General features: G+C 56.1%; 51 protein-coding genes, 5 tRNA genes and 1 riboswitch (2 of these 57 cut by a window edge). Of the genes, 21 read left to right on the top strand and 35 right to left on the bottom strand.

Features of this window, described 5'->3' with window-relative positions; all coding sequences use genetic code 11:
* Positions 1-598 carry the 5' portion of a hypothetical protein gene (locus BKD70_RS11420; RefSeq protein WP_047276917.1) on the bottom strand. 8 nt of this gene lie to the left of the window's left edge, so 598 of the gene's 606 nt are visible here — the first part of the coding sequence; it begins with the start codon at positions 596-598; the stop codon falls past the left edge of the window.
* A gap of 185 nt (positions 599-783) precedes the next feature.
* Between BKD70_RS11420 and BKD70_RS25335 the strand changes: the two genes are divergently transcribed.
* The gene (locus BKD70_RS25335) at positions 784-1071 is read left to right on the top strand and encodes a hypothetical protein (protein WP_047276919.1); all 288 of its coding nucleotides are present in this window, start codon (positions 784-786) and stop codon (positions 1069-1071) included.
* A 283-nt stretch (positions 1072-1354) separates the two neighbouring features.
* Here BKD70_RS25335 and BKD70_RS25635 read toward each other — a convergent pair whose 3' ends face one another.
* From BKD70_RS25635 to BKD70_RS11405, 3 genes are read right to left on the bottom strand one after another with little or no spacing between them, the layout of a single operon-like run.
* The gene (locus tag BKD70_RS25635; protein ID WP_371913990.1) at positions 1355-1552 is read right to left on the bottom strand and encodes an HNH endonuclease; all 198 of its coding nucleotides are present in this window, start codon (positions 1550-1552) and stop codon (positions 1355-1357) included.
* A 56-nt stretch (positions 1553-1608) separates the two neighbouring features.
* A complete protein-coding gene (locus tag BKD70_RS11410) occupies positions 1609-1827 on the bottom strand; it encodes a hypothetical protein (protein ID WP_047276923.1) in 219 nt (72 codons plus the stop codon).
* Positions 1827-2201 carry a hypothetical protein gene (locus BKD70_RS11405; protein ID WP_047276926.1) on the bottom strand — a complete coding sequence of 125 codons (375 nt, stop codon included), beginning with the start codon at positions 2199-2201 and terminating at the stop codon, positions 1827-1829. Before BKD70_RS11405 ends, BKD70_RS11410 begins: the two co-directional genes overlap by 1 nt.
* A gap of 226 nt (positions 2202-2427) precedes the next feature.
* Between BKD70_RS11405 and BKD70_RS11400 the strand changes: the two genes are divergently transcribed.
* Entirely contained in the window at positions 2428-2889 is a 462-nt protein-coding gene (locus tag BKD70_RS11400) for a helix-turn-helix domain-containing protein (RefSeq protein WP_052892197.1), read from the top strand.
* Positions 2890-3459: 570 nt separating this feature from the next.
* Positions 3460-4296 carry a restriction endonuclease gene (locus tag BKD70_RS11395; protein WP_047276927.1) on the top strand — a complete coding sequence of 279 codons (837 nt, stop codon included), beginning with the start codon at positions 3460-3462 and terminating at the stop codon, positions 4294-4296.
* A gap of 434 nt (positions 4297-4730) precedes the next feature.
* Here the strand turns inward: BKD70_RS11395 and BKD70_RS11390 are convergent, their stop codons facing one another.
* The 3 genes from BKD70_RS11390 to BKD70_RS11380 form a co-directional block, all read right to left on the bottom strand.
* A complete protein-coding gene (locus BKD70_RS11390) occupies positions 4731-5453 on the bottom strand; it encodes a Shedu immune nuclease family protein (RefSeq protein WP_240478028.1) in 723 nt (240 codons plus the stop codon).
* Between the two features lie 615 nt (positions 5454-6068).
* On the bottom strand, positions 6069-9554 hold the full coding sequence (locus BKD70_RS11385; protein WP_047276932.1) for a DEAD/DEAH box helicase: 3486 nt from the start codon (positions 9552-9554) through the stop codon (positions 6069-6071).
* Positions 9554-10315 carry a Hachiman antiphage defense system protein HamA gene (locus BKD70_RS11380; protein ID WP_047276934.1) on the bottom strand — a complete coding sequence of 254 codons (762 nt, stop codon included), beginning with the start codon at positions 10313-10315 and terminating at the stop codon, positions 9554-9556. The genes BKD70_RS11385 and BKD70_RS11380 overlap by 1 nt, the downstream gene beginning before the upstream one ends.
* Positions 10316-10859: 544 nt before the next feature.
* Here BKD70_RS11380 and BKD70_RS11375 point away from each other — a divergent pair.
* A complete protein-coding gene (locus tag BKD70_RS11375; protein WP_047276936.1) occupies positions 10860-11075 on the top strand; it encodes a hypothetical protein in 216 nt (71 codons plus the stop codon).
* Positions 11076-11779: 704 nt separating this feature from the next.
* On the opposite strand, the gene BKD70_RS11370 is transcribed toward BKD70_RS11375, so the two are convergent.
* Both BKD70_RS11370 and BKD70_RS11365 read right to left on the bottom strand, forming a co-directional pair.
* Positions 11780-12670, bottom strand: a complete 891-nt coding sequence (locus tag BKD70_RS11370; protein WP_047276938.1) for an AbiJ-NTD4 domain-containing protein — start codon at positions 12668-12670, stop codon at positions 11780-11782.
* Between the two features lie 428 nt (positions 12671-13098).
* Positions 13099-13170: transfer RNA gene (locus BKD70_RS11365), tRNA-Arg, on the bottom strand.
* A gap of 595 nt (positions 13171-13765) precedes the next feature.
* Between BKD70_RS11365 and BKD70_RS11360 the strand changes: the two genes are divergently transcribed.
* Both BKD70_RS11360 and BKD70_RS11355 read left to right on the top strand, forming a co-directional pair.
* Entirely contained in the window at positions 13766-14002 is a 237-nt protein-coding gene (locus tag BKD70_RS11360) for a hypothetical protein (protein ID WP_047277320.1), read from the top strand.
* An 18-nt stretch (positions 14003-14020) separates the two neighbouring features.
* Positions 14021-14200, top strand: coding sequence for a PA3371 family protein (locus BKD70_RS11355; protein ID WP_047276940.1), 180 nt, complete (start codon positions 14021-14023; stop codon positions 14198-14200).
* On the opposite strand, the gene phnN is transcribed toward BKD70_RS11355, so the two are convergent.
* Positions 14192-14770: a phosphonate metabolism protein/1,5-bisphosphokinase (PRPP-forming) PhnN gene (gene phnN / locus BKD70_RS11350; protein WP_047276942.1), complete on the bottom strand. Its 579-nt coding sequence runs from the start codon at positions 14768-14770 to the stop codon at positions 14192-14194. The two genes, BKD70_RS11355 and phnN, sit on opposite strands and share 9 nt — an antisense overlap.
* Before the next feature lie 364 nt (positions 14771-15134).
* On the opposite strand from phnN, the gene BKD70_RS11345 reads away from it, so the two are divergent.
* A complete protein-coding gene (locus tag BKD70_RS11345) occupies positions 15135-15461 on the top strand; it encodes an Arc family DNA-binding protein (protein WP_047276944.1) in 327 nt (108 codons plus the stop codon).
* Positions 15462-15579: 118 nt separating this feature from the next.
* On the opposite strand, the gene mgtE is transcribed toward BKD70_RS11345, so the two are convergent.
* The 9 genes from mgtE to ltaE form a co-directional block, all read right to left on the bottom strand.
* A complete protein-coding gene (gene mgtE, locus BKD70_RS11340; RefSeq protein ID WP_047276945.1) occupies positions 15580-17022 on the bottom strand; it encodes a magnesium transporter in 1443 nt (480 codons plus the stop codon).
* Between the two features lie 443 nt (positions 17023-17465).
* Positions 17466-17542: transfer RNA gene (locus BKD70_RS11335), tRNA-Arg, on the bottom strand.
* A 70-nt stretch (positions 17543-17612) separates the two neighbouring features.
* Positions 17613-17689: transfer RNA gene (locus BKD70_RS11330), tRNA-Arg, on the bottom strand.
* A 69-nt stretch (positions 17690-17758) separates the two neighbouring features.
* Positions 17759-17835: transfer RNA gene (locus tag BKD70_RS11325), tRNA-Arg, on the bottom strand.
* A 106-nt stretch (positions 17836-17941) separates the two neighbouring features.
* Positions 17942-18032, bottom strand: a tRNA-Ser gene (locus tag BKD70_RS11320).
* Positions 18033-18093: 61 nt separating this feature from the next.
* Complete coding sequence (gene csrA, locus BKD70_RS11315; protein WP_003175645.1) at positions 18094-18282, bottom strand: carbon storage regulator CsrA; 189 nt, start codon at positions 18280-18282, stop codon at positions 18094-18096.
* Positions 18283-18469: 187 nt separating this feature from the next.
* On the bottom strand, positions 18470-19705 hold the full coding sequence (locus BKD70_RS11310; RefSeq protein ID WP_047276948.1) for an aspartate kinase: 1236 nt from the start codon (positions 19703-19705) through the stop codon (positions 18470-18472).
* A gap of 83 nt (positions 19706-19788) precedes the next feature.
* Complete coding sequence (gene alaS, locus BKD70_RS11305) at positions 19789-22407, bottom strand: alanine--tRNA ligase (RefSeq protein ID WP_047276950.1); 2619 nt, start codon at positions 22405-22407, stop codon at positions 19789-19791.
* 146 nt (positions 22408-22553) lie between these two features.
* Positions 22554-23558: a low-specificity L-threonine aldolase gene (gene ltaE / locus BKD70_RS11300; protein ID WP_047276952.1), complete on the bottom strand. Its 1005-nt coding sequence runs from the start codon at positions 23556-23558 to the stop codon at positions 22554-22556.
* A gap of 214 nt (positions 23559-23772) precedes the next feature.
* Positions 23773-23943, top strand: a riboswitch (FMN riboswitch).
* Between the two features lie 129 nt (positions 23944-24072).
* Between ltaE and BKD70_RS11295 the strand changes: the two genes are divergently transcribed.
* Positions 24073-24585, top strand: a complete 513-nt coding sequence (locus tag BKD70_RS11295; protein WP_047276954.1) for a 6,7-dimethyl-8-ribityllumazine synthase — start codon at positions 24073-24075, stop codon at positions 24583-24585.
* A 143-nt stretch (positions 24586-24728) separates the two neighbouring features.
* Positions 24729-26210: a M91 family zinc metallopeptidase gene (locus BKD70_RS11290; RefSeq protein WP_052892199.1), complete on the top strand. Its 1482-nt coding sequence runs from the start codon at positions 24729-24731 to the stop codon at positions 26208-26210.
* Here the strand turns inward: BKD70_RS11290 and astE are convergent.
* From astE to BKD70_RS11255, 7 genes are all read right to left on the bottom strand, one after another.
* Positions 26195-27217 carry a succinylglutamate desuccinylase gene (astE, locus tag BKD70_RS11285; RefSeq protein ID WP_047276956.1) on the bottom strand — a complete coding sequence of 341 codons (1023 nt, stop codon included), beginning with the start codon at positions 27215-27217 and terminating at the stop codon, positions 26195-26197. The two genes, BKD70_RS11290 and astE, sit on opposite strands and share 16 nt — an antisense overlap.
* A 13-nt stretch (positions 27218-27230) precedes the next feature.
* A complete protein-coding gene (locus BKD70_RS11280; protein WP_047276959.1) occupies positions 27231-27518 on the bottom strand; it encodes a hypothetical protein in 288 nt (95 codons plus the stop codon).
* Between the two features lie 64 nt (positions 27519-27582).
* On the bottom strand, positions 27583-28929 hold the full coding sequence (gene astB / locus BKD70_RS11275; protein WP_047276960.1) for an N-succinylarginine dihydrolase: 1347 nt from the start codon (positions 28927-28929) through the stop codon (positions 27583-27585).
* 35 nt (positions 28930-28964) lie between these two features.
* Positions 28965-30437, bottom strand: a complete 1473-nt coding sequence (gene astD / locus BKD70_RS11270) for a succinylglutamate-semialdehyde dehydrogenase (RefSeq protein ID WP_169835828.1) — start codon at positions 30435-30437, stop codon at positions 28965-28967.
* Positions 30434-31471: an arginine N-succinyltransferase gene (gene astA, locus BKD70_RS11265; protein ID WP_047276965.1), complete on the bottom strand. Its 1038-nt coding sequence runs from the start codon at positions 31469-31471 to the stop codon at positions 30434-30436. Before astA ends, astD begins: the two co-directional genes overlap by 4 nt.
* Positions 31472-31526: 55 nt before the next feature.
* The gene (gene aruF / locus BKD70_RS11260) at positions 31527-32546 is read right to left on the bottom strand and encodes an arginine/ornithine succinyltransferase subunit alpha (protein WP_047276967.1); all 1020 of its coding nucleotides are present in this window, start codon (positions 32544-32546) and stop codon (positions 31527-31529) included.
* A 90-nt stretch (positions 32547-32636) separates the two neighbouring features.
* On the bottom strand, positions 32637-33857 hold the full coding sequence (locus BKD70_RS11255) for an aspartate aminotransferase family protein (RefSeq protein ID WP_047276969.1): 1221 nt from the start codon (positions 33855-33857) through the stop codon (positions 32637-32639).
* Positions 33858-34253: 396 nt separating this feature from the next.
* On the opposite strand from BKD70_RS11255, the gene BKD70_RS11250 reads away from it, so the two are divergent.
* Positions 34254-38384, top strand: coding sequence for a leucine-rich repeat domain-containing protein (locus tag BKD70_RS11250; RefSeq protein WP_047276971.1), 4131 nt, complete (start codon positions 34254-34256; stop codon positions 38382-38384).
* Positions 38385-38387: 3 nt separating this feature from the next.
* On the opposite strand, the gene argR is transcribed toward BKD70_RS11250, so the two are convergent.
* From argR to acs, 7 genes are all read right to left on the bottom strand, one after another.
* Positions 38388-39368 carry a transcriptional regulator ArgR gene (gene argR / locus BKD70_RS11245; RefSeq protein ID WP_047276973.1) on the bottom strand — a complete coding sequence of 327 codons (981 nt, stop codon included), beginning with the start codon at positions 39366-39368 and terminating at the stop codon, positions 38388-38390.
* Between the two features lie 125 nt (positions 39369-39493).
* A complete protein-coding gene (locus BKD70_RS11240; RefSeq protein WP_047276975.1) occupies positions 39494-40258 on the bottom strand; it encodes an ABC transporter ATP-binding protein in 765 nt (254 codons plus the stop codon).
* A 23-nt stretch (positions 40259-40281) separates the two neighbouring features.
* A complete protein-coding gene (locus BKD70_RS11235; protein WP_047276977.1) occupies positions 40282-41394 on the bottom strand; it encodes a succinylglutamate desuccinylase/aspartoacylase family protein in 1113 nt (370 codons plus the stop codon).
* A 3-nt stretch (positions 41395-41397) separates the two neighbouring features.
* Positions 41398-42096: an ABC transporter permease gene (locus BKD70_RS11230; RefSeq protein WP_047276978.1), complete on the bottom strand. Its 699-nt coding sequence runs from the start codon at positions 42094-42096 to the stop codon at positions 41398-41400.
* Entirely contained in the window at positions 42093-42782 is a 690-nt protein-coding gene (locus tag BKD70_RS11225) for an ABC transporter permease (protein ID WP_047276980.1), read from the bottom strand. Before BKD70_RS11225 ends, BKD70_RS11230 begins: the two co-directional genes overlap by 4 nt.
* Positions 42783-42872: 90 nt before the next feature.
* Positions 42873-43655: an ABC transporter substrate-binding protein gene (locus BKD70_RS11220; protein WP_047276982.1), complete on the bottom strand. Its 783-nt coding sequence runs from the start codon at positions 43653-43655 to the stop codon at positions 42873-42875.
* A 553-nt stretch (positions 43656-44208) separates the two neighbouring features.
* The gene (acs, locus tag BKD70_RS11215) at positions 44209-46164 is read right to left on the bottom strand and encodes an acetate--CoA ligase (RefSeq protein ID WP_047276985.1); all 1956 of its coding nucleotides are present in this window, start codon (positions 46162-46164) and stop codon (positions 44209-44211) included.
* A gap of 418 nt (positions 46165-46582) precedes the next feature.
* Between acs and BKD70_RS11210 the strand changes: the two genes are divergently transcribed.
* The 5 genes from BKD70_RS11210 (at position 46583) to BKD70_RS11190 (ending at position 51024) form a co-directional block, all read left to right on the top strand.
* Positions 46583-46846: a DUF2790 domain-containing protein gene (locus BKD70_RS11210; protein ID WP_047276988.1), complete on the top strand. Its 264-nt coding sequence runs from the start codon at positions 46583-46585 to the stop codon at positions 46844-46846.
* A gap of 115 nt (positions 46847-46961) precedes the next feature.
* Entirely contained in the window at positions 46962-47219 is a 258-nt protein-coding gene (locus BKD70_RS11205) for a hypothetical protein (RefSeq protein WP_047276990.1), read from the top strand.
* A 503-nt stretch (positions 47220-47722) separates the two neighbouring features.
* Positions 47723-48973, top strand: coding sequence for a ribonucleotide-diphosphate reductase subunit beta (locus tag BKD70_RS11200; RefSeq protein ID WP_047276991.1), 1251 nt, complete (start codon positions 47723-47725; stop codon positions 48971-48973).
* A gap of 253 nt (positions 48974-49226) precedes the next feature.
* Positions 49227-49544: a helix-turn-helix transcriptional regulator gene (locus tag BKD70_RS11195; RefSeq protein WP_047276994.1), complete on the top strand. Its 318-nt coding sequence runs from the start codon at positions 49227-49229 to the stop codon at positions 49542-49544.
* 418 nt (positions 49545-49962) lie between these two features.
* A complete protein-coding gene (locus BKD70_RS11190) occupies positions 49963-51024 on the top strand; it encodes a diguanylate cyclase (RefSeq protein ID WP_047276995.1) in 1062 nt (353 codons plus the stop codon).
* Here BKD70_RS11190 and BKD70_RS11185 read toward each other — a convergent pair.
* Positions 51021-51347: a DUF2025 family protein gene (locus BKD70_RS11185; RefSeq protein ID WP_047276997.1), complete on the bottom strand. Its 327-nt coding sequence runs from the start codon at positions 51345-51347 to the stop codon at positions 51021-51023. The two genes, BKD70_RS11190 and BKD70_RS11185, sit on opposite strands and share 4 nt — an antisense overlap.
* Positions 51348-51580: 233 nt before the next feature.
* Here BKD70_RS11185 and BKD70_RS11180 point away from each other — a divergent pair, with 233 nt between their 5' ends.
* From BKD70_RS11180 to alaC, 6 genes are all read left to right on the top strand, one after another.
* Positions 51581-52708 carry a glycerophosphodiester phosphodiesterase gene (locus tag BKD70_RS11180; protein ID WP_047276999.1) on the top strand — a complete coding sequence of 376 codons (1128 nt, stop codon included), beginning with the start codon at positions 51581-51583 and terminating at the stop codon, positions 52706-52708.
* Positions 52709-52812: 104 nt separating this feature from the next.
* Positions 52813-53118 (top strand): PepSY domain-containing protein, encoded by a 306-nt coding sequence (locus tag BKD70_RS11175; protein WP_047277001.1) that lies wholly within the window; start codon positions 52813-52815, stop codon positions 53116-53118.
* 154 nt (positions 53119-53272) lie between these two features.
* Positions 53273-54460: a GAF domain-containing sensor histidine kinase gene (locus BKD70_RS11170; protein ID WP_047277002.1), complete on the top strand. Its 1188-nt coding sequence runs from the start codon at positions 53273-53275 to the stop codon at positions 54458-54460.
* 127 nt (positions 54461-54587) lie between these two features.
* Positions 54588-55415, top strand: coding sequence for a methanethiol S-methyltransferase (mddA, locus tag BKD70_RS11165; RefSeq protein WP_047277005.1), 828 nt, complete (start codon positions 54588-54590; stop codon positions 55413-55415).
* Between the two features lie 64 nt (positions 55416-55479).
* Positions 55480-55983, top strand: coding sequence for an N-acetyltransferase (locus BKD70_RS11160; RefSeq protein WP_047277006.1), 504 nt, complete (start codon positions 55480-55482; stop codon positions 55981-55983).
* Between the two features lie 165 nt (positions 55984-56148).
* Positions 56149-57357, top strand: a complete 1209-nt coding sequence (gene alaC, locus BKD70_RS11155; protein ID WP_047277007.1) for an alanine transaminase — start codon at positions 56149-56151, stop codon at positions 57355-57357.
* 46 nt (positions 57358-57403) lie between these two features.
* Here the strand turns inward: alaC and BKD70_RS11150 are convergent, their stop codons facing one another.
* Positions 57404-57671, bottom strand: partial view of a GntP family permease gene (locus tag BKD70_RS11150; RefSeq protein ID WP_047277009.1) — the 3' end only. Its footprint extends 1085 nt past the window's final position; only the last 268 of its 1353 coding nucleotides appear in the window; its start codon lies off the right edge, out of view; it ends in the stop codon at positions 57404-57406.

Here is a 57671-nt window from a genome sequence, read left to right as displayed (position 1 = left end):
TAAAATCACAATACTGTGACGCATCATAATCATTCATATCAAATGGAATTAGAGCCATCGTATTGTAAGGCCTCAATCCCAGCCCCCAGAAATCATCGATATTTTTTATATATTTCTCAGTAACTTTCGGCATATCTTCCGCCACAAAGTCACCGCTACCCAAGCTCTTTATACTCACACTCCACCAGTATGGGTCATCAGCATCACTAACAATGGCATTCCATCCCCATTCAAATTCTTCTGACCTCGTAAAATCGCTATCGTCGACCACTATTGTCACATTCCCGTATCGTGCACAGATGAATAACACGGGTGACAACAACCCTTTCGCTAATGCATCATCTAAGAAAAAAAATAAGCGAGTCTCACTGAACACACCCCAAGCAATTCCGATCCTCTGAATCGTTGCACCTAACAATAGTCTGGCGTTATTGTCTCGCCATTGTATGGACTGAAAAATGGAGTACCTAACACTTTGTCCGTCATCAATGTACGGACCGCGCTCCTCATATTCGGTGAAGAAAAATCTTGAATAACGTGGATAATAGTTTCTAACAAGCATTTTCTTCACCCAGTCATTGTCGGCTATATCAATCAAAGATCACAAATCAAAAAAAGTCAAACAACAGACACTATAAAATTTAAACTTAACCAAAAATTGAGATTTTACATTTATTATGTAAAACCACATATCGCCGACACAATTTGATCAAATAATAAACCTTAAATATTCCATCAACTTACCCGTACACCAAGCGAGGTAAAGATCTGGCAGAAAATTTCATGTTCAACATCCTCGAAATCGCGGACATGCACACAGGGAAGGAAGAAATGATGCAGAAGGGAAATCCTTTGGAAACACCGCCTTCTGACCCGCGACAGCGGCTTGAACGGAAACTGAAGAGGTCGGAGCTTTCCATCGATAGCTGCCGGCTCTGGAAGGCAGCTTACGGTCCAGGCTGTGTGAAAACGTTCTGGAGCAGATTTTACAGTCAGGAATGGAACGAAAATGGCGCTCCTACACGAATTTCCGGTCTGCTGATTAACCAAACGCTGGCAGATTTTACTTAGCAACGCAGACTTCAAAATGGCGCATGCGTTTTCACACAGCCTGGACCAAGAGCAGACATCCACCAATAGCCGAGCACAATCGATAATTGGAAAATAGCTAAATCTTATAAAATTTAAAAAAATGCTATCAACGCGTCTATCCAAGCATTCCCACCGGAAAATTTAGAAAAAGTTAGCCCCACCCAAAAAATTCAAATTCGAAAGTGTACGAAATTCGACGACCTACTCTTGCACTGTCCAACACATGCAACCCAATTCGTTCATATGCCAAGAATTGAGGGGGCTACCGGCCGCCGCGACCAAATGTCGTAATTCGATTTTCTTTTTTTACTATCCGAATACGATTGTCCTTATGTATCATGCGCTGATGGCAGTCTAAACACAGCGTGATCATGCCCTCTACCGTAGACGGCCCTCCTTTTGCGTACTCAAAAATGTGATGAGCTTGAACTCTGACAGTTGAGGCGCACAACTGGCACATATTTAAATCTTGAATCCGACGTTCTCTTTGAGCATTGCGATGATCGCTTGGTCTGCTCATTTTTTCTCCTCAGTGTCAGCCTGGGACTCTAGCAAAAGGTTATCAACTCGCCTTTTTAACAGGTCTTGCAGTGAATCATATGGACCGTCGATTCCCGTACAATCTTGAAGCTCTCCACTTTCTTCAAGTCCATTAATGATATCAAGAATCTTCTTTACGGTATCTTTGTTCCCCACAAATGCCACATTAGCTGCCCATTTCTCAATGTCCGCCATTATATAGACTCCAAGGCTGGCAGCGTGATTGTAATTTGCGTCTCCGTGTCAAAAACCTGGAGCTTTCCGATGCCACTAGTTATCACAAGGCAAAAATCTTCATCAAAGTTAGGAATTCCACGCTCGAAACTAGTAACCTTGTAGATCCTATACTCATCGCCAACCTTAATGACTGCGATATCTGCCTGAATGTCACCATCATTATTTATCGTCAGTTCTTCATAATCTTTAAAGAAATTGGGCTGACCTATATCAAACCCAGTAACCTTATAGATTCGGTAACCTCCGGCTGACGAGCAAACAATGATCTCGGACCCGGAAAATTTGAGGAGAAAGTCACCTCTTTTGAGGATTTTGAATCGATATTCTTTCAAAAAACTTTCCTCCTTTACATGATTCTGGGCGGCCGCCACGCCGTCAAAAAGTCGCCTCGGAACAAGTTGACCCTCTCTGCACAACGGCGTTTTCAGGTGTCCACTAAGGGTTACGCAATCAGAATATCGTCAATTTGCATGTGATGCAAATTTACTCCTGATAGTATTTTCCCTCTGCAACGTGTTGGAGCGTAAAATGGGTCAGCACACATAGGAGGAAAGTAGGATGACCGAGGTCAAGCCACGGTTGGGTACAACCTTTCAGGGTATTTTTGGCTCAGTGGTTGCCGAGCTGAGGGCAGCTAGAGTACCGACCGTTACGCAAACTGAGGTAGCTGACCACATGGGGCTGGCGGTATCTACTTGGTCAAGGATTGAGCGCGGGGAATCTGCTCTTACCCTTGAGCAGATGGTCAGAATTGCTACCTTTTTTGGCGTACCGTTAAGCAAGCTGCTTCAGGAGTGCGAAACTCGACTAAAAGGACTGCAAGATCAAGGTGTTACTGTGGCTTTGAGCAGAGATACGCTGAATGAGACGATTGGACTCGTAAGCTTAAGTAGCGCTCAGATAAAGCTGATAGTCGGGGCATCCGCCCTCATTCCAGGACTCGGTCCGATTCTTGGTACAGCGGCAGCCGCAGCGTTTTTGGCTTATAGGAGCCTGAAAGATGTCGACAAAGGCAAGTAGCGTTGTGCGCCTTAACCAGAATGCTCGGCTAGGCCAGCAATCTTAGGATTGGTATTGAGGTCTTGCCATGCAGCTTTCCGCGAGGTAGGCAACGGTAGCTATTTAATGTGACCGACACGGGTGTTAACGCCTTTCTGAGTGCACACTTTTTGGCATATCTGTGCATCGACAGTACTTGTCTGTCGCCACGCGCTTTGCGAGTTACAACTTTTAGCTGTGGATTGCTGCCCGTCATGACTGGCAGCAATCGGCCAGAAACGGGCGCCAATGGCAGATCGCGCCCGCAAGCTGCGTGTCTGTGACTTAACCAAGCTCCGTGGCTTGCACGGATTAATCATTGTTGATGTCATCAAACTCAATGCTGATGATGATCCAGTAACCCAATCAAAGCATGTGATCCCCGCGTTGATCCAAGGGCTGGCTGGGAGCAGGTCGTCGTCCAATAGGTTAAATAGAGGCGCCTGACGAACTATCGACTGTCCAACGCTAGTGATTAGAACAGTCGGTGGACGTCGTTCGTGTGACCCAGTAGCCTTCCCTGTTTGCGAACTGCTCACAGGAGACGCAGGTGTGATCGACGATCCGCTACCAGAAGACTGGCGAGACCTTCAAAGTGGTGTGAAGCGAATTTTCCGAAATATCGGCCTGTCTGCTGACGTAGAGATTGATCTCGAAACGCCGCGTGGCTCGGTGAATGTGGATGTCATGGCGGTAGACGTCCGGAGCGTGGACAAGGTCAGATACATCGTGGAATGCAAGAATTGGGGCAGCGCCATACCCCAGTCCGTGGTGCATTCGTTCACAACGGTTATGCACGAAACCGGTGCCAACATCGGATTTATCATTTCGAAGCATGGGCTTCAGCAGGGTGCCAAGCGGTACACGCAAAACACAAACATCGTTGGGATGACGTACCTGGAGTTCCAGCAGCGATATTTTGAAGCCTGGTGGAAGAGGTATTTTTGCCCACTTGTCGGTGATGCGGCGGACAACCCGCTTCAGTACATCGAGCCGTGCAACAGTTTGCGGGACCGTGCTTACGAAAAGCTTAATCCTCAAGATCAAGAAAAGTTTGATCGTCTGAGAAATGAGAGTAGTACGTCGCTAATGGCCTTATCCATGTTCAATTACATGGCCATGTCGCCGGTGTTGAGCACAGGCACGCTGCTGGACGTCCCGACGGATTTGGATGAGTTTAAAGCCAGGGTTCTCGCAGTAATAACTCCACACATCGAATGGCACTGCCACACGTTCCGAGGGCTATTGGAGATCATCTTGGACTTCCTACGGGATGTGGAAGCTGATTTTGACGTGATATTTGGAGGATCCATCTTTGAACCAAGGGATTCTATCAGCGGCGTCACTGCTGATGGGCCGCCCTTGGAGGATAGCATTTATCATCGCTGACTCACCGGTCAGCGATATATCATGGATACGTCCACTGGAAACGCCCCTCCAGCAGCGAGCCGTTGCATAACTCCTAGTCCATCAACCCGCGGAACGATTTAGCCAATCTGTAGCATTGACCGGTTGAATCCACAGCCAAAAGTGGCCATACGCATCGATAGACTTTCCAAATCTGCCTGTTTTACTGAGTAATGACATTTCACTCCACTTTACTATCCGAGGAAAATGCGAGCATTAACTATATAAGATAGGGCTGATAAGCTACAGCAACGAGAATTATGTTCTAGAGAATATTTAATATGGCCGTATTGCCTCCATGACCTGCCCTAATTTGGCTAAGGGACGGGCATTAACCCGTCCCGGTGAGCGCAGCGAGCGGCTTGAATCTGTTGTTAGGTTTGTGCTCGCGTGAAAGCATTACTAAAACCACCACTCTACTCAAAAGTACTTTCTGCACACTTAAAATTACGGGTCAACATTTCACCACTGCACCACTTGTCTATTTCATAACCATCATTGCGCAGGACCTCCTTCTGTGCATTCGTTAGCTCCAGATCTCCTGGCCCGATGTGCGAAAATACATGTTCAGGCTTTGTAACCAGATTTTTGTAGTGGTATTTGCCTTGCTTAAAACACATGATATCTTTTTTGAACACCAAATCATTTTCATAATAAGATATAAGAGTGTCATATGTCATGATTTTTATATTGCTTTGATCGGACAATAGCTTTATGTGCCGATGCTTTTCTTCAGTATTTTTATCACTTGACCGCCCATAAACTAATTCGTAAAAAAATTCGACGGGCTTCCGGCGCATGTTTGGCGGGACCATTAGAGGCTCAAGCTGACTTATTACTTCCTGGCGGTGCTCGACTAGGTATGCTTGCCAGCTGCGTATCTGATTCAGCGCCTCGTTAAACTTTGATGTGGCATTTACCTGATTACTAGATTTTGTAAAAATAGCTTTGTCAGGTATTTCAAGCTCCACAAACACTATACGCCAGCAATCGGAGCTTTTTGTTATATAAACGTAGTCTGTGATGAACCGATTTCCTAACGGGAACTTAGAGATTATCGCCTTTAGATGAAGTTGGTGATTAAGTCTATGCGGAGTAGGAATTAGCTCTGATCTATTTTCGAGAAAACTCTGGATCACCTGCTCCTTTTTTGTGCCAGGCTCCTGGGGCGATTCAAGTATTGATATAAACTCTTCAACAAGCTGCCGATCTCTCAAATCATTCTCCAACTATATTTGCGTCTAAATATGAAGAGATACCAAGCGGTACATAAATATCCGAACGACTCTGGCGGATAACATTCCTTGTTCTACTTGATATATCTGCATAGCTGAGGCTTTTAGCGCCCCGATTTCCTTTTAAGAAAGATACACCATGGATGGACTGAATCTCCTGAATTTGTAGACATTTGATGACCGCTTCTGGTCGGCCGATAGCTGTCCTTCATGGGGACTGTTATCGGCCCAATACACATTCGTTTGCATGCGGAAGTAGGGACGGGTCATCAGTCTCTACAGGAGGCGTCACCTTTACACCCCAGCAACTGCTTAGCGACCATCCGCAGGAAGGTGCCTCTCGGCCCCAATAATGGTTAAAGACTTTGTTCCGCGAGTCATTGCAACCTAAAGCTCCTTGGCGCCAAGCGCGTCAGCATTGAGGATCACTGCATGATCATATTCCAACCCTTTCACAAATTCCTGACTCGCTGACTGCTAGGTTTGCTTCTCCCTCGCCGGATGCGCAGACATGTAACCTTAAATGATTAGGTCATCTGGTCCGATATATTCGAAACTAAGCTTATCCACAGTACCATTGGAAGTGGCAACAACAATCCCTGTCGCGTTGGGGTTCGGAGTCCATCCAATCAGACCTACTTCCTGGTACTCAGCAGTAAACACACCTCGGGCGCTGCCAGATGCACCGCCGAGTCGTAACGGTACCCCTGCCGGAAGCGGAGCGCCAATCCATGTGACAGGGCTTTGGTATGTTTTCGAGGTCCATGGAGTAACAGACTCGGTCGTCGCTGGCCTTAGAAAGGCTAACCACAAGTCGTGTGATTCTGGTGTAGGCCAATCCGGCTTTTCTGATAGAGCTAGGATCTCTGGCGATCCTAACCACGCTTTCAATCCATCCATTGAATCGAAATCCGCTTCAGTAAGTTCAACTGCGCGAATTGCAGCAACTCTTGACGCGAATCCCGCCTGTATGAGAATGGCTGCCGAAAAGGACAATGTGCCCGTCTCTAACGCCGTCACGGGGTAGGCACGGGGATAATTCGACAAGGCAAGGTCTTCGGCGAGTGGATCTCGATGTACGTCAGCGCGGACTCGCACCGCCTCCATCGCCCATGGAAGGTTGTACACAAAAGCTTGTTCGATAAACTGAATGGTGTCATCGCTCGCGCTCTCCAGCGGCTGGCCACTTAGCCACAATCGAAGAATAGACTTCCAATCATCGACCAGCTTTCTAGGGGTGAAAGATGAAATCTGGAACGCGATCTCAGCGAACGAGCTTATAGCGTCGATTGCCATCTCTGTTTCACCAGCCTGAATAGCTATGTTCGCGAACAGAAGGTGGTTCTCTAATTGCTCGGCCCGATCATCAAGCTCTTGCCCAGTAGCGAGACCTACTCCTGCGAGAAAGTACCCTCGCCGTTGTAGCGCGGTAGTTTCCGACCAGATATGCATCGCGCGGGCAGCCAACGTTGATCTTAACGCTAGCCGATTTGGTTCTGACTGTCGCGCAAGTCGCCGCTGGAACAGCGAAGAGGCGAGGATTTCTTCGAGTTTCATTTCGACGTCTTCGTCAGCAATGGCTGTTTCACCCAAAAGGCTCAACAGAGCTGTATCGAGGCTCATGAGATAGCTGTTCCAGCTACCCCGCTCCTCGTCAGAAACTTTCTCAGATTCATGAGCGATCACTGGGAAATCCCAGGCGCCTTGGCCGGTTACGTACGTAAGAAGCGTATTTAAGTCTGCGCTGCCCAGTTTACGACTCATACGAACGAGGAGAGTGAAGACCAATCGAAGTATGCCGCTCTCCATTTCTCGTCCCTTCGAGCTAGAGCTGAGTTCCCTCCATGCAGCGCGGCGTTTCTTATGCTCGTCAAACATAGGATATAAAACCAGTCCTTCGATATCGATATAAGCCCGCCCAGCCCTCCCCACGACATTGCGAAATTCAGCAACATCTATATTTGCTCTGTTACGCTTTAAACCATGGAAAACAAGACTTGTTGCAGCCAAATTCAAACCTTGGGCAAGCGTTGGCGACGAGACGGTAATCTTCAATACCCCCTCTCTTAGTAGCCGTTCGATCTCCTTACGGTATGGGGTAGGAAGCGCCCCATGGTGAACTGCCACACCAAGTTTTAAGCACGCTAATATCTCGTGATTTGGCCCAAACCATTCTGCGCCGACTAACAAAGCGGTCGCTAGTTCGACTTCTGGCGTTTCCAGCACAGAGCCAATGTGACCCCGCTTGTGCATTTCAATTATGCTCTTAGCGATGGAAAGTACCGATTTACGTAAAGGACAAAAAATCAGTACCGTCTGGCCGTCAGACACCAATCTCCAGGCAGTCGCCAAACATAGCTCTGTTTGATTGGAAGGAAAAATTTTTGTACCTCTGCCTTTGGTAGGGCTTTTACCTACAACAAATCGAGGGATGTAGGGTTTTTCATCTCCAACAGTAAAATTCAATTGTGCGTGCTGCCCCCGCCAATCAACTTCGCCAAATCTCAATCGAGTGGGACGCCAGGAATCCTTGATCAGTCCATCGAGTTTATCGTTGGTCAACCAAGCGGCAAAATCCTCCAATTGGTCACCGTCCGGAAGGATTGCAGAGAGGCAAACGACCCTTCTTGAACTCGCATCCTGACGCCGAAGTAGTCGTTGTATCTGCGCCTCATAACGAACTTCTCTCTCACCAAGCCCGATCATATGGCCTTCGTCTAAAACGACTAGCCCCACGTCATTCAGCAGCGTCGGATCACTTCTCAAAGCGAAGTCCAGCTTTTCTGGAGTGGCGACCACGATATGCCTGGTCCGCAGCGCGTCGATATCCGCCCCGCTTGCTCCGATACTGCCGTACAGACTTGAAACCGTTTTCCCCAACGGAGTAAAGGTCCGGCGTAAACCTATTTCAGTCTGGGCAGACAATGCGCGTAGGGGTGTAACAAAAACGATCCGTTTGTTCTGCGCTAAACAAGCGAGGATGCACAATTCGGCGATCCGTGTCTTTCCTGCGCTCGTTGGAAGAGATAGTACCAAGTTGTCGCTCAAATCGAGGACACGCTGTGCCGCTTGAAGTTGAGATGGCCAAAGTTCAACTTCTGCCTTGCCTCGGCAATAGAGCGATGCTAAAAAAAGCTTCCTGAGACGCGTCCAGTCACCAATATCTGTTTGGGGAGGACCTCCAAGTGGCAAAACGTTATGGAAGCTCGTGTCCCAGAGGCCTTGCACCAGCTGTATTGAAATCCGGTGAACCCACCACTGCGTTACTAAGTTAAGTTCTCCTGTCACATCAAGACCTTGACGCAGGCGCTGGCAAGCTTGAGTCGTCAGGTTTTCATCACCTCGCTCTAACGAAAGCATAACCAATGACATGGCAGCCATGAAATTGCCTTCCAAGGCGACATTTAAGGCCTTTTGCAAACGATCATCAGCATCCTCCTCACCGCCGGCTCCGGCTACATCATCTTCATTTGGCTTAAGGGCTTCAATCAATGCCGACTCAGAACCGATACCAGAACCAAACCAGCCTGAAACGTCGTTGGCGAGACCATCTATATCTCGGAGCATCAGTTTTGCGAGAGCCATTTCAATAACGGATAGGTTTGATTTCGCAAGTCCCTGATGCAGCAAGGAGTAAGCTCTCGCCGAATACCTTCCGAGGTGATATGCCGCGGCAGCGACTAGTAAATGAAAATCTCCAGAGACTTGAGCCTCTCCCTTAGCGGCTACAGCTTCAATTGCCTCAGCAGCAATCTCAAAAGCGCCTCTGACAATGCTTGGTTCTCCACCGATATCCGAATAGCGAAGAGCATGTGTTAAGAGTGAATAGCCATATGAGAGCAAGTCCTCAGAAAGCTCCGGGCTGAAGTTAGGAGCATCAGGAGGAAGGATACCTTCACGCCAGATCATTGCCCTCGACTGTCCGCGCGCAAGAAGCTGGTGCCTAAAACCTGGCTGAGTTGCTAATTCAATGTGGGTCTGTAACTCTTCCAGTGTCGACGCCATTACTTGAGCACCATTTCAAAAACAGATTTAATAAATGCTTGATGCGCCTCAACTCTCAGCGCCACGTAATATTGGTTCGCGCCACCGGCATATGCTGTGAGATTTTTGGTAAGCAAGTTCGTAGGGTTGCTTCCAGAAAAGGTGAAAAGCATATGCGAAACCTGAGATACCTTGAGATAACCGTTCAATTGCGCTTTGTCTAAGGCATCACGAAGGTTAGCTTCACCAGCTTCATTCAGTCGATCTGCCACAAAGGAAATAGCGTGGGGCGAAGGAAGCTCCTTGTGGCTGGACAGCCCAATTCTCGCCTCCTCGATTACCGCAGTCGTCATGGAGGCCCTGCTTTTGACCTCGGCCTTGAGGATCGACAACGCGCCACTTTTAGGATCAAGACTGAACCCGAGGACATCTTCCCCACGCATCGACATGTTGCGATGGTCCTTCCAACGAAGGCGACGAATTCCCAAGTTGAAGCTTGTGGCCTCCAAGATATATGCGTTACAGAGAATCTCTCCCAAATCGCCTGATTTTATCGAGGGCAACGTAGGCAGCTTTTCCTCCACATACTTTGCAACTGCTGGCTTTCCAAGTTTGGTCAATAAATCTGAGATACGGGACGGAGCTGCGTAGTAGCTAGGTACGCTATCCGCTACGACCTTCACCGCATGGGGGATCTTAGTTTTCTGAGCCGAAAGCAAATGGAGCTTATACGTTGAAATTGCGGTTTCGGTTTCGTCACACCATTCAGTGAATTTTGTCATTCCCTTCTCTCTTACGCTTTCCGCCTGTTTAGAAGTGAAAGCGCTTATCCTTGATATGCCAATGGAGGTCTATAACGGTGCGGGCGGCGATTTGAAGTCGCGTAGGCATCCTAGACTGACCCGAGCAAAATGCCACTATTATCTTATTAGCTCGAATGCTAAGCATGACACGTGGAAGCGCCCCTTCAAGCTACCGGCCAATACCGACAACTTACTGAGATTCGAGTGCAGCGTTGGCAGGTTCTGACGCAAGGTACTACGGGAAGAAAACCTCCCGAAATCGACATTCTCGATATCAAGTAAGGGCCGTAGAGTCAGTTCAATGCTGGTTCTGGAAGTACCATTTTTGCCCCGGTTTGTTTCGTATCACGCACAAATATATCCAAAATCCCCGCACAGCTAGCGCCAAGCTTACGTTTCAGCACTTATCCTCCCCCATAAAGTTTCGTGGGAGATTCACCCTTTGGATATTGCTTGTGGTAGGTACCATTAGGCAGCGTCCTCACAAGGACAACCTAACCAAACCCCAAAGAAAATGAACGGAATGAAAAACTATCCTGACGAGAAAAAACTCCTCCTTCGTCAGGGACAACAGCTGTGGCACCTCCACTACGCCCTTCAAGAAAATCCGGAGGAAGAAATGATCTGCGAGTTGGTACGCACCTACAAAGAGGTGGGGCGAGTGAAAACGGTCGCCGAGGGCGTGGTCCTGGCCGGTGCTAACATCACCGCCTATCCGAACCATGCAGGGCAGAAGTAATCTGCACAGCCATTCAGTGAAGGAAACACATGACTGTAATCAATGGAATCACCCTCGCACTGGCCTTGCTCGGTGCCGTCCTAGGCATCATCAATACATGGCACTCCTTGGATAAGTCCCGCGTAAAGCTCCGTGTACGGCCGAAGCACGCTATACCATTCGGCGCCATGGATGAACGCTTGACGTTTTGCATTGAAATTACGAATTTGAGTGCCTTCGCGATCACAGTTGAAGAAGCTGGCGTTTCTCTTCGAGCGTCAGATCAGCGACTGGCTTATACAAATCCAGTGCTGATTGACAATGGAGACTGGCCCCGCCGTCTCGAACCCAGGACCTCGGTGACCATCTATGGCCGAGCGCCATCTACAGATGGCCCTCGATTGAAGTGCGCATATGCCACAACCGCCTGTGGCGTGACTAGGGAAGGAACGAGCCCAGCGTTTAAGCAGCTGACAAGCCGATCAGCTTGAAGATTCGTTGACTATCGAACGGGTGGAGGCTCTCTATGACAGAGCGGGCTCAGTAAAGATCGCACGCCTCACATCATTGACCGGATTTATCTAGGTAATGCGCCTTACACGGAATCAGGAGGTTTCGCGTCTTGACTCGACTCATTTGCCGAATGAGTGATACCAGCCGTTCCTGATGTTCGGGCGAGGCAGGCATTCCATGCACTGCCGTCAACACACTCCACGTCCGCACCCTCATTCGGATTTTGAGTTCTTCATTTCAATCACATAACGAATGAAGGCCGCACTTAAGTGCATTCCTAACTCCGCATCCATTTGAGCTGACATGGGCATTTGCGTTCCCCCATGCCGTACGCCCGGCGCCGCGTTGGCGTAGGCATAGAACTTTTCCATCACTGTGACCAGCATTGGAGGAACGCTCCCGTCCTTTTTCATCTTGCTAAGTACATCCCCCAAGGTCGCTGACTTCTCGTACAACACTCTCCCCACGCTTTCGAACGCGCTTACGGACTCCTTGATCGAGTTCTCTGGATCTTTGTGAGTGCTTAGCGCATATCGCTTTGCCTTTCGGAAATGCTCCCGAGCAGCCTCATACTGATCGAGCTGTTTTTCTACGCTGTCGATACGATCAGCGAGGTCTTTCGGCAAAGCTGACTCAAGCTGACTTTTGACGTTCAAGCGCCATCCGATTTGGTGCTTGGTAAACAGCTCGTTGACTCGAATACAATAGGTAGCGAAGGTATACCTCGGACCATCTATCTCGCCGGAGGCGCCCTCATAAAAAGGCTCAATATTTTGCAGCTCTTCGCCGATGACCTCCACACAGTCATAGAACTGATACCACTCGCATTTCTTGATGGTGAACGCTAAGCCGTCTTCGCATGACCAAGAGTCCCAATCGCTGTCATCCATCTCCCGACGGACTTCAACGCACAGTCGCTCGTTAAGCGACTTGATACCGAGAGGTCGCCGCTCACTGTTCTTAACTCGTGAATCCAAATCGACGTATGTCAGCTTGGAGAGCACATTGATCAAGAAGTCGTCGCGCAACCATCCAGGAGCATCCTCAACGATTGGGCCGGCTGGACGATTAGGGTCAAAACCATGGCGGTGCGAAAATTTCAAAGTTCAGCTCCGTGAAAACCGGGCTGGTCAGAGTCATGTCTTCTCTTAACCGTGCCCACAATTCTGTTTGACTGTAGAGGGACTGATGCGCGATCCGTGGTGCGATTACGGCACGATCGGACTTCAGGAGATGGCCCACTCGAAGCCTTGCGAGGCAATGTTATTCCCTGACTATGCTTTCTGGACGAGAACCTGCTCAGCCGGGGAATGACATTCGTGAGACCGATCAGTGCTCGTCATGGACAAAAAATAGTCTAACAATTTTAGCTGTGACTTATCGTTTCGGACATTGCCTTGCGCCGTACTGATTGGCAGCACCTATGGCATACCGAAACAGATATCTGGTCTTGAATTAGTGCTGACGGCATAAGGAAAAAAGGCGGGTAAGGGATGAGTCTATTAAAGAATCCCTTAAAATCAGATGGTATTGCTCCCTGCTGGAGTCGAACCAGCATCTAGCCCTTAGGAGGGGCTTATTCTATCCATTGAACTAAGAGAGCACTGCTTATAACTGTTTTAGTTTCTCAACCTTCCCTTTCCTTGGCAAGGGTTTCCATCCATTCCCCATCACTTTTAACATGATGGTTTCTCTCCTCACCTCTGAGCGGATGAAGAGCGTCTGATCTCCGACTGCTAGGGGGTACTCTCCTTCATGCCATGCATCTACGAACGGCTCCAGATAAGAACCTGCAACCTTCCCCTTAGGAGGGGGATGCTCTATCCAATTGAGCTACTGAGACTGATCACGCGTACCACGCACAGGACGTGGTGTGCAGGTCGGCGTGCATGGTAACGGCGATGTCGGGATTTGTCATGTCGTCCGTTGGCTTTTTAGTTGTAAGGGCTTCAATGCTTGCCAGACAGGTCATCAGCCTACACAGCCCATATACGCCAATGGATCGGCGTGTTGGACAGCGTCACTTGGCCATCGTGCAATTTGCATTGCAGCAAAATGGTGTCATTGCAATTTGCAACTCACACCCCTTATAAATCGACAGTAAATGACTGTTTTACAAGGCTTTTATAGGTATCCTGCGTTGGCACGAAGACTGCAACTACAACAGTATTAAGTCCATGCCCTCAGAGATGACCGCCATGAACAGCACATTGATCCTGTTGAATGCACTCGCGCTGGCCGTTCTGGTCATTTTTCAATTCCAACCCGATAAGGCGACTGGTCAACAGGGCGTTGAAGTGGCGGGAATGTACAAACCCCACGCGCCATTGCCACAGTTGGCGGTGATGACACCCGGTCAAAGCGGCACACCTCACCTGACCGCCGAGCACACTGCGCAGACGCAAGCCGTTCAGGGCGAACGCTGGGTTTTCTAAAGAGAGCTTTAAAGAATCATGTCCAAAATTGCATTTGGCTTTTTGATGTTGGCGCTGGCCAGTCTGGCACTGGATATTTTTATCCCTAACGGGGCGCTGGGCGACGGGCCGTTATTTGCCGCCGCTACGTTTTTCAGCTGTTGGCTGGTGGCGTTGCTAGTAGGACGACGTATCAAGTTTGACCCGCAATTACGCTGAAGCCGGATACCCCGCTGCGTCATCAATCAAGGCCAGCAACCCTCGCACCGCGACGGTGATGCTGGCGGAGTTGTCGAGCACCTCGATGGCATCATCCCCCAAGAGTGCCATCGCATCCAGAAAGAGCTCATTACGCTGCAAGCGCTGCCGGATTTGCTCCGGCGTTTCGCGGCCCCGTTTGAGCAACCTTTCGTGCAGTACCTCTGTGTTGACACACAACATGACCGCGACTAAATCCGGATAGCGTTCGCGGGCCTGGCGCAGGTAGGCGCGCGAGCCATTGACCAAGACGTGGCGCCCCTGTCGCAGATAGTCATCCAACTGCGTGGTAATTCCGTAGCTGAGGCCATGCGCCTGCCAGTGCAAGGCAAAGGCCCCCTGCTCTTTTAGCGCTTCAAACGTTTGGGCTGAAACACTTTGTGCGTCCTCACCCACAGATTCGGCAGAGCGGGTGATGACACGCCGCATCACCTCACACCCGCGCTCGGCCAGATAGGGACGTGCCGCTTCGATCAGGCTGTCTTTGCCCGAGCCAGACGGGCCCATCAAATAGATCAATTTGCCTGACATCTGCGACCCTCTTCTGATGCTGATCGGTTAAATCCTGGCGCTGCACCCGTGGCGGTTTAAATAAGGGTTGCCGCTCCGTCTTTCAAACAATTTGCGCGCAAATGGCGTTATATGACGTGTTTCAGATGAATGGAACCGGTTAACGCTATCCAACCCAGTGCGCATTTCTGATAATCACTACTGGCAAAAAGCCTGTATCCGGTTCAATATTTGTCACAGAATTGACGCCAGGGAAGTGGCTAATTTGAGGCATGATGCCGGCCTCTTAGCAATTCAGGTTGAACATTTGGCCTCAAGGATGGTCTTAAAACACATCCTGCGGCCGATCCCGAGAACCGCTCCCCTGAACTAACCGGTTAACTATATGCGCCCATTGAAACAGGCTATTTATTCCAGCCGTACGGCTGACAAGTTCGTAGTGCGCCTGCCAGACGGAATGCGCGAGCGCATTGCCGAGGTGGCACGTAATCACCATCGCAGCATGAACTCAGAAATCATCGCCCGCCTGGAACAGAGCCTCATCCAGGAAGGCGCCTTGGGCGACGAGCCCGCGCTGCGCCTCGACAGCCCGGAGCTGTCCATGCATGAACGCGAACTGTTGCAACGCTTCCGCCAGCTGTCACATCGTCAGCAAAACGCACTGGTTTCATTGATTGCACATGATGTCGAAATGGCATCCGACGCATCGTGATCTAGACGCGGTATTAAAAGCCAGCCTTGTGCTGGCTTTTTTGTGGCCGGGCCGCACGCTCCCGCTCAGCGGAAACAAAAACGGCTTGATCGACACAGTCAGATCAAGCCGTTGATGGTTAGAGCAGGAAGATCGTGGCCAGCCCCAGGAAGATGAAGAACCCGCCACTGTCTGTTACAGCCGTAATCATCACGCTGGCCCCCATGGCCGGGTCACGGCCCAGCCGCGCCAGCGTCATCGGGATCAATACCCCCATCAATGCCGCCAGCAACAAGTTGAGCGTCATGGCAGCGGTCATCACCACCCCCAGCGACCAACTGCCGTAGAGCAGATAGGCGACTACGCCAATCACCCCGCCCCACACCAGGCCATTGATAAGACCGACCGCCAGCTCCTTGCGCATCAGGCGCGAGGTGCTGCCCGTGTTGACCTGATCCAGCGCCATCGCCCGTACGATCATGGTGATGGTCTGGTTACCGGAGTTACCGCCAATGCCCGCCACAATCGGCATCAGCGCCGCCAGTGCCACCAGCTTTTCAATCGATCCCTCAAACAACCCAATGACCCGCGAGGCAAGAAACGCGGTGATCAGGTTAATTGCCAGCCAGGCCCAACGGTTGCGCAGGGATTTCCAGACGGATGCGAAAATGTCTTCTTCTTCGCGCAAACCGGCCATGTTGAGGACTTCGGTTTCGCTTTCTTCCCGAATCAGGTCGACCATTTCATCGATGGTCAGACGACCGATCAGCTTGCCGTTCTTGTCGACGACCGGCGCGGAGATCAAGTCGTACCGCTCAAATGCCTGCGCCGCATCGTAGGCGTCTTCATCCGGATGGAAACTCACCGGATCGCTGGCCATCACCTCGGACACTTGCTTTTCAGGGTCATTGACCAGCAAGCGCTTGATCGGCAACACGCCTTTCAATGCGCCGTCGTAATCGACCACGAACAATTTGTCGGTATGGCCGGGCAACTCTTTGAGGCGACGCAGATAACGCAGAACCACTTCAAGGCTGACGTCTTCGCGGATGGTGACCATCTCGAAGTCCATCAAGGCGCCGACCTGGTCCTCGTTATAGGACAACGCGGAGCGCACACGCTCACGCTGCTGGCCGTCGAGGGTTTCCATCAGCTCATGGACGACGTCTCGCGGCAGCTCAGGGGCCAGGTCAGCAAGCTCGTCAGCGTCCATCTCCTTGGCGGCTGCCAGGAGCTCATGATCGTCCATGTCGGCGATCAGGGTTTCTCGAACCGAGTCCGACACTTCAAGCAGGATGTCGCCGTCACGGTCAGCCTTGACCAACTGCCAGACCGTCAGACGGTCGTCCAGAGGCAACGCTTCTAGAATGTAAGCAACGTCGGCGGAGTGCAGGTCTTCCAGCTTGCGCTGAAGTTCTACGAGGTTTTGCCGGTGGACCAGGTTCTCGACCCGATCATGGTGATGGCCTTCCTGACGATGTGTCAGGTCTTCGACCACACGCTGGCGGTTAAGCAGTTCAATCACTTGCGCAAGACGGCTTTGCAGGCTGTCTTGAGTCTTTTTTACTTCAACTTCGGTCATAGGCGAACTCCACTCCCAGCAGCAGGGCACGCCGGAAGGTTCAATCAGTCAATTCATGATTGGTAAAGCGGGATGCTGAGTTACTACTGGGTAAGTCCATGGAGGTATTCCACAAGCCCCGGCGGGGCTGACGGGCGCAATCATACACGGCTTAAAAAATTAATGACGCTTAAAAATCTCGGGGATACAAAAGCTTGCGCATCATGCGCAACCCAATGGTCGCGAGACTGAATCTGCGACGCCGGATTCAAGGAAGAGAACACACGCCCCTGCGAAAAACGGCTCAGGCGCATCACACCCTTTAACAGACACCCCTGGAGCGGGTTAATTCCTGATCGGTGGTGAGCACACCTGTGCGCAGCGTCATCAGACCCCACACGAGTGGAAAAAACACAAATGACAGACAGCAAAAAGCCCGCTTTAAAGGCGGGCTTTTTGGTGTTTGGTGCACTCGACAGGATTCGAACCTGTGACCGCTCGGTTCGTAGCCGAGTACTCTATCCAGCTGAGCTACGAGTGCAAGGTGTGTTTGTTAAACCAGACCACCCTGGTTGAAGCCAAGTTAACCGCCGAAGCAACTAACTCTTAAATGGTGCACTCGACAGGATTCGAACCTGTGACCGCTCGGTTCGTAGCCGAGTACTCTATCCAGCTGAGCTACGAGTGCAAGTGTGCTTGTTAAACCAGACCACCCTGGTTGAAGCCAAGTTAACTACCGAAGCAACTAACTCTTAAATGGTGCACTCGACAGGATTCGAACCTGTGACCGCTCGGTTCGTAGCCGAGTACTCTATCCAGCTGAGCTACGAGTGCATTTGAAGCTGCGTATTATAGACCGTTGAATCTCTCTGCCAAGTGTTTTTTCAATAAAATCAACGACTTACTGAAATGGCTAGATTCGAACGTGCTACATGAATAATGGCGGAGAAGGGGGGATTCGAACCCCCGACACCCTTTTGAGATGTACTCCCTTAGCAGGGGAGCGCCTTCGGCCACTCGGCCACCTCTCCGCAACACGGGGCGTATAATAACCAGCCTTTTCCCCGTATGCAACCAAAAACTTAAATAAAATTAAAGACTTGGTTCTTCGTCCTTTTCTTTCTTGATCCGCAGGTAGATTTCCTCCCGGTGTACGGCCACTTCTTTGGGGGCATTCACACCGATCCGCACTTGGTTTCCTTTGACACCGAGCACGGTCACAGTAATTTCACCGTCGCCTATGATCAGGCTTTCTGCGCACCGGCGAGTCAAAATCAGCATAGGTTTCTCCTCACGCTATTCATTCAGGGACAACAGTCTGCAAAAAAAAAGGGCTTCGGCCTACTAGCTAAATAGCTATAGCCCGACGCGCCTTCAGTATTGACCAACATGACGAAACAAGAGGCCTTCGTTCACATTTATCAAAAAAACAAAGGGCGCGGATCAACCGCGCCCTTCGGGCAACGCGTTACTCACCCTGCGGGGCAGGCGCGTCCAATTCAAAAGCGGTGTGCAAGGAACGCACGGCCAGCTCCAGGTATTTCTCTTCGATCACCACCGACACTTTGATCTCGGAGGTCGAGATCATGAGAATGTTGATGTTCTCTTTAGCCAACGATTCAAACATGCGACTGGCCACACCGGCGTGCGAGCGCATGCCCACACCCACGATCGACACCTTGGCGATCTTGGTATCGCCGACCACTTCACGCGCGCCGATCTCGCGGGCGGTGTTTTCCAGCACGGTCTGCGCCGCGTTGTAGTCGTTACGGTGCACCGTGAAGGTGAAGTCGGTGGTGTTATCGTGCGCGACGTTCTGCACGATCATGTCGACTTCGATGTTGGCCGCACTGATCGGCCCCAGAATCTTGAACGCCACGCCGGGGGTGTCCGGCACGCCACGGATGGTCAGCTTGGCTTCGTCGCGGTTGAACGCGATACCAGAAATGATCGGCTGTTCCATGGATTCCTCTTCATCAATAGTAATGAGGGTGCCAGGACCCTCCTTGAAGCTGTGCAATACGCGCAGCGGAACGTTGTACTTGCCGGCAAACTCGACCGCACGGATCTGCAGCACCTTGGAGCCCAGGCTGGCCATCTCCAGCATTTCTTCGAAGGTGATCTTCTCCAGACGCCGGGCTTGCGCCACCACGCGCGGGTCCGTGGTGTAGACGCCATCCACGTCGGTGTAGATCTGGCACTCGTCAGCCTTCAACGCCGCCGCCAGCGCCACACCCGTCGTATCGGAGCCACCACGGCCCAATGTGGTGATATTGCCCTGCTCGTCCACGCCCTGGAATCCGGCGACCACAACCACACGCCCGGCCTTGAGGTCGGCGCGAATCTTCTGATCGTCAATTTTCAGGATGCGGGCTTTGGTATGGGAACTGTCGGTGAGGATACGCACCTGGCTGCCGGTGTAGGACACCGCCGGCACGCCCCGTTTGTTCAGCGCCATGGCCAACAGGCCAATGGTCACCTGCTCGCCCGTGGACACGATCACATCCAGCTCGCGCGGCAACGGCTGATCGCTGACCTGTTTGGCCAGATCGATCAGGCGGTTGGTTTCGCCACTCATTGCCGACAAGACAATCACCAGGTCATTGCCGGCTTCGCGGAACTTCTTAACTTTATCGGCGACCTGTTCGATTCGTTCGACAGTGCCGACCGAGGTGCCTCCGAATTTCTGTACGATCAAAGCCATTTCAAAGCAGCCTCAGCCCCTAAAGGGCGCCCATTTATCATTCAAACGACGCGCCGCCACTAGACAGCGGCGCGTTCTGGACCTCAGATACCCTGTTCGACAAATGGCACAGTCAGGGCCAGCGCGGCGTCCAGAGCAGCAGCATCAACACCGCCACCTTGCGCCATGTCCGGGCGACCACCGCCCTTCCCGCCCACTGCCGCAGCGGCCTGCTTCATCAAATCCCCGGCTTTGAGTTGGCCGGTCAGGTCTTTGGTTACGCCTGCAACCAGCACGACCTTGTCTTCATAAACCCCACCCAGCAGGATCACTGCACGGCCGAGCTTGTTCTTCAGCTGATCCACCAGCGCCAGAAGCGCCTTGCCATCTTGACCGTCCAGGCGAGCGGTCAGGACTTTCACGCCTTTGATGTCCACAGCCGACGCCGACAGATCGTCGCCAGCCGCGCTTGCGGCCTTGGCCTGCAATTGCTCCAGTTGCTTCTCCAACTGACGGTTACGTTCCAGCACCGCCGAGAGCTTGTCGACCAGGTTCTCGCGCGAGCCCTTGATCAGGTTCGCCGCTTCCTTGAGCTGCTCTTCAGCTGCGTTCAAGTAAGCCAGTGCGCTCGCACCGGTCACCGCTTCAATTCGACGGATACCCGACGCCACGCCGCCTTCGCTGGTGATTTTCATCAGGCCGATATCGCCCGTGCGTTGGGCGTGAATACCGCCACACAGCTCCACAGAGAAATCGCCGCCCATGCTCAGCACGCGCACGTTGTCGCCATACTTTTCGCCAAACAGCGCCATGGCGCCTTTTTGCTTGGCGGTTTCGATGTCGGTTTCTTCGGTTTCCACCGGTGTGTTCTTGCGAATCTCGGCGTTGACGATGTCTTCCAGCGCCTTGATCTGCTCAGGCTTGATGGCTTCGAAATGGCTGAAGTCAAAACGCATGCGCTGACTGTCCACCAACGAACCTTTTTGCTGAACATGCTCACCCAGCACTTTGCGCAATGCAGCGTGCAGCAAGTGCGTGGCCGAGTGATTCAAAGCCGTCGCGTGGCGCACATCGGCATCAACCTGAGTCTCGACGGTTTCGCCCACTTTCAGGCCGCCCTTGGCAACCACGCCGTGGTGCAGGAACGCACCGCCGGTTTTCGTGGTGTCACGCACGTCAAAGCGCGCAGCACCCGCCTGCAGGTAACCACAATCACCCACCTGACCGCCGGATTCACCGTAGAACGGCGTCCGGTCGAGCACGACCACACCTTCATCACCTTCATTCAGGGTCTGGACCGACTGACCTTCTTTATAGAGGGCCACCACCTTCGCCGAACCGTGCGTGGCGTTGTAGCCGATGAACTCGGTCGGCACATCCACCTTGACCAGCGTGTTGTAGTCCAGGCCAAACGAACTGGCCGAGCGGGCACGTACCCGCTGAGCTTCCATTTCACGCTCAAAACCGGCTTCGTCGACCGTCAGGTTGCGCTCACGGGCGATGTCCGCCGTCAGGTCCATCGGGAAACCGTACGTGTCATACAGCTTGAACACCACGTCGCCCGGCACCACGGTGCCTTTGAGGTCAGCCAGATCCTGCTCCAGGATTTTCAGGCCCTGTTCGAGCGTCTTGGAGAACTGCTCTTCTTCAGCCTTGAGTACGCGCTCGATGTTGGCCTGTTCGCGCACCAGCTCGGGGAAGCTGGCACCCATTTCAGCCACCAGCGCAGCCACGATCTTGTAGAAGAAGTTGCCGGTCGCGCCCAGCTTGTTGCCATGGCGGCAAGCGCGACGAATGATGCGACGCAGCACGTAGCCGCGGCCTTCGTTGGATGGCAATACGCCATCAGCAATCAGAAAGCTGCACGAACGAATGTGGTCCGCCACGACTTTGAGCGAAGCTTGACCTTCATTGGCGCAACCAATGGCGTCGGCGGCGGCTTTGAGCAGGCTCTGGAACAAATCGATGTCGTAGTTGGAATTGACGTGCTGCATCACCGCACTGATCCGCTCCAGGCCCATGCCGGTGTCTACCGACGGCGCTGGCAACGGATGCAACACGCCATCGGCGGTGCGGTTGAACTGCATGAACACGTTGTTCCAGATTTCGATGTAACGGTCGCCGTCTTCGTCTGGCGAGCCTGGCGGGCCACCCCAGATTTCGGGGCCGTGATCGTAGAAAATCTCGGTGCAGGGACCGCACGGGCCGGTATCGCCCATGGTCCAGAAGTTATCGGACGCGTACGGAGCGCCTTTGTTGTCGCCAATGCGGATCATGCGCTCGGCGGGTACGCCGACGTCTTGGGTCCAGATGTCATAGGCTTCGTCATCGCTGGCGTAGACGGTCACCCACAGCTTGTCGGCAGGCAGCTTCAGCACGCCAGTGAGGAAGGTCCAGGCGAAATTGATCGCGTCTTTTTTGAAGTAATCGCCAAAGCTGAAGTTGCCGAGCATTTCAAAGAAGGTGTGGTGACGGGCGGTGTAACCGACGTTTTCCAGGTCGCTGTTCTTGCCACCGGCACGCACGCACTTCTGGCTGCTGGTTGCACGGGTGTATGCACGCTTTTCCTGACCCAGGAAGCAGTCCTTGAACTGGTTCATCCCCGCGTTGGTGAACAGCAGGGTCGGGTCGTTATTCGGCACCAAGGAGCTGGAAGGGACACGGGTGTGACCTTGCTCCTCGAAGAAGCGAAGGAAGGCTTCACGGATTTCTGCGCTTTTCATAGGTTCTTCCACGGAGGCTGAGGCCAGAGGCAAGTCAATCAGGTCGGTCGACAGTGCGACTCGCAAAGGGCCGCATTATATCGGCCCTGCGCCCTGGGTACAGCGTGTTTATACGATAGGCACCCTCAATTGGACGGGTTACGCACTCATTGCCGGTTAAATTCGTCCAGAACCGTGACCACTTGCTCAATTTGCCCGCGGCTGACGTCCAGGTGCGTCACCATGCGCAGGCGCGGGGCGGCGCTCAGCTTGATGCCGCGCGTGGCGGCAAAGGCTTTGAGCGCTTCGGCGCGGTCGCCCAGATCGGCGTACACCATATTGGTCTGTACCGGCTCGACGTCATAACCGCAGGCACGCAGCCCGTCAGCCAGATACTGCGCATTGGCATGGTCATCCGCCAGGCGCTGCACCTGATGATCCAGCGCATACAAACCGGCCGCGGCCAACTGCCCGGCCTGACGCATTCCCCCGCCGACCATTTTGCGCAGGCGTCGGGCCCGGGCAATCAGTTCGGCCGAGCCGCACAGCACCGAGCCTATCGGCGCGCCCAACCCCTTGGACAAACACACCGACACCGAGTCGAAGTGGCGGGTAATGTCGGCGGCGTCCACCCCCAGCCTGACGGCTGCGTTATACAGCCGCGCGCCGTCCAGGTGCAGTGCCAGCCCATGCTCGCGGGTCAGGCGACTGGCCGCCGCCAGGTACTCCAGCGGCAACACTTTGCCCTGCATGGTGTTTTCCAGGGCCAGCAAGCGGGTCCGGGCGAAATGGAAGTCATCCGGCTTGATCGCGGCCGCTACCTGTTTCAAATCCAGCGAGCCATCGGCCTGAACCTCCAGCGGCTGCGGCTGGATAGATCCCAGTACCGCCGCCCCGCCACCTTCGTATTTGTACGTGTGGGCCTGCTGCCCGACGATGTATTCCTCGCCCCGCCCGCAATGCGCCATCAGGGCCAAGAGATTGCTCATGGTCCCGGTGGGCACAAACAGGGCCTGTGCAAACCCGAGCCTGTGCGCCAACTCGGCTTCCAAGTGATTAACCGTCGGGTCTTCGCCATACACATCGTCCCCGAGCGGCGCAGCGGCCATGGCCTCACGCATGCCAGGCCCGGGTTGAGTCACGGTGTCACTGCGAAGATCGATAACAGTCATTGGAAGCCTCGGCCAAAGGAGATAAGCACTGGATGCTAAGCGGTGAATAACCTGTCGAACAAGAGGCGTGCGGGTTATGGCGAGATGAATCAAACCGTATTGCTCGAACCGGCCGCTAAAACCATCAGAAATTTCGATGACCATTAGCAAAAAGCATCGATGCATCCCTGAAACATTTGTGATACAAAATGCCCGCCGCCAGAAAGGCTGGCGGCAACGTTCTCAGGGCGGGGTGTAACTCCCCACCGGCGGTAATTGCGCGCAATGCGTATAGCCCGCGAGCGCTTGGCAGGTCCCAAAGCTACGGCTGACGGCCTGGCAAGGTCAGCAGACCCGGTGTGATTCCGGGGCCGACGGTCATAGTCCGGATGAAGAGAGAACGGGATTGGCGCCAAAGGGCCGTCAGTCGGACAGGTCAGTGTCGAGGTTACTTGCTCGCGCGGCCTGTCTGGACGCACCCTTAAATCCCATTCGATTCATATGCCCTGTTTTTCACACAAACAGGAGTCTGAACATGCAACCCACCGCAATCGACAGCAAAAGCAAAAACCACCACAACGAACGCGTCGCGTTCATTCAGGCCAGCTGGCACAAAGAAATCGTCGATCAAAGTCGTAAGGGCTTTCTGGCCGAGATGCTTGAACAGGGCTATCAGGAAAGCGACATCGACTTCTTTGAAGTCGGCGGTGCCTTCGAGATCCCGCTGCATGCCAAGCTGCTGGCCAAGACCGGTCGCTATGCAGGCATTGTGGGCGCGGCACTGGTGGTGGACGGCGGCATCTATCGCCACGACTTCGTCGCGCAGTCAGTCGTCAGTGGCCTGATGCAAGTGCAGCTGGAAACCGAAGTCCCCGTGTTCTCGGTCAGCCTGACCCCGCATCATTTCCATGCGGGCGAAGAGCACCAGAAGTTTTTCTTTGACCACTTTGTGCACAAAGGCCAGGAGGCGGCGAAAACCTGCGTCGATACCCTGCAGAAAATCCGTCATATCAAGCGTCTCGATACCCAGCAAAAACGCGCTGTATAACGCCTGAATTCCCGACTGCCCCGCCTGCGGGCCGTCGGGATCGCGCACTAACTATCTAAAGCACCTGCAAGCCCTCAACGCGTTTCAATCGTTGCCACTGGGAACCCCCAGACGTTTGAACACACTGCGATGGAGTCTTGCCTATGTGCCCTTCCCCCCCTTCAGCAACAGCGGGTCCCGAACCTGCACGCCATCAGTTTGATATAGACGGCGGCGACACAGCACCGCCGGAACTGATCGAAAAAACCGTTTCCAGCCCCACACCGCACGCCCCCCAAACCACCACCCGAAGCCTGCTGCACCTGAGCACGTATGCCTCGATCGTGCGCTACGTCACTGAGGGTGTGTTTTTCGAAAGACCTGTTGACCGGCTGGAGTTCCGCTCTACAGCGCCACGTTCGTCCATCTTCGTGACTCAAGGCGAAAACGACACGATCGTGATTGACCTCAACCACCAGCGCTTCAACATTCGCCCCGCCAGCAACCGACAGATCATCGAACTCCACACCTCACACGGTGACGACACGGTGTATGTCGCCAGCGCCTTCAAAAATCCGTTTCATATCCAAACCGGTGACGGCAATGACACCGTGGTCACCCTCGCGAAAAAATCAAACGTCATCACAGGGGCTGGCGACGACATGGTGATGACCGGTGCCGGGCGCAGTTATATCAATACGGGCCAGGGCAATGACATCGTGAATGTCAGTGGTTCAGGCACTACCACGGCTTATCTGGGCAGTGGCGCCGACTTTTTCCGGGGAGATGCAGGCAGGGTCTTTGTGGATGGCGGTAAAGGTGACGACGTCCTCATCGGTGGGCAGGGCCATAACATCATCAGTGGCAACGACGGGGATGACCTGATCACCGCAGGCCCGGCCACTAACGTGATCTACACGGGCGCCGGGCAAAACATCCTCGACAACATCAAGGACACGGACCGGATCTTCACAGGCAGCGACATTACATCCCTCTCAGAAGGCAGGATTACGCCCGACACGCAAATTGGAACGGTCTTCAAGGTCACGTCACAGCCACTGTCCGAGACTGGACTGATGATCGAAGGCAGCGACATGTTCACTGAGCGGGTTCAGGACGACCTCAGGTTATTGCTCGGCTCTGCCAATGGCCATCAACTGTTAAAGGCACTGACCAAAAGCATCCGTGACAGCAAAAAACCCATCACCATTGCCGAGTTCAAGCATGTGCGAAACGGCCTGTATGTCCCCACTCTGAATGACGGCACCGCCTTCGTTGTATCGGGAAGGCCGGGTACGCGGGCCTATGGCGGCACGGTTTACTACAACCCGACCTATTCAGAAACCGAAGACATCCCGCTCGCAACGCTGTATCACGAATTGTGTCATGCCTATAACTTTGTAACAGGTTCAGTCTTCGAGGGGATGAGCCCTGACGGCCACAGCGGGACCAAGTCCGCGCCCATGGTCAATAACCTCGAACTGCAGGTCGTTGGGCTGCCGTGCAATGTTGAACCGTTTGACTTCGACGCCGACCCGTCGACCCCCGCCCGCGTCACTAACCCAACCCCCTACACCGAAAATGCGTTACTCGAGGAGCTGGGCCTGCAACTGCGCAAAACCTACATTTATTACGCCAATGATTGATCCAGCAACGCTTCGGACGCAGGCTCAATAATGATTCCGGCGCGCAGGCCACTCTTGACCTTTGGATTGGGAAAGATGATCCGCGCGCCCTTTTCCTCAATGATCCAGCGGGTTTTCCCGGCATCTTCGGCCAGCAAATAACCTTTGGGCAACTCTGAAAAGTTCTCAACATCGGCCGGCAAATGCAGGATGAACGCCTCGCTGTGCTTGATCACTTCCCGCGCCACACTAAACAGCTGCAAACCGTCCAGCGACGCCTCTTCCAGTGACGGCTCAGTGCCTTCAATGATCTGTTTCAAACGTTGTTCAAGACGTTCGACATTGACCCCGGCGTTGTGCCTAAACGGCCGCGCTTTGCCCAGCTCAAGGGTGAACGCCTCGGCATTCAGTTGTTCACAGGTGAAGGCACTGAAGACAATCGACGGTTTGCTTTGCAACAAGACCGCTTCCATCCCCGCCGCGCGCAGACGCGCCAGTTCGCGACGTGAAGGGGCGCGCCCCTCCTTGAACGGATACAAGGCAAATTGTTCAAGTTTCGAACCGCGAATGGCGGTGTGCAGGTCATAGTGCAAACGGGTCCGGCCAGCCAGGCTGAAAAACGCCGTGGCCAGATGCTCCAGTTCACAGGCGCGCAGGGCTTCAGAGCCGCAGCTGCATTCGTGACGGCCGTTAAACAGCCGGTTGAGGTCCTCCTCGACAAAACGATCACCGGTGCGCATGGCACCCGGATTGCCGAACAAGAACAAAATACGTACACGCGGTTTGATGTCTCCCCGTGCGATGCCTTGCAACAGGCGATCGAGCAGTTCGATCGGCGCTGTTTCGTTACCGTGAATGCCCGCTGACAAGAGTAAATCCAGACCCGTGTCCTGACCACCGGGCGGCGTCACCTCCAGCGCACCCTCGCCTAGCCAGCGCAATCGCACGCCATCGGCCGTCAGTTGAATTTTCTGGGCCGGTTCGCGACCGGCCAGGGTCAGTTCAAGCAGTTTGCCGAGGGCGAGCATAGTGCATCCTTAATCAGTGATTGCAGTCCGGGCCGTGGACGTGACCGTCTTCGTCATCGCTCATGTCAGCCGGTTCCATTTCCAGTTGCAGGCTCACCAGGTTGGTGGCCAATGGACGCAACAGCAGGTTGGCATATTCGGCGTCGCCTTCTTCCACGTCTACACCGATCAGCAACTGGCCGCGGCCGTCTTGCTGAATCCACAGCTCCTTGCCCTGCCACATGACCGCCACGCGGGTGCAGGACGTTTGCAATTGCGTGCCGTCGGTGTCTTCAAGGATCAGCTGCAGGGAATCGCTCATAGTTTCGTACTCAGTGAAAAGTGGAGTGGCCAGGACCGGCATCAATGCCGGTACAAGGCGCTATTCAATTGATCTGGAATGGATAGACCGCGCCCAGTTTAAGGATTTGCGTCAGTTCATCCAGTGCCGTCCGGCATTCAAGCAGCAACTGCGGGTCCGCCAGATCGCTTTCGCGCAGCGCATCGCGGTAGTGCGTGTTCACCCAGCGGGTGAGCGTGCCGTACAACGCGGGCGTCATGATAACCCCCGGATTGACCGCCGCCAGCTCTGTTTCTTTCAGTGCGACCCGCAGCCGCAGGCAAGCCGGGCCGCCGCCGTTCTGCATGCTTTGCTTGAGATCGAACACCTTGACCTCACGGACCGGCCCGCCACTGGCGGTCAGGCTTTGCAGGTACTGCCAGACGCGCGGGTTGCTGCGGCACTCTTCTGGCACGATCAGCAGCATCGAACCATCGGCGCGGCTCAGCAATTGACTGTTGAACAGGTACGAACGCACGGCATCTTCAACGGCCACCTGGTCGCGAGGCACACTAATAGACTGGAAGGCCGCCCCACGTGCCTGCAGCTTGCCGTGCAATTCGGCCAGCACGTGCTCGGTGTTCAGGAAGGCATCCTGGTGATGAAACAGCAGTTCGCCATTCCCCACCGCAATGACGTCGTTATGGAACACGCCCTGGTCGATGACAGCCGGGTTCTGCTGCGCGAACACCACGCCCGCGTCACTCAGGCCGTGCAGCCGCGCGACCGCCTGAGAGGCCTCAAGCGTCTGGCGTGCCGGGTATTTCTGCGGGGCCGGGTAACGGCTGTCGAACGCGCTGCGCCCATAGACAAAGAATTCAACGCCCGCTTCGCCGTATGAACGGCAGAACCGGGTGTGGTTGGCCGCGCCTTCGTCACCAAATTGCGCCACGGCCGGCAAGGCTGCGTGGTGAGCAAAATGCTCAGGGTCCGCAAACATTGCCCCTAGCACACGGCTGGTGGTCGGGTGTTCGATGCTGCGATGGAACTTGCAGTTAAGGTTGGCGGCAGTGAAATGCACGCGCCCGTCTGCCGTGTCGGCACTCGGGCTGACCGTCGCTGCGTTGGCCACCCACATGCTCGATGCCGAGCAACTGGCCACCAGCAAGGGCATGGCTTCTTTCGCCGCTTTTTCAATGACCTGCGCATCGGTGCCGCCAAACCCCAGGCTGCGCAAGGCGGCCACGTCCGGACGCTCTTGCGGAGCCAGAACGCCCTGAACAAAGCCCATGTCCATCAGCGCTTTCATTTTTTCCAGGCCTTGCAGCGCGGCTTCCCGGGGGTTGGAAGCCTGCTGGCTGTTGCTCTGGGACGCGACGTTGCCGAAGGACAACCCGCCGTAGTTATGGGTCGGCCCCACTAAACCGTCAAAATTGACTTCAAAGGACTTCATCAGCGAGGCTCCGGCAAACGGTTTTTATAAGCACTTCAAAATGACAAACGTACGCCCGGCGTCAGCGCCGTCGGTAACGCGAGGGTCGGCGTTTCCAGCGAGGCCACCGGGTAAGCACAATAATCAGCGGCGTAATACGCACTGGCACGGTGGTTACCCGAAGCGCCGATTCCGCCAAAAGGCGCGCTGCTGGCAGCCCCGGTCAACTGCTTGTTCCAGTTGACGATGCCGGCACGGCTTTCGAGCCAGAACTGCTGATAACGCGCTTCGGAATCGGACAGCAAACCGGCAGCCAGACCAAAGGCTGTGTTATTGGCCTCCGCTATCGCGGCGTCGAAATCAGCGTAACGGATCACTTGCAGCAACGGGCCGAACAACTCTTCATCGCTACGCTCACTGACTTCGGTCACATCGAGGATGCCCGGCGTAAGCAGCGCGGCATTGCTGTCTGGCTGACTCATTTCGAGCAGGGCCACCGCCCCGCTACCGAGCAGTACTTCTTGCGCATCCATCAGGGCCCGCGCGGCCTGCAACGAAATGACCGAGCCCATGAATGGCGCAGGCTGCTGATCGAACGCACCCACTTCAATGCGCTGGCTGACCTCGACCAGACGCGTCAGCAGGCTGTCGCCCCAGGCGCCTTCGGGCACCAGCAAGCGGCGCGCGCACGTGCAGCGCTGACCGGCTGAAATAAAGGCTGACTGAATGATCGTGTACACCGCCGCTTCAACGTCAGCCACCTGATCGACCACCAGCGGGTTGTTGCCGCCCATCTCCAGCGCCAGGATTTTGTCCGGGCGACCGGCAAACTGCTGATGCAAGGCGTTACCGGTGCGACTCGACCCGGTGAAGAACAGGCCATCGATACCCGCATGGGCCGCCAGCGCAATACCGGTGTCGCGCGCGCCTTGCAGCAGGTTCAGCACCCCGGCAGGCAGACCGGCTTCGATCCAGCACTTGACGGTCAGCTCGGCCACTTTGGGTGTCAGCTCGCTCGGTTTGAAGACCACGCAGTTACCGGCCAACAGGGCCGGAACGATGTGACCGTTAGGCAGGTGCCCCGGAAAGTTGTAAGGGCCGAACACCGCCACCACGCCGTGGGGCTTGTGCCGCAGCACGGCCGTGGCATCCCCCAGCGGGCCGCTCTTCTCGCCCGTGCGCTCACGGTAGCTTTGAACCGAGATGGCCACCTTGTTAATCATGCTGGTGACTTCAGTGGCCGATTCCCACAGCGGCTTGCCGGTTTCCTCACCGATGCAGCGCGCCAGCGCGTCGGCGTTGGCCTTGAGGCTGTCGGCAAAGGCTTCCAGCACTTTCAGGCGTGCGTCGAAAGAACGTTTGGCCCAGCCCGCAAACGCCTGACGCGCTGCGTTGACGGCGGCATCCACCTGGCTGGCATCGGCGCCCTGGCCTGACCACAGCACCTGCTGGGTGACCGGATTCAGCGATTCAAAGGCTTCGCCCTGCCCGTTTTGCCATGCGCCTGCGATGTACAACGTGCTCATTATTGCTTCTCCCGTGGGGCCACTGGCTGGGCGGATAACGTCACCGCGCGCACTTGATCGCCAGCGCTCAATTGCAGGCGCTTGGCAGTCATCGGATCGACCACCAGCGTGCCCGCGGCCAGACGCGCCGGGGCGGCGGTGATGCGGCAGTCCTCGCGCTTGCGGTTGTGAATCAGGTAAGGCGTGGCGTCGTCGCCCGGTGTGCCAATGGCCAGCACCAACGCTTCGCTTTCGCGCACCGCCCGGATTTTGTCGGTCTCGCACTCCACCGCCGGGCCCGCGTCAAAGATATCGACGTAGCCCTGATAGCTGAACCCTTCGCTTTTAAGCATGTTCAGGGCCGGCTCGGTGTGGGTGTGCACCTTGCCGATCACGGCGCGCGCGTCTTCGGACAGGAAGCAGGTGTACACGGGAAACTTGGGCATCAGCTCGGCAATGAACGCTTTGTTACCGACCCCGGTCAGGTAGTCGGCCTGGCTGAATTCCATTTTGAAAAAGTGCCGACCCAGGCTTTCCCAGAACGGCGAACGCCCGGCTTCGTCAGACATGCCGCGCATTTCAGCAATGATCTTGTTGCCAAACAGCTCGGGGAACTCGGCGATGAACAGCATCCGCGCCTTGGCCAGCAAGCGGCCATTCAGGCCGGTGCGGTGATCCGCGCCGAGAAAGAGCGAGCACAGTTCCGAATTGCCGGTCAGGTCGTTGGCCAGAAACAGCGTCGGAATTTCGCGGTAAATATTCAGTTCTTGCGACGCGCTGACGGTCAGCCCGACGCGAAAGTTGTACCACGGCTCACGCAGGCCCACGGCGCCGGCAATGGCCGAAATACCGACCACCTTGCCGTCGTCGTCTTCCAGTACAAACAGGTAGTCGGCATCGCCGCGTTCGGCTTCACCGCGAAAGGTTTTCTCGGCCCAGGTCACGCGGTGCAGCAGGCGTTCTTCATTGGCGGGCAGCGTGGTCAGACCGGTTCCCGTGCTGCGGGCCAGTTCGATCAGGGCAGGTAAATCGCTGTTGCGTACAGGACGAACGATCATGCTATCTCCTCATGCAGGGCTCGCTGACGAACCCCGCGAAACTCGCTCTAAAGCGTTAAACCGCAACCACTCGCACGCTGGCACCTTCGCCAACGCCCAGGGCTTCGGCCGCTTCCATGTCCAGCGTGACCGGCTTGCCCGGCGCCCAATCAAGCTCCAGCAACACGGCGCGGTAGTCCTGAAGCTGCGCATTGGCCACCAGGTACTGGCGGCCGCCGCCTTTGCACACGTCACCGATTTTCACCGGCACCACGCGGCTTTGCGCAATCGAACGAATGCCCGACACCCGCGCATGCAGGGTCGGGCCACCGTCGAAAATGTCGATGTAATGATCGGTTTCAAAGCCTTCGCGCATCAGGATGTCAAAGGTGATCTGCGCCCGCGGGTGCACTTGGCCCATGGCTTCTTGCGCGGTGTCGGGCAGCAGCGGCACGTAGATCGGGTAATGCGGCATCAGCTCGGCAAGGAAGGTCCGGCTTTTCAGCCCGCACAGGCGCTCGGCGGCGGCGTAGTTGAGGTCGAAGAAGTTGCGGCCGATGGCATCCCAGAACGGGGAGTCGCCATTTTCGTCGCTGTAGCCGACGATTTCCGTCACCACCGAGTCGGCAAAGCGCTCCGGGTGGTTGGCGACGAACAGCAGGCGGCCACGGGAATTGAGTTCGGCAAACGTCGAACCCACCAGCTCCGGGACCACGTAAAAACTGGTCAGCAGGCTGTTACCGGTCAGGTCGTGGCACTGCGACAGCACATGGATCTTGTTGTGAATCTTCAGCTCGCGGGAGGCGTGAACGAAGGTCTCGTTACGGAAGCTGTAGAACGGCTCCGAGTAACCGGCCGACGCCACGATGGCCGAACAGCCCACCAGCGTGCCGGTGGCCGTGTCTTCGAGGACGAAGAAGTAACTTTCTTCACCATTGAAGCTCACCTCGGCGGCGAACGATGCCTCGGACGCGGCGATCTTGTCGCGCAGGCGTTCCACATCGTCCGGCAATGAAGTGACACCAATCGGGCTGTCCGCAGCCAGACGCTGTACCTCGCCCAGGTCAGCCATTTGCGCAGGGCGCATCACCAGCATGGTGTCACTCCTTAATTCTTGAAATAGAAAGAAACGAAGAAACCCCTGAGGGGAGCGCGCAGGCACGCGCCCCTCAGGGGGGGGGGCCGATCAGGCTTGAGTCAGTTTCTGCACAGCGCGCTCAAAGCGGTCCAGACCGTCTTTGATATCGGCCTCGTCAACCACCAGGCTCGGCGCAAAGCGCACCACGTCCGGGCCCGCTTGCAGGATCATCAAGCCTTCCTGTTCGGCGGCATTGAAGATGTCCTTCGCTTTGCCTTTCCAGGCATCGCTCAACACGCAGCCGAGCAGCAGGCCCAGCCCCCGCACCTGTGTGAACAGGCCGTATTGCTGACCGATGGCTTCAAGACGGGTCTTGAACTGGTCATGCCTGGCTTTCACACCGTCCAGTACTTCAGGGGTATTGATCACGTCGATCACCGCATTGCCCACTGCGCACGCCAGCGGGTTACCGCCGTACGTGGTGCCGTGCGTACCGACCACCAGGTGCTTGGCCAGCGACTCGGTGGTAAGCATGGCCGCAATCGGGAAACCGCCGCCCAGGCTCTTGGCGCTGGTGAGGATGTCCGGAGTCACGCCGTAGTGCATATAGGCAAACAGCTCGCCCGTACGGCCCATGCCGGTTTGCACTTCATCGAACACCAACAGCGCGTTGTGCTGATTGCACAGGTCACGGGCGCCTTGCAGGTAAGCCTGCTCGGCAGGCAACACGCCACCCTCGCCCTGTACCGGTTCCAGAACAACGGCGCAGGTCTTGTCGGAAATGGCCGCTTTGAGCGCGTCCAGATCATTGAACGGTACGTGGGTGATGCCGGTGATTTTTGGCCCGAAGCCGTCGGAATACTTTGACTGCCCGCCCACGTTAACGGTGAACAGGGTGCGCCCGTGGAAGCTGTTGAGCGCGGCAATGATTTCGTATTTTTCAGGACCAAAGCGGTCATGGGCCACACGGCGTGCGAGCTTGAAAGCCGCTTCGTTGGCTTCAGCGCCCGAGTTGCAGAAGAACACGCGCTCGGCGAAGGTCGAGTCCACCAGTTTTTTGGCCAGGCGCAGCGCCGGCTCGTTGGTGAACACATTGGACACGTGCCACAGGTTGTTGGCCTGCTCAGTCAGCGCACCGACCAGTGCCGGATGCGCATGGCCCAATACGTTAACGGCGATGCCACCCGCGAAATCAATCAGCTCGCGGCCCGACTGGTCCCACACTCGGGAACCCGCACCGCGCACAGGAATGAAGGCCGCAGGTGCGTAGTTGGGCACCATGACCTGATCGAAATCGGCGCGTTGCACCGGGGCTTGCTCAACGGACATCGGAGTCTCCTGAAGAGGAACGCCTGCCTAAACTGGCGAGCGATGGGGGGATTGTAAGGACACGTGACCATCACGCCTTGCCGCCAAGCGACAACTTCTTATAGCGCTCAACCACGATTTTCCCAGGGTTTCGGCAATGCGACATATTGCGTCACAAAGGCGCAGTTTAAACGTTGGGCCCCGTTAACGGCAGCGCCACGTTGGGTTGATTTACAGTTCCCCCGACATCAGCATTGCCCCCCGACAGCTTCAACGCGCAGACGGGGCTATTCCTGTATCGCGCGATCGCACAATTGCGATGCGTGGCCCACGGTTTTAAGCAGGTATTTGCGCTTTTCCTCAACCCCTTCGCGGACGATCTTGATCGCTCTTCACTGCCGATCAATGAGCCTGCACATGCCTGACACCACCCCTGCTATTCCAGACGCGCCCGCACGTGCGCGCCCGTCGCTGCTGCATCAAGCGCACCTCACGCAATCGTTGCCCGACTGGCTGATGCAAGCTCCCGAACAGGCGCGGCACACCCTCAGGCAAGTGAAACCGGCCCCCCGGCATTGGCCGCCCGAACTGCCCTATGCGCAGCAGGCTTCACTCAACCAGAGCCATATCAATCACTGGGCATCCCATCACGCCCTGCGCCAGGTATTCGACACGCTGCAAAACATCGAGGCATTTGCCACGCCCTTGCTACGCGAAGCGCTGCAGCGCCAGTACCACGTCGATCCCGCGCTGGACCTCAAGCGCACCTTTATCAACTTGTACATCCCGCTGACCACGCCGATTTTCGGCCTTAACACGGGCGCGGTTAAAAACTGGCGCGTTTCACTGCTGGACGCGGCCTTGCACAACTTCGAAGCTTTCGAAGCCGAACCGGATGCCCATACAAGCGATTCCGGCTTCATCACCCAACCCTCGGCTGACGGGCAGTATCAGGTACTGCAAGCACTGACCGCTCAAGTCCCCATTGCGGGCTTTATCTCACTGTGCCGGCAACTGGATCTCGGCCGGCAGTACAAAATGCATCTGGACGACGCCTTGGGCGTGACCGACCGCAGCCAGGCGCGCGCGTTGAAAACAGCCGTTCGCGAATACGTCAAAACCGCCCTGACGGCCTGCACCCACCATGCATTGGCGCACCAGCACATCAGCCGCAACCTGCATGAGTCACTCAATGACCTGGGCCAAGTCAGGGGCTGGACGAGCGGCGGGCCCGCGCCCCTTTACCCCCACAGCATGACGGTGCTCGGCACCGCGCTGAGCGGGGTTCTCGTTTTCAGCGCCTACCCGGCGTCCACCCCGGACAACGCTGAAATCGTCGCGTACGTACCGGATGATCCGCAGCACCCGCTCAAGCGCTATGCCTCGCTGGCTGACTTCGTCGCACAGCTGGCTCAACAACTGCGAGACCCCGCCTACCAGCAGTACTTCAGCCGCTTCATCGATCAGCAGCATCTGGGAGCATTCTTCGGCGCAGTGCAGCGTGCGCTGTTTCACATCACCGTCGACCCGGCTGACCTCCCCGAGGGTCAAGGACGGCCCGAAGACTACCCGCAGGTAGTTCGCACCACCCCGATTGAACACCCGGTGCTGACGTACACCCTCGTCCATGTTTTCCAGGCATTCGACGAGCACCTGTTTTATGAGAAACGCCGAAAACTGCTGGCCGATGCGCCCCTGATTGCAGTCAGCACAGATGCCGAAGATCAGAAAACACGCCACGAGCGTCACGAACGCCTGAAGCAAATCGGTGAATGGGCGCTCAACGGCCTCGAAATGGTCGGGGCCATTTTCGTGCCGGGGCTCGGGGAATTGATGTTGCTGCAAATGGCCTGGCAGGTGCTGGATGACGCCTATGAAGGCATCAAGGACTGGAGCGAAGGAAAAACCCTCGAAGCCTGGGACCACGTGTTCAACGTCATTTCCAGCCTGACCCAGGCAGGCGCCCTGGTCATTGGCGGCAAAATCGCCAGCGATGCACTGTCACCCTTTATTGCTCGCTTGAAGCCCGTCACGCTGCCCACCGGTGAAACCCGATTGTGGGAACCGGACCTCACACCTTACGAACACCCCGACCCGGTGCCCGCCCATGCACCAAGCAACGCCCTCGGCTTGCAGCTGCATGACGATGCGCAATACCTGACCCTTGAAGATAAAACCTACCGCGTCGAACAAGAGGCTCGCAGCCCGCGCTACCGCATCAAACACCCCGATCGCCTGCGCGCCTACTCGCCCCGCTTGCGCCACAACGGCATGGGCGCCTGGTCGGCCGAAACGGAACAGCCGCTTGACTGGGAGGATGCGCGCCTGTTTAAACGCCTCAACTCCAGCGCCGCCAACCTCCCGGACATTCAAGCTGCCCGCCTGCTGGCCCTCACCGATACCACGCCGTCTGTACTGCGCCGTCTGCATGCGGATGCGCTGCCTGCGCCCGCCTTGCTCGCCGACAGCCTTCAACGCTTCAACATCGACAACGACCTCCAGCGCTTTATCGACGACATGGAAAGCCACGACCCAGCCGTGCAACAGCGAGCCGACGCTCAAACCCAACTGCAAATACTGACCAGTCGCGACGTCTGGACCTTCAGTAAAGGCGTGAGGGTCATCAGCGAAAGTGGCGAGGTCATGGCCGACTACCCGCCTCGCTCCGGCGCCCCGCAACGCATAGACATCAGCCACACCCGCGTGCGTCAGGGCGAGCTGCTCAACGACGTCCTCCAGGCCCTGGATGCGCCGGATGCGAAAACCCTGTTAGGGCTCGACCCGGCATTCGGTGATCCGCTGCCAAACTCGCCCCTTCAACTCCGGCGCCTGCGCCTGCGCTTGGCGCAAGAGGCGCGCCGCCAGCGTTTCGAAGTGTTCACCTCGCGCTATTCAACCCCGCAATGGCCCGTCAGTGACGAGGTCAAATGGCTACAAACGACCTACCCCGAACTGCCAACTTCGGCGGCACAGGAACTGATCTGGAATGCCCATGGGGACGAAATTCTGCAACTGCTCAATCAGCGCACCCTCCCCGAACGCCTCGAAAGCCTGGCGCAGCAGTATGTGCATGAAACCCGCATCAACCGTGCTTACGAGGGCTTGTTTCTCGACTCGGCCGCCAGCCCGCACACGCCCTGGCTGATCCTGAGGACCGTTGAATCCCTGCCCGGCTGGTCCAAAAAGCTGCGTCTGGAAATCCGTGAAGACCACTTTGAAGGCCCCCTGCTCGACAGCCTCGGTGACGCGCAGGCACCGCTGCGTAAAGTACTGATCAAGTCAGCGCAGGGTTACAGCGCGCGCGATGCGTTGAATCAGGAATTACACGGCCCGGCCGACCTGTATGACGCGTTGCTGCACGCACTGCCGGATGCCGAGCGCCGTCAACTGGGGTTTCCACATGTCGGCCAGGGCAATGACCTGAAAAACGCCGTGCGTCAGCATCCACTGCTGCCGCGCAACCGGGTCAGCGCGCATGTAGAACCGCCGCGCACGGCACTGAACCTCGACCCGCAAAGCCTGCCGAGGCTCAAGGCCGAGGGCTATCCGTTATTGGGCGCCGATGCGCCAGGACAGACGCCCGACCTGATCGACCGGCGGGTCTATGAGCTGTACCCGAGTCTGAATATAAGGGAACGGGCACGCATCATTCGGACTCTGCCTGCCGACCGCGCCCAGGCCAATCAAGCACTCACCGAGCTTGGGCAAGCACTGCAAACCCTGCGCGATGACCTTGAAGCCTGGACCGTCGATGCGCCCGCGGTGAACCCGCGAACCGGTGACATGCTGCCGCCCAACGCGCGCCGGGCCAATGTTCAGGACCGCCACGCGTTCAGCCGCGAGCTGGAACGGTGCTGGCGTCGGCAAACCGCATTCGACAACTACCACGCAGACCCCGATCGCGATGGGTATGAGCTGACGTTCACACGGCCAATCGCCGACAGCATGCCGCCGATCAGCGCTGATTTCAGCCATGTGACCTACCTGTCCTTGAGAGGCGCAGGACCGGTGACCGGGGTGAGCGAGTTTCTTGAGCGTTTTCCGAGGTTGCGCGTGGTACACCTTCAAGGGTTTGCACTGGACGCGCTGCCTGAGTCGATACTCTCGATGGAGAACCTTACCGACCTGCACCTGGAAAGCAGTGAAATCACGCTAACCCCTGACACCGCGCACCGTCTGGGCGGCATGGAACACCTGGAATACATCGACCTGGACGACAACCCGCTCAACATTACGCCCGATTTCAGCAACATGCCGAATCTGAACACCCTTCACATGAGCAATGCCGAACTCACGGCATTTCCCGATTCGATACTGGGGCTCACGCAGCTTGAAGTGGTTGATTTAAGTGAAAACCTGATCGTCGAGTTACCCGCGACCCTGTTTGAGGCACCCGCTTCCGTCACACAAGCGCTCGACCTCGAAGGCAATCCTTTGTCCGAAGAAAGCCTTGAGCGGGTGCGCACTTACTTTGCGCAAACCGGCATCGACATGAACGTCGAATTTGATGTGGATAACGCCAACGAGCCTGAGCCCGTTGAGGAGTAGCGATCAGCCGCGCTCGGCAGGCGCCGATGACAACTCAAACGGGCTGCTGCTGCGGCGCTGATTGCGGTCTTCACGGGGGGTGGCGCCGAAGAAGTTGCGGTAGGCGCTGGAGAAGTGCGGCCCGGAGGAAAAGCCACACGACAAACCGATCTGGATGATCGATTTGCTGGTTTGCATCAGCATTTGCCGGGCCTTGTTCAGGCGCAGCTCAAGGTAGTACTGGCTAGGGACGCGATTGAGGTACTGCTTGAAGATCCGCTCCAACTGCCGACGGGACACGCACACATGCTGGGCGATTTCGTCGGTGGTCAGCGGCTCTTCAATGTTGGCTTCCATCAGCAATACCGCTTGAGTCAGCTTGGGATGGCTGGAACCCAGACGGTTCTGCAACGGAATGCGCTGGCGCTCGCCCCCTTCACGAATGCGCTCCACCACCAGCTCTTCGGACACCGCACCTGCCAGCTCGGCACCGTGGTCGCGGGCCAGTACGGCAAGCAGCAGATCCAGCACCGACATGCCGCCACAGGCACTGAGGCGATCGCGGTCCCAGTCAAACAGGTGACTGGTGGCAATCACCTTGGGGAAACGCTCGGCAAAGTCATCCTGCCAACGCCAGTGAACGGCCGCACGATAACCGTCCAACAACCCCAGTTGCGCCAAAGGATAGACACCCGCCGACAACCCGCCGATCACGCACCCGGCCCGCACCACCTGCTTAAGGGCGGTGCCCAGCGCCGAGGGCACGGGGCCCGGCGGCTCGTCGGCCAACAGAAAGAGCTTTTGGCAGCCCTCAAGCTTGCCGGCCCAAGGCTCGCCGGGTAAGTGCCACGCGCCCTCTACCGGAGGTTCGGCTTGCAGGAACAACAACTCGTAAACGACTTCCGGGTGCACGCGCTGGGCAACACGCAACGCCTCTTCGGCCAGCGCCAGGGTCAAGGCTTTGGTGCTGGGCCAAATGAGAAAACCAATTCGATGGGCGGTCATAGCGTGCTATCCGGAACGAAAACGAGAGTGAGGAACCACATGCGCCAGACACTCAGCCTAGGCCAGCCGCGCAGGATGCGGAGCATGACCTATTTTGGTGCACAACGGCAGTCTTGAAATCACAGTTACTTCAGGCTACCTGAGAGGAACTGCTGCAAACGTTCACATTGCGGATTGACCAGTACTTCGCGCGGGTTGCCGCTTTCTTCCACGATCCCTTTGTGCAAGAACACCAATTGGTTAGACACTTCGCGGGCAAAGCCCATTTCGTGAGTCACCACCACCATGGTGCGGCCTTCAAGCGCGAGATCCTGCATCACTTTCAGCACATCGCCCACCAGCTCCGGGTCGAGGGCCGAGGTCGGCTCGTCGAAGAGCATGACTTCCGGCTCCATCGCCAGCGCACGGGCAATGGCCACCCGCTGCTGCTCGCCGCCCGACATGTGGCCAGGGTAAGCCTCCTTGCGATGGGAAACGCCCACCTTGTTCAGGTAGTGCTCGGCTTTTTCCCGCGCTTCGGTTTTGGACATGCCCAGTACATGCACCGGCGCTTCCATGATGTTTTCCAGCGCGGTCATGTGCGACCACAGGTTGAAATGCTGAAACACCATCGATAACCGCGAACGCATGCGTTGCAGTTGCTTGGGATCAGCGGCCTTAAGCCCGCCGTCCTTGTTGGCAATGAGCTTGAGCTCTTCGCCATTGAGCAGGATTTTGCCCGCGTGGGGCTGCTCAAGCAGGTTGATACAGCGCAAAAACGTACTTTTACCGGAACCGCTGGAACCGATGATGCTGATCACATCGCCCGCTTTGGCGGCCAGAGAAACGCCTTTGAGCACTTCGTGACTGCCATAGCGTTTATGCAGGTCTTGGACTTCAAGTTTGTACATGCTGTCGGTTCTCACAGAAACAGTCAGTCGTTGAGCAAGCGCCCGTGGCGCAGCGGCTCGCGCCCCGCCACTTTGGCCAGCCAGAAACCGGGTTGGGCATATCGCAGGCGCTCAACGGCAAACAGCACACCGGCCGTACCTGCGCATACCGTGCTCACCCGGTCGGATAAAGGATCAATCACTTCGAACAGCGGCTCGCCTGGTTCAACCCAGGCGCCCGCCGGACGTAAAAAACTCACCACACCGGGGTGCGGTGCAAACAACAACTCAGTCCCTTCGAAAGGCATGCCTTCACACGCCTCATGCTGCGCAGCCGGCCATTGCCCGCCGATCAGCCCTTGCTCGGCGAGAAACGCCAGAATCCCTTCGGCATAACGCTGTGCTTCATCACGACCGGTGTCTGCCTGCCCACCCAGCTCCACCGTGGTGGCCATGCAGGCCAGCGGAATGGGCGCGTCGCCAAAGTGACGCTGCACACGCAACCAGGGCAAGGAGCACGCTTCGTCAAAAGAGCTGCCGCCCGAATCTTCAGCCAGCAGGCCAACCCGCACATTCAGGTGCGCAGCCAGCGAGCGCCACTGCGGCCAATGCTGGGGCAAGGCGTACATGTGCAGGGCCGCTTCGGCATCGCAATGCAGGTCGAGTACCACGTCGGCATCACAGGCATGGCTCAGGAGCACACGCTGCATGCCTTGCAACTGACTGGTCGCAGGTGGCAGCTCTGACAACACGTCGCGCATGGCCTGACGGATCAGATGAACATTGGCGCGTGGGTCATCCCCAAGGCGCCCTTCAAGCCGTGCCACAACCGGCGCACTCAGCTCGACAAAATCGCGGTTGAAGTTCTTGCCGCTGCCGTACTCGAAACGCCCCTGGTGATTGCCTTGCAGCAATTGCCCGAGCCCCAGCGGATTGGCCACGGGCACCAGTTCGATCACGCCGTTCAACAACCCTTGCGCTTCTAGCGCACTCAAGCGTTTTTTCAGCTCCCAGGCGCAACGCATGCCGGGCAGTTCGTCGGCGTGCAAGCTGGCCTGAATGTAGGCCTTGCGCTCACCCGTGCCAAAACGAAACACCGACAGATGACGCTCGGTGCCCAGGCTGCTCCAGGGCAAGGGATGATCGATACGTTCCATGGGTCAGGCCTTGCGCGGGGCCATATAGCCCAACCAGCGGCGCTCGGCCAGTTTGAACAGGCGCACCAGAATGAACGTCAGGCACAGGTAGAAAACACCGGCGGTGATGTAGGCCTCGAACGGCAAGTAGTACTGCGCATTCACGGTACGCGCCGCACCCGTGATGTCGATCAGGGTCACGATGGACGCCAGACTGGTGGTCTGCAACATCATGATGACTTCGTTGCTGTACTGCGGCAGCGCCCGGCGCATGGCCGACGGCAACAGAATGCGGCGGTACATTTTGCCGCGCGACATGCCCATCGCCTTGGCCGCTTCAATTTCGCCGTGGGGCGTGGCCTTGAGGCTACCGGCGATGATTTCGGCGGTGTAGGCGCTGGTGTTGATGGCAAAGGCCAGACAGGCGCAGAAGGTTGCGCTGGACAACAGCGGCCACATGAAACTGTCGCGCACTGCATCGAACTGGGCCAGCCCGTAGTAGATCAGGAACAACTGCACCAGCATCGGCGTGCCGCGAATCACATAGGTGTAGAGCCAGGCCGGGAAGTTGACCAGCGGCTGCTTGGAGACGCGCATCAGCCCCAGCGGCACGGCCGCCAGCAAGCCGAAGAACAGTGAAATACCCAGCAACTTGAGGGTTTCCAGCAGGCCATCAAGGTACAGCGGCATGCTGTCCCAAATGACGTTGTAGTCGAAGATCATAGATCAGCCGCCTTAACGCCTACCGAGTAGCGCTTCTCAAGTTGTCGCAACGCCAACAGCGATACGCTGGTCAACACCAGGTACATCGCCGCGACGGCCAGAAAGAAGGTGAAAGGTTCGCGAGTGGCATCTGCCGCCTGCTTGGCCTTGAACATCATGTCTTGCAACCCGACCACCGAGATCAGGGCCGTGGCTTTGGTCAACACCAGCCAGTTGTTGGTAAAGCCCGGGATCGCGAGACGAATCATCTGCGGCACCAACACCCGGAAAAACACTTGAAAGCTGCTCATCCCATACGCCATGCCGGCTTCCGCCTGCCCTTTGGGAATGGCCATAAAGGCACCCCGAAAGGTTTCGGACAAGTACGCACCAAAGATGAAACCCAAGGTGCCGATACCGGCCGCCAGCGGGTTCAAATCAATGTAATCGTCATAGCCCAACAGGGGCGCGACGCGGTTCAGCAAGTCCTGACCGCCGTAGAAGATCAGCAGGATCAGCACCAGATCGGGAATGCCGCGAATGACGGTGGAATACAAATCGCCCAACCAGGCCAGCCAGCGCACCGGCGACAGGCGCAAAGAAACACCGATCAGACCTAGAACAATGGCCAGGGCCATGGACGACAAGGCGAGCTGAAGCGTCAGCCAAGCACCATCGAGGATGACAGCCCCGTAGCCTTTCAACATGATTCAGGTCCTCAAAATTTGGATGAAAAAATGGCGCAAACTTCAGAAATCCTGTTGCTTGCGCCATTTCGGACAGGGTGCTGCGATGGTTTACTTCGCGTCAGCACCGTAAATATCGAAGTCGAAATACTTGTCCTGGATCTGCTTGTACTTGCCGTTGGCACGGATACCGTCGATGGCCGTGTTGATCTTGTCTTTCAGCGCATCGTTCTTGCGTACCGCGATGCCTACGCCGTCACCAAAGTATTTGACGTCGGTGAATTGCGGGCCTACGAACGCGTAACCTTTACCTGCTTTGGTTTTCAGGAAACCGTCTTGCAGCAGGGTGGCGTCGGCAACAGTGCCATCAAGGCGACCGGCCTGGATATCAAGGTAGATTTCGTTCTGCGAACCGTAAGGAACAACAGTGACTCCTTTAGGCGCCAGCACTTCCTTGGCAAAACGGTCGTGGATCGAACCACGTTGCACACCGATTTTCTTGCCTTTGAGTTCATCCAGGCTGTCGCTGACGGCAGTGCCGTCCTTCATCACCAGGCGTGCTGGAGTGAGGTAGTAACGATGGGTGAAATCAACGGATTTTTTACGGTCGTCGGTGATGGACATCGAGGACAGGATGGCGTCGATCTTGCGCACTTTCAGCGCCGGGATCAGGCCATCGAACTCTTGCTCAACCCAAACGCACTTGACCTTCATCTCTTCGCACAGGGCGTTACCGATGTCGTAGTCAAAGCCGACAATGCTGCCATCCGGGGCCTTGGAGGCAAACGGAGGGTACGCAGCTTCGATACCAATTTTCAGAGGTTTTTCATCAGCAAAAGCCTGCAGGGACAGCACAGACAGTGCCAGGGCGCCAAGAAGCACGAGTTTCTTCATCTTAGGACTCCATCGGTAAAGGGCAAAAAATGCAGAGTGAGCGTGAGCCCAATATGCGGAGGTTAAACCGGGAATGCGGCGCCACGTCCTACTGGCGTTGTGCTGAGGTCAACACAACAACGACGAGCGAGTGATCGGCATTCTAACGACAGGCTTCAAGCCGTTATTTCTTCAATGCGACAACTAATTACAAATGCACCGAGAAAGGCGACTCCAGGCATTGACAGCTCTTCAAAATCATGCAAGAGCAAAAGGTGCAGAACCTATATGAGTTGCAAATAGCGGGCCTATTATTCGCAAAGCCTTCTATTCCGGCAAGTGCAGCGTTTCATCTAATTTATTTGGCCTACACTGGCGGCGCCAAAACGGTGCTCTGCGTTTCGCAAAGCCCCGTTTTCGTGCACCCGGTTACACACGCGGTAACACCTCTTCGCTTTGCGTAGGACCAAACCTACTGCGCGCCAGCCTGTTCCTACACATCCACCCTTTAGATCAACCACAAAAAAGCCCCGCCTGACAGTGCAAGGCGGGGCGTGTTTAATGCCAGCCGGTGTTACGCGACCTTCATGCCTTTATGGGTTTCAATCAAATGCTGCACCACGCCCGGATCGGCCAGCGTCGAGATATCCCCCAGCCCGTCGTACTCACCCGTGGCGATCTTGCGCAAAATGCGGCGCATGATTTTGCCCGAACGGGTTTTGGGCAGGCCCGGCGCCCACTGAATGACATCGGGCGACGCAATGGGACCGATCTCTTTGCGGACCCAGTTTTTCAACTCCTGACGCAGTGCGTCTGTGGGCTCTTCCCCGCCATTCAACGTGACGTAGACGTAAATACCCTGCCCTTTGATGTCGTGCGGCACGCCAACGACGGCGGCCTCGGCAACTTTAGGGTGCGCAACCATCGCACTTTCTATTTCAGCCGTGCCCATGCGGTGCCCGGAAACGTTAAGCACGTCATCCACACGCCCGGTGATCCAGTAATAGCCATCCTCGTCACGGCGCGCGCCGTCACCGGTGAAGTACATGCCGCGAAAGGTCTTGAAGTAGGTGTCCACAAAGCGGTCGTGATCGCCGTACAGCGTGCGCGCCTGACCCGGCCACGAGTCGAGGATCACCAGATTGCCCTCGGTGGCGCCTTCGAGGATGTTGCCCAAGTTATCCACCAGCGCAGGCACCACTCCGAAGAACGGCCGTGCCGCCGAACCGGGCTTGAGGGCATGCGCGCCCGGCAGCGGGCTCATCAGGCACGCACCGGTTTCGGTCTGCCACCAGGTATCGACAATCGGGCAGCGCTCTTTGCCGACGGTCGTGTAGTACCAGCTCCAGGCTTCGGGGTTGATCGGCTCGCCCACCGACCCCAGCAAACGCAAACTGGAGCCGTCTGCATCTTTAACGGCTGCCTGCCCCTCGGCCATCATGGCGCGAATGGCGGTAGGCGCGGTGTAAAGGATGTTGACCTTATGCTTGTCGATGATCTTCGACACGCGGGTGATGTCCGGGTAGTTCGGCACCCCTTCAAACAGCACCGTGGTGGCACCGTTGGCCAGCGGCCCGTAGACAATGTAGGTATGACCGGTGACCCAGCCCACGTCAGCCGTGCACCAATACACCTCGCCCGGGCGGTAATCGAACACGCGCTCATGGGTCAGGGCCGCATACAGCAGGTAGCCACCGGTGGTGTGCTGTACGCCCTTGGGCTTGCCGGTGGAGCCGGAGGTATAAAGGATGAACAACGCTTCTTCAGCGCCCATCTCTTTTGGCGCGCAGTGCGTTGAGGCGACAGCCATCAGGTCGTGGTACCAGATGTCACGGTGTTTGTACCAGGCAATGTCACCGCCGGTGCGCTTGAACACGATGATCTTTTGCACGCTGGAGGTGTCTGGGTTGGTCAGCGCTTCGTCGACATTGGCCTTGAGCGCCGTGCGCTTGCCGCCCCGAATACCTTCGTCGGCGGTAATGACCACCTTGGATTTGCAGTCGATGATGCGACCGGCCAGCGCCTCAGGCGAGAAGCCGCCAAACACCACCGAGTGAATCGCACCGATACGGGTGCAGGCCAGCATGGCCACCACCGCCTCGGGCACCATCGGCATGTAGATCGTCACCACGTCGCCACGGTGCACGTCCTGACCGCGCAAGGCGTTCGCCAACTTGCACACTTCTTCGTGCAGTTCACGGTAGGTAATGTTGCGCTGCTCGGAAGGGTCATCGCCCTCCCAGATAATCGCCACCTGATCGCCGCGCTCGGCCAGATGACGGTCCAGGCAGTTATAGGACACGTTGAGGGTGCCGTCGGCAAACCATTTGATGTCGACATGGTGATCGTCGAAAGAGGTCTGCTTGACCGTAGTGAAAGGCTTGATCCAGTCGAGACGCTTGGCCTGCTCGCGCCAGAAACCATCCGGGTTGACGACAGATTGCTGGTACATCGCCTTGTAGGTCGCCTCATCGGTCAGCGTGTTGGCTGCGACCTCGGGGCGTACGGGATACAGGGAAGCTGCACTCATGTTCCACACCTCAATTTTTTTGTAGTTGTTGTTTTATGACCCTGTTGTAGCCGGGCCACCGCGTGAGTTCCATTCGACGTTGGTAGTAAGAAACCTGCTTAAAAAACGTCATATTTATCAAGAAGGCTCAAGCTCGCCACTTACAGCCCACATCCCCGTCAAAAGCCGCGCCGCCAGACTGCCTTGCCCTGCTGTTTTCGGCGATTGTTGCAGAATCTGTCAACAGTCTTTATCAAAACGCCCTCTATATGCAGGCCCGGCGCAGGCATAAAATTCCTCTCGCCAACCAAGGCACCGCGATTAACGCAAGTTACAGCCCCCACGAAGGCACGCTCAGTCGCACTTAACTCATCAAGTTTCACACGTGGCCTCATAAGGGCTACGTGACCCCACTCGACCAAAAACAGGTAACCCTGAAATGAAAGCGTTGTTAGTTCTGGCCCTCAGCAGTGTGTGTTTAACCGCCATGGCGGATGAATCAAACACCCCGGTTTCCAGCCAGCAACCTGCCGTTGAACACTACTCCTACTCTTCCGAACTGGACATTGCCAAAGTTATTTCCATGACTGAAGTGCCTAACGTGTGCGAAGTAGTGCCCGCACAAATGGTGTACGAAGACTCCCACGGTATGCAGCACACCCTGGAGTATCGCGTCATGGGCAATGGCTGCTCGAACGGCTAACTTACTGTTTTAAGTTAACCCCCTACTTATTTATTCAGGGCGCAACTTTAACGGCACACAAGTTTATATACGTGTTGCGTTAATGCCCGCCAGTCACTACTCAGGACACTCGTACATGAAACGCTCGCTGATATTGGCTTTTAGTCTATCGGTACTGGCAAGTGCTGCCTTTGCAGCAGACGGTTACACCCGCACTCATTCAGCCACTTATGCTGAAGACGGTTATGACAACACCCGTTCGGCCTCTTTTGCCGAAGATGGTTACGACAACACCCGCTCGGCCTCCTTTGCCGAAGACGGTTACGACAACACCCGCTCGGCCTCTTTTGCCGAAGATGGCTATGACCGCACCCAGGGTCATCGCTTGAGCTGACACCGCGAGTGACTTAACGCCCGGTTTCGACCGGGCTTAGTCCCCCCGAACAGCAAACACCCCCCTCCCGGCCTCACCTCGCCCTGCACACACCCCGGCAAGACCCACGCAAAAATAATCTGCCTGCGGCAAACCCTCGCCCAGCCGCTGCCTCGCCCAAGTCCACCCTAAAATCAGGGCATTTCGTCGCATCCGCGGAAAAAAACTGGCTGAAATACCCTGTACAAAACCCGTATACTCCCGCCGTCAAAAGGGCTTGATATATCCCCTTCCCGGGTTATAAACCCACGCTGCTCCGGCCCAAGGCCAGGCTGCGATGCACAAACCACTGCATCCCCTCAGCGACAGCGGGCCAACCCTACGAATACATTCATGTTTTTGCGTGCGCTTACCGCTGCTGCAAGCAACATTCCTTAGATCCAAGCGGCCAATGGCCGTGTGACAACTCAACCATTAAGCGTTATCACACGGGCGTCAGGCCCTCACGCAGGAGACGACACGTCATGCTGAGCTGGGACGAATTCGATAAAGAAGATGAAGGCGAAGTCGCCGTCAAAGGCGCCAATGCCGGTCACGCAACCGAAGCCAACATGGACCGCCTGGACACCGCTGGCGGCGTTGCGGCACTTGAGGCTCGCGCTGTCACGGCCAGTGACTCCGAGGCCATCAAGCGTGCCAAGGCCGCACTGGACAACCTTGATATCGCTGAAGGCCTGGCCGAGCTCGAAGGCGCCAGCGCTCGTGTAGCCGTTGATGAAAAGATGATGATCAACTGCCGCGCCGACCTTAACCAGCTCGTGCCGTTCAAGTACGACTGGGCCTGGCAGAAGTACCTCGACGGCTGCGCAAACCACTGGATGCCGCAAGAAGTCAACATGACCGCCGACATCGCCCTCTGGAAAAACCCGGAAGGCCTGACCGACGACGAACGCCGCATCGTGATGCGCAACCTGGGCTTCTTCTCCACCGCCGACTCGCTGGTTGCCAACAACCTGGTCCTGGCCGTGTACCGTTTGATCACCAACCCGGAATGCCGCCAGTACATCCTGCGCCAGGCGTTCGAAGAGGCGATCCACACCCACGCCTATCAGTACTGCATCGAATCGCTGGCCATGGATGAAGGCGAGATCTTCAACATGTACCACGAGATTCCTTCGGTCGCCAAAAAGGCCACGTGGGGCTTGAAGTACACCCGTTCGATCTCTGATCCGAAGTTCGAAACCGGCACCGTTGAAACCGACAAGGAACTGCTGCGCAACCTGATCGCTTACTACTGTGTGCTGGAAGGCATCTTCTTCTACTGCGGCTTCACCCAGATCCTGTCGATGGGCCGCCGCAACAAGATGACCGGGGTTGCCGAGCAGTTCCAGTACATCCTGCGCGATGAGTCGATGCACCTGAACTTCGGCATCGACGTGATCAACCAGATCAAAATCGAAAACCCGCACCTGTGGGATGCCGAGATGAAGGAAGAAGCCTCGCAGATGATCCTGCAAGGCACGCAGCTGGAAATCGAATACGCCCGTGACACCATGCCGCGCGGTGTGTTGGGCATGAACGCAGCGATGATGGAGGACTACCTCAAGTTCATCGCCAACCGCCGCCTGTCGCAAATCGGCTTGAAAGAAGAGTATCCGGGCACGACCAACCCGTTCCCGTGGATGAGCGAAATCATGGACTTGAAGAAAGAGAAAAACTTCTTCGAGACCCGCGTGATCGAGTACCAAACGGGCGGCGCACTGAGCTGGGACTGATACCCGGCGCGGTTAAACGCTGACCTTGAAAGGCTGCCCCCACGGGCAGCCTTTTTTTGTGGCCGGGCAAACGTCGCCAATTCAATCGAAATATTCGACAGATCACGGCTTGGGCACATCGGCTCACATCAAGGGGTTGGGTCGGGATCTCACGGCGGGAACAGATCAAAAAAATGGATTTGATCCTCGCTTGAAACAACTGTATAAAAACACAGTACTTTTTCAAGCATAGACCCAGCCCCGGAGAATCCCCATGTCGAACTCAGCGATGCGCAATACGCTTGAGCAAATCGTCCTCAACCAATTCACCCCGTTGCACTGCGCTCAGGCACGCGAAATGCTGGGCTGGAGCTTTGAACGACTGAGCGAAGCGTCCCGTGTTTCGGTAGCTGCCATTAAACGCTTTGAGTCCGGCGAACCGATTCGCGACGTCACCCTGCTGGCCCTGGCTCACCGCCTTGAGGCTGAAGGACTGGTGTTCTTTCCGGGTTTCGCTCCCGGCAGAGGCGAGAACATTCGCGGCACTACCCCGAACCCGATCGGTCGCGGCGATTACGCCATGATCGAGTAACACCGGGCGATACAGGTTCAACGCCACGCCAGCCATGCTGCCTGGCGTGGGCAGGCATCCGATCCAACCGCGCGTACTGGCCAGGGAAGGCCAGCTCCAGCGTGACGTTGTGAATCACCAAAGAGGGGGCATGGGAATACCCAGTCTCGTCTGATGACAGGGCCAGGCACGGACTCTATCCAACGCACCAGGCCCATCAACCGCAAAAGCTCACCCTGTGCGCGTTGAGCACGAAAGACGGTCAATCGCTATTTTTCTGCCCTCTGCTTTAACACTCCGCTACCCTGCCCTGAAATGATGCCCATTGAGAAACGTTCAGCAGCTACGCTTGAACAATCTTGATCTGAATTGCATAAAGCCCGCGCGGCATATACCTGATCCAACACCCGTTGAACCACCCTTTTTCGTAGACCACGCCATGGACAATAAAAGAGGCAAAGGCCTGTCATTCGCCAAACGCATCTATGTGCCCCGCATCATAGGGTTAGGCATCGGCTGTTTTAGCGTAATGGCGACTCTTTATCCGCTCGACCCGCCTGCCTGGCTATGGGGTTTGTTGCTATTCAACGGGTTCATCTGGCCACACTTGGCCCTGCGGCTCTCGACACGCTCGGCGTATCCGTTTCAGGCCGAGCGCCGCAACATGCTGATCGACTCATTGTTGGGCGGGTTTTGGGCCGCGAGCATGCAGTTCAATCCGTTACCCACGGTGACCATCCTGTCGATGATGATCATGAATAACGTCGCAGCGGGTGGCCAAAAAATGCTGCTTCGTGGCGCAGCGGCCCAACTGACCGGTGTGCTGATTTCATGGGGGTTATTGGGCGTGGCCTTCAGCACGACCATCACGCCCCTGCAGATCTACGCCTGCTTGCCCATGCTGACGCTCTACCCGTTTGCGGTGGGCATGGTCTGTTATCGGCTGGCCATCAAACTGGCCGAACACAAACGCACCCTCAGTGCCCTCAGCCGTACCGACAGCCTGACCGGACTGTTAAACCACGGTTCGTGGAAAGACCTCTTACAGCTCAGCTTTGAGCAGTGCCGGAAAAATAACTCACGCGCGACGCTGGCCTTGATTGATATCGACCATTTCAAGCGCATCAATGACACGTACGGACATATCGTCGGCGACAGCGTGTTGCGCCAATTCAGCAAACAACTCAAGGACAACCTGAGGGCCGAGGACCTGGCGGGGCGTTATGGCGGGGACGAGTTTTGCGTCATCCTCCCCGACCGCACCCTGGAGCAGGCGCAAGACATCATGGAGCGACTGCGCCAAGTTTTCTGCAACGACCTGCATGACAATGACCCGGCGTTGCGGGTCAGCTTGAGCATCGGGCTGGCGTCATACCGCGACGATTTCAACGATGCTTCCCTGTGGCTCAACGAAGCCGACAAAGCGCTGTATATCGCCAAAAACACCGGCCGCAACAAAATCAGCGTGGCTGCGGCCGAGGTGTTTCCGGACCCCGCCTAGGGGGTAACGCAACGTCGTACGGCACTGATCTCAGGAATATCTTGCCTGCGCATATACACACGCAACGGCTCGGTGATGTTGAGCCGATCATCGATGTTTTGATCCAGCAGCAACTGAACCAGCTCACGCTTGAGGGTCATGGTGTCGGCATCCCCGGCTTGCCAGACAAATTCGCTGGTGGGGGTGATGTTGTCGTCGGCGACGTCCATCCCGAAGGAATCTTCACTAAAACGGACAATGTGCTGGCCTGTCTTACGATTGAAACCAACGAAGCCGTTAAGTTGATCGGCGGCCTGGCAGATCAGTTCAGACGTGATGCGCATGGTAAACCTCACTAATGAGCGCTAAAGGCTCTAGGACGATGGTTTACACGCAAGGATGAAGGTGTGTTCCCTCTGCCGGGGACGCTGTTGCGCGCCAGAATACTGCAGATCACACCTTAAAAGCGCAGCAAATTGCCCCTCACGCACATTTATGTCGGGTTCTCGATAGCCCCCGAGGCTGTCAGTTGTTAAAAAGACGCCCTTAATTTTACCGATCGAAAGGAACTCACCCCATGCCGGATATTTTTGGCAAAAGCGCCCTGCTCCTCAGCCTGTTGCTGGGCATGAGCGGCGCACACGCCGCCCGCCCGTCTGACACGGCTCAAGCGGAACTGGCCAAGGCTCAGGGCATCCCGCGGCCGGCCGTTATCGCCCATCGCGGCGCATCATTCGACGCCCCTGAATCCACGGCAGCGGCGTACACCGTTGCCCGCGACCTGGGTGCCGATTACCTGGAAATGGATCTGCAGCGCAGTAAAGACGGTGTGTTGTTTGCCTTGCATGACAACAGCCTGTTGCGCACCACCGACGTCGCGACAAAATTCCCGGAGCGCAAAGACAGCCCGGCCAACGCCTTCACCATGGCCGAGCTGAAAACCCTGGATGCGGGCAGCTGGTTCAACGCGGCCTACCCTGAGCGCGCTCGCCCGTCTTATAAGGGTCTGCAAATCCTGACCCTGGATGAAATCATCGACATCGCCGAGGCTAGCCCTCAGCACACACCCGGTTTGTACATCGAGACCAAGGAGCCCAAGCAGTTCCCGGGCCTTGAACATGACCTTAAAAACGCGCTGAGCAAGCGCGGCTGGCTGCAACCTGTCACCACGGTCAGCGGCGAACCAGGCGTGGGTCAGGGCAAAGGCCGCGTCATCCTGCAAACCTTTGAGAAAAGCAGCCTTGAACTGCTGCAAAAAGAAATGCCCGACACCCCTAAAATCTTGCTGTTATGGGTCGGTGAAGGTGGCATGGCGCCCAACTCCGACGTGAGTTTTGCCGACTCTGGCGAGAAAGATAAAGCCGCCTATTACGCCAAACAGCAACCCAAGGATAAAGCCGAGTTCCTACGCTGGCTGGACTTTGCCAAAGCCCACGGGGCCATCGGTACGGGGCCTTCGGCTGCGCTGGCGGCCGGTGGCGATCAGAGCTACTTCGACCTGGTCCAGCCCTGGATGAACACAGCGACCCACGACAAGGGCATGCTGGTACACGTGTACACCATTGATGAACCGGCGGACTTCAAGCATGTCATGCAATCTGGCGTAGACGGCATCTTTACCAACCGCGCCTCCGAGCTGCTGAAGTTCTATCAACGCCCGGCGCCGTTAACGGTTAACCAATTGCTCGAAAAGAACGGTTACTGATCGATTTGAGGCTTTCTTCAGTTTCAGGGCAGAAATTAAGGGTGAGTTAAGTTGCGATGTTTAATCTGGCCCCACTTAAACAGCTCACCCAAGAGGAATTAAACATGAAAGCACTTAGCGTATTGTTTGCCACTGCTGCCCTGACACTGACTGCCGGTCTGGCTCAAGCCGATGTTCGTCCGGACCACATTCCCGAATTGCTCAAGAAGGGTGAAATCACCTCTTTTGAAACGCTGAATGCAAAGGCGCTGGCCCAACATAAGGGGGCCACTATTCTGGATACCGAACTTGATGACTCATACGGCAAGTTGGTGTATGAAGTTGAAATGCGTGACGCCCAGGGCCTTAAGTGGGATGTTGAACTGGACGCCAAAACGGGCGACGTATTGAAGAATAAACAAGACACCTGAGTTAAGCGTTTAATAAATAACCGCGCCCTCTTCTAGAGTGGCGCGGTTTTTTATGTCGGCGTCCACTCTTTTTATAAAATATCGCCTCAGTTGTAGCGCATAAGCGAGTTCTCGCTAAAATTGCCCCTACCCCGTTCAACCGAGACCCCGATCCATGGTGCAAGGCGTAGAAACTGACATCGCAACGATCAATCGCATCAGTGCAGTGCCGGCCATGTTGCAAGTCATCAGTGAAATGACCGGCATGCGATTCGCGGCCATCGCCCGCGTGACCGCCACCAGCTGGACGGCGTGTGCCGTGCTCGACAAACTCGGGTTCGGGTTAAAACCCGGCGGCGAACTGGATTTGGCCACCACCTTGTGTTTTGAAAGCATGGGGTCGCATCAGCCGATCATTATCGATAACGTCAGTACAGACCCGCACTACCAGAACCATCACACCCCTAAGTTGTACCGTTTCGAAAGCTACATCACGGTGCCGGTATTCCGTACCGACGGCAGATTTTTCGGCACCATCTGCGCGCTGGACCCTGAACCCGCGACACTCAAAAGCAGCACCATCCAGACCACGCTGGAGTCGTTCGCTCGACTGATCTCGTTGCAAATGGACGCCGAAGAACACCAGCAACGCACCGAAACCGCGCTACTTCTGGAACGTGAAACCGCCGAGTTGCGCGAGCAGTTTATTGCCGTGCTGGGCCATGACTTGCGTAACCCGCTGTTCGCCATTACCACCGCCGCCGAACGACTGCTACGCAAACACCCTAACCCGGCATCCGATCATCTGGTGCAGCACATTCTGACCAGCGGCCGACGTGCCGCACGGCTGGTTGAAGATGTACTGGACTTTGCCCGAGGGCGCCTGGGGGCCGGTATTCCATTGACACTGCATGACTCTGCCGACCTCAATGACGTTTTTACCCATGTCATCTCGGAAGTCCAAAGTGTTCACCCGCAGCGCCAGATTGAGGCAGACATCGGCCCCATTGATGGGCTGCATTGTGACAGCGGTCGATTGGCGCAATTGCTGTCCAACTTGCTGGCCAATGCCATCAACCATGGCGCAACCCACGGGGTGGTCGAAGTGCAGGCCCAAGTGAACGATGACCTCTTCACTCTGAAAGTAACCAACCAGGGCAACCCGATTCCGCCCCACGTCCAGGCACAGCTGTTTCAGCCCTACTCACGCCCCGCCAATGACACGCCACAAGCCGGGCTGGGATTGGGACTGTACATCGCCAGCCAGATCGCTCAATCGCACGGCGGCCATATTGAAGTGTCCTCCTGTGAAGAACACGGCACCGTCTTTGCTTTCCACCTGCCGTTAGGCGCACGGCGCTGAGGGTGTGTTCCTGTGCAGGAGAGGTCAGTACATTAAACACGGCATCTTTTCGAAACGACCAATGGCAGCTTGAGGCGTCTACGCTGGGCTATGGTAGGTACTTTGCCCTGTTCGAAAGGAGTCGATCATGCACGGCAATACACGCTTGGAATCGTCCATTTCCACCCTCGCGGGCAAACTTGCCGCTTTGGCCTACAGCCTTCTGAGTTACGCGCTCTTTCTGTTGGTCTTTATCTACTTCATCGGCTTTCTCAGCTCGATTGGCGTCCCTAAAGGCATCGATACCGCCGTCAGCCGGGTACCCTGGCCATGGGCAATCGGGATCGATGTGCTGCTGATTACCCTGTTCGCCATTCAACACAGCGGTATGGCGCGCAAAACCTTCAAACACTGGTGGCTCAGGTTCGTGCCGGCACCGATTGAACGCGCAACCTATGTGCTGTTCAGCAGTGCGGTGCTGGCGCTGATGATCTGGCTGTGGCAACCGGTCAGCATCACCGTGTGGCGCATCGAGTCCCCTTTGGCCGTCGCCCTGCTGACAGGGGTGTATTGGCTGGGCTGGGCTCTGGTACTGGTGGCTACGTTTCTGATCAGCCACCTTGAACTGTTCGGCATCAAGCAGGCACTGGACACTGTTCTGCGGTTAAAAGCACCCGATACCTCTTTCAAAACCCCGCTTCTGTACAGAGTCGTGCGGCACCCGATGTATGCCGGTTTTCTGATGGCCTTCTGGGCGACGCCGCACATGACCGTCGGGCGACTGGTGTTCGCCGTGACCTGCACGCTGTATATCGTGATTGGCAGCCGACTTGAGGAAAAAGATCTGCTGGTGCTGTTTGGCGATCCCTACCGGCGTTACCAACAACGCATCGGCAGGCTCATCCCGTTTGTCGGTCGCAGAAAACTCCCGGTCTTGAGCCCGCAAAAAGGATGTATTTGCAGCGAAGATGAGTAGACACTGGCGCACCGCTTTAACGCTCACCTGTGAGCTCTTCCATTGCGCCATGACAGACCTCGCCATGCTTACCCGCCTTTGCACTTACGATGACCTGACGGCTGAACAACGCCAGCAACTGCGTGCCATCAACGTCCATCCGGAGCAGCTCCCCTACTGCGGCGACATTGAATGCGCCCTGTACTCTCTGCCGGCTACCCCACATGCCGGTATCAAAGGGTTCGTGCTGCTGGGCGATGACCTGCCCGTGGCATTTTTACTACTCAAGCGCGCACCGCTGCTGGCGCATTGGGCCGAACCGGGCAGCGCCACCGTGCATGCGTTTCAGGTCGACAAACGCCTTCAGGGCCAAGGGATCGGCAAAACCTGCCTCAACTTGTTAGCCCGGCAACTGCACGGTTACTGGCCAGAGATCAACCAACTGATGCTCTCCGTCAGCCCGTTCAACACGTCAGCCCTGCATTTTTACAAGGGCCAGGGCTGGATTGAAGGGGGTGAGGCGTATCAGGGCGAGCGGTGTTTAACCCTGGCGCTGCACTCCCCCTTGGCGAGCCAGCAAGCGGGTTAAAGGCATCGCCCTCACATGCCAGAACAGAATCATCGCGTCTCATCGAAAATCGCCGCTGACAGCCCCTAGACAAAAGGCCACCATCGACCTTATTGTTTGGCCCGGACCACCGCAGTGGTTCACGTCGCTCGGACGGTTCCGGGCGCTTACGTATCAGAGGCCAACATGGCAGACCAAGGTTCGCCGCGCCGCTTTGCGCGCATCGATCGACTCCCCCCGTATGTGTTCAACATAACCGCCGAGCTGAAAATGGCTGCGCGGCGCCGTGGCGAAGACATTATCGACTTCAGCATGGGCAACCCTGACGGCCCGACACCGCCGCACATCGTTGAAAAACTCTGCACGGTCGCACAACGCGAAGACACCCATGGCTACTCCACTTCGCGCGGCATCCCACGCCTGCGCCGGGCTATTTCCCGCTGGTATGCCGATCGCTACAACGTCGACATCGACCCTGAAGACGAAGCCATTGTCACCATCGGTTCCAAGGAAGGCCTCGCGCATTTGATGCTGGCCACGCTGGATCAGGGCGACACGGTGCTCGTACCCAACCCCAGCTATCCGATCCACATCTACGGGGCTGTCATCGCGGGCGCGCAAGTGCGGTCAGTGCCGCTGATTCCCGGCGTAGACTTTTTCGCCGAGCTGGAAAAAGCCATCCGCGGATCGATTCCCAAGCCAAAAATGATGATTCTGGGCTTCCCGTCCAATCCCACCGCGCAGTGCGTTGAGCTGGACTTCTTCGAGCGCGTGGTGGCGCTGGCCAAACAATATGACGTGCTGGTGGTGCACGACCTGGCCTACGCCGACATCGTGTACGACGGCTGGAAGGCCCCTTCGATCATGCAAGTGCCGGGGGCAAAAGACATCGCCGTGGAATTTTTCACCCTGTCAAAAAGCTACAACATGGCAGGCTGGCGCATTGGTTTCATGGTGGGCAATGCCGAACTGGTCAGCGCGCTGGCGCGCATCAAGAGCTACCACGACTACGGCACCTTCACACCGTTGCAAGTCGCCGCCATTGCTGCCCTGGAAGGCGACCAACAGTGCGTGAAAGACATTGCCGAGCAGTACCGCCAGCGCCGTAACGTACTGGTCAAAGGGCTGCATGAGCTGGGCTGGATGGTCGAAAACCCGAAAGCGTCCATGTATGTGTGGGCCAAGATCCCTGAGGCCTACGCGTCTATGGGGTCGCTGGAATTTGCCAAGAAGCTGCTGGCGGACGCCAAAGTCTGCGTCTCACCGGGCGTAGGATTTGGTGAATATGGCGATGACCATGTGCGCTTTGCGCTGATCGAAAATCAGGATCGAATTCGTCAGGCGGTGCGCGGCATTCGCGCCATGTTCCGTGCAGATGGCGTGAGCGCCAACTGAAAGACCCCGCCGGTGCGAACGCATTCGCGCCGGCGGGGGCTGGGGTTTAAACCACCAGCGACAGCAGCAGGATGAAGATCAAACCGACCACCGACAGAATGGTTTCCATCGCGGTCCAGGTTTTGAATGTTTCAGCCACGGTCATGTTGAAGTACTGCTTGACCAGCCAGAACCCCGCATCGTTCACATGGGACAGGATCAACGAACCTGCGCCCGTCGCCAGCACCAGCAGCTCGCGGTTCACGCCCGGAATCAAGTCCACCACCGGCAGCACAATGCCTGCGCCGGTGATGGTTGCAACGGTCGCGGAACCG

Origin of the sequence: Pseudomonas sp. BS-2016 (assembly GCF_001806145.1) — a bacterium.
Taxonomy (GTDB): Bacteria; Pseudomonadota; Gammaproteobacteria; order Pseudomonadales; family Pseudomonadaceae; genus Aquipseudomonas; species Aquipseudomonas lundensis.
This window is presented reverse-complemented; position numbering and strand designations above follow the sequence as displayed.

Coding starts and splice junctions, on each gene's coding strand:
- BKD70_RS11210 (WP_047276988.1), top strand. CDS start 46,583: ATGAAAGCGTTGTTAGTTCTGGCCCTCAGCAGTGTGTGTTTAACCGCC.
- argR (WP_047276973.1), bottom strand. CDS start 39,368: ATGACCGCCCATCGAATTGGTTTTCTCATTTGGCCCAGCACCAAAGCC.
- BKD70_RS11185 (WP_047276997.1), bottom strand. CDS start 51,347: ATGCGCATCACGTCTGAACTGATCTGCCAGGCCGCCGATCAACTTAAC.
- alaS (WP_047276950.1), bottom strand. CDS start 22,407: ATGAAAAGCGCAGAAATCCGTGAAGCCTTCCTTCGCTTCTTCGAGGAG.
- astA (WP_047276965.1), bottom strand. CDS start 31,471: ATGATCGTTCGTCCTGTACGCAACAGCGATTTACCTGCCCTGATCGAA.
- BKD70_RS11230 (WP_047276978.1), bottom strand. CDS start 42,096: ATGATCTTCGACTACAACGTCATTTGGGACAGCATGCCGCTGTACCTT.
- BKD70_RS11175 (WP_047277001.1), top strand. CDS start 52,813: ATGAAAGCACTTAGCGTATTGTTTGCCACTGCTGCCCTGACACTGACT.
- BKD70_RS11380 (WP_047276934.1), bottom strand. CDS start 10,315: ATGACAAAATTCACTGAATGGTGTGACGAAACCGAAACCGCAATTTCA.
- phnN (WP_047276942.1), bottom strand. CDS start 14,770: ATGTCAGGCAAATTGATCTATTTGATGGGCCCGTCTGGCTCGGGCAAA.
- astB (WP_047276960.1), bottom strand. CDS start 28,929: ATGAAGTCCTTTGAAGTCAATTTTGACGGTTTAGTGGGGCCGACCCAT.
- BKD70_RS11220 (WP_047276982.1), bottom strand. CDS start 43,655: ATGAAGAAACTCGTGCTTCTTGGCGCCCTGGCACTGTCTGTGCTGTCC.
- BKD70_RS11225 (WP_047276980.1), bottom strand. CDS start 42,782: ATGTTGAAAGGCTACGGGGCTGTCATCCTCGATGGTGCTTGGCTGACG.
- aruF (WP_047276967.1), bottom strand. CDS start 32,546: ATGCTGGTGATGCGCCCTGCGCAAATGGCTGACCTGGGCGAGGTACAG.
- ltaE (WP_047276952.1), bottom strand. CDS start 23,558: ATGACTGTTATCGATCTTCGCAGTGACACCGTGACTCAACCCGGGCCT.
- BKD70_RS11235 (WP_047276977.1), bottom strand. CDS start 41,394: ATGGAACGTATCGATCATCCCTTGCCCTGGAGCAGCCTGGGCACCGAG.
- BKD70_RS25635 (WP_371913990.1), bottom strand. CDS start 1,552: ATGTGCCAGTTGTGCGCCTCAACTGTCAGAGTTCAAGCTCATCACATT.
- csrA (WP_003175645.1), bottom strand. CDS start 18,282: ATGCTGATTTTGACTCGCCGGTGCGCAGAAAGCCTGATCATAGGCGAC.
- acs (WP_047276985.1), bottom strand. CDS start 46,164: ATGAGTGCAGCTTCCCTGTATCCCGTACGCCCCGAGGTCGCAGCCAAC.
- BKD70_RS11255 (WP_047276969.1), bottom strand. CDS start 33,857: ATGTCCGTTGAGCAAGCCCCGGTGCAACGCGCCGATTTCGATCAGGTC.
- BKD70_RS11200 (WP_047276991.1), top strand. CDS start 47,723: ATGCTGAGCTGGGACGAATTCGATAAAGAAGATGAAGGCGAAGTCGCC.
- BKD70_RS11295 (WP_047276954.1), top strand. CDS start 24,073: ATGCAACCCACCGCAATCGACAGCAAAAGCAAAAACCACCACAACGAA.
- BKD70_RS11360 (WP_047277320.1), top strand. CDS start 13,766: ATGAACAGCACATTGATCCTGTTGAATGCACTCGCGCTGGCCGTTCTG.
- alaC (WP_047277007.1), top strand. CDS start 56,149: ATGGCAGACCAAGGTTCGCCGCGCCGCTTTGCGCGCATCGATCGACTC.
- BKD70_RS11310 (WP_047276948.1), bottom strand. CDS start 19,705: ATGGCTTTGATCGTACAGAAATTCGGAGGCACCTCGGTCGGCACTGTC.
- mddA (WP_047277005.1), top strand. CDS start 54,588: ATGCACGGCAATACACGCTTGGAATCGTCCATTTCCACCCTCGCGGGC.
- BKD70_RS11240 (WP_047276975.1), bottom strand. CDS start 40,258: ATGTACAAACTTGAAGTCCAAGACCTGCATAAACGCTATGGCAGTCAC.
- BKD70_RS11205 (WP_047276990.1), top strand. CDS start 46,962: ATGAAACGCTCGCTGATATTGGCTTTTAGTCTATCGGTACTGGCAAGT.
- BKD70_RS11375 (WP_047276936.1), top strand. CDS start 10,860: ATGAAAAACTATCCTGACGAGAAAAAACTCCTCCTTCGTCAGGGACAA.
- BKD70_RS11250 (WP_047276971.1), top strand. CDS start 34,254: ATGCCTGACACCACCCCTGCTATTCCAGACGCGCCCGCACGTGCGCGC.
- BKD70_RS11410 (WP_047276923.1), bottom strand. CDS start 1,827: ATGGCGGACATTGAGAAATGGGCAGCTAATGTGGCATTTGTGGGGAAC.
- BKD70_RS11355 (WP_047276940.1), top strand. CDS start 14,021: ATGTCCAAAATTGCATTTGGCTTTTTGATGTTGGCGCTGGCCAGTCTG.
- BKD70_RS11280 (WP_047276959.1), bottom strand. CDS start 27,518: ATGAGCGATTCCCTGCAGCTGATCCTTGAAGACACCGACGGCACGCAA.
- BKD70_RS11190 (WP_047276995.1), top strand. CDS start 49,963: ATGGACAATAAAAGAGGCAAAGGCCTGTCATTCGCCAAACGCATCTAT.
- astE (WP_047276956.1), bottom strand. CDS start 27,217: ATGCTCGCCCTCGGCAAACTGCTTGAACTGACCCTGGCCGGTCGCGAA.
- BKD70_RS11400 (WP_052892197.1), top strand. CDS start 2,428: ATGACCGAGGTCAAGCCACGGTTGGGTACAACCTTTCAGGGTATTTTT.
- BKD70_RS25335 (WP_047276919.1), top strand. CDS start 784: ATGTTCAACATCCTCGAAATCGCGGACATGCACACAGGGAAGGAAGAA.
- mgtE (WP_047276945.1), bottom strand. CDS start 17,022: ATGACCGAAGTTGAAGTAAAAAAGACTCAAGACAGCCTGCAAAGCCGT.
- BKD70_RS11345 (WP_047276944.1), top strand. CDS start 15,135: ATGCGCCCATTGAAACAGGCTATTTATTCCAGCCGTACGGCTGACAAG.
- BKD70_RS11160 (WP_047277006.1), top strand. CDS start 55,480: ATGCTTACCCGCCTTTGCACTTACGATGACCTGACGGCTGAACAACGC.
- BKD70_RS11170 (WP_047277002.1), top strand. CDS start 53,273: ATGGTGCAAGGCGTAGAAACTGACATCGCAACGATCAATCGCATCAGT.
- BKD70_RS11290 (WP_052892199.1), top strand. CDS start 24,729: ATGTGCCCTTCCCCCCCTTCAGCAACAGCGGGTCCCGAACCTGCACGC.
- BKD70_RS11195 (WP_047276994.1), top strand. CDS start 49,227: ATGTCGAACTCAGCGATGCGCAATACGCTTGAGCAAATCGTCCTCAAC.
- BKD70_RS11180 (WP_047276999.1), top strand. CDS start 51,581: ATGCCGGATATTTTTGGCAAAAGCGCCCTGCTCCTCAGCCTGTTGCTG.
- BKD70_RS11385 (WP_047276932.1), bottom strand. CDS start 9,554: ATGGCGTCGACACTGGAAGAGTTACAGACCCACATTGAATTAGCAACT.